The 56,180-nt window shown below is 61.7% G+C and carries 50 protein-coding genes (1 of these 50 running past the window's edge); 25 read left to right on the top strand and 25 right to left on the bottom strand.

Features of this window, described 5'->3' with window-relative positions:
* Window positions 1–41 precede the first annotated feature (41 nt).
* Window positions 42–1,694: a SulP family inorganic anion transporter gene (locus PPUTUW4_RS14830; protein ID WP_015095406.1), complete on the top strand. Its 1,653-nt coding sequence runs from the start codon at window positions 42–44 to the stop codon at window positions 1,692–1,694.
* 174 nt (window positions 1,695–1,868) lie between these two features.
* Here PPUTUW4_RS14830 and acnB read toward each other — a convergent pair whose 3' ends face one another.
* Window positions 1,869–4,469, bottom strand: a complete 2,601-nt coding sequence (gene acnB, locus PPUTUW4_RS14825) for a bifunctional aconitate hydratase 2/2-methylisocitrate dehydratase (protein ID WP_041474887.1) — start codon at window positions 4,467–4,469, stop codon at window positions 1,869–1,871.
* Window positions 4,470–4,922: 453 nt separating this feature from the next.
* Between acnB and PPUTUW4_RS14820 the strand changes: the two genes are divergently transcribed.
* Window positions 4,923–5,393: a DUF1289 domain-containing protein gene (locus PPUTUW4_RS14820; RefSeq protein ID WP_015095404.1), complete on the top strand. Its 471-nt coding sequence runs from the start codon at window positions 4,923–4,925 to the stop codon at window positions 5,391–5,393.
* Window positions 5,394–5,478: 85 nt separating this feature from the next.
* Here the strand turns inward: PPUTUW4_RS14820 and PPUTUW4_RS14815 are convergent, their stop codons facing one another.
* On the bottom strand, window positions 5,479–6,342 hold the full coding sequence (locus PPUTUW4_RS14815) for a universal stress protein (protein WP_015095403.1): 864 nt from the start codon (window positions 6,340–6,342) through the stop codon (window positions 5,479–5,481).
* 162 nt (window positions 6,343–6,504) lie between these two features.
* Between PPUTUW4_RS14815 and miaE the strand changes: the two genes are divergently transcribed.
* On the top strand, window positions 6,505–7,113 hold the full coding sequence (miaE, locus tag PPUTUW4_RS14810) for a tRNA isopentenyl-2-thiomethyl-A-37 hydroxylase MiaE (protein WP_007976299.1): 609 nt from the start codon (window positions 6,505–6,507) through the stop codon (window positions 7,111–7,113).
* Between the two features lie 858 nt (window positions 7,114–7,971).
* On the opposite strand, the gene PPUTUW4_RS14800 is transcribed toward miaE, so the two are convergent.
* The gene (locus PPUTUW4_RS14800) at window positions 7,972–10,215 is read right to left on the bottom strand and encodes a TonB-dependent siderophore receptor (RefSeq protein ID WP_015095402.1); all 2,244 of its coding nucleotides are present in this window, start codon (window positions 10,213–10,215) and stop codon (window positions 7,972–7,974) included.
* 398 nt (window positions 10,216–10,613) lie between these two features.
* On the opposite strand from PPUTUW4_RS14800, the gene PPUTUW4_RS14795 reads away from it, so the two are divergent.
* The 3 genes from PPUTUW4_RS14795 to PPUTUW4_RS14785 all read left to right on the top strand — a co-directional run bounded on the left by PPUTUW4_RS14795 (window position 10,614) and on the right by PPUTUW4_RS14785 (window position 13,808).
* On the top strand, window positions 10,614–11,498 hold the full coding sequence (locus PPUTUW4_RS14795; RefSeq protein WP_015095401.1) for a LysR substrate-binding domain-containing protein: 885 nt from the start codon (window positions 10,614–10,616) through the stop codon (window positions 11,496–11,498).
* A gap of 100 nt (window positions 11,499–11,598) precedes the next feature.
* The gene (gene aguA, locus PPUTUW4_RS14790) at window positions 11,599–12,708 is read left to right on the top strand and encodes an agmatine deiminase (RefSeq protein WP_015095400.1); all 1,110 of its coding nucleotides are present in this window, start codon (window positions 11,599–11,601) and stop codon (window positions 12,706–12,708) included.
* A 2-nt stretch (window positions 12,709–12,710) separates the two neighbouring features.
* Entirely contained in the window at window positions 12,711–13,808 is a 1,098-nt protein-coding gene (locus PPUTUW4_RS14785) for an extracellular solute-binding protein (protein WP_015095399.1), read from the top strand.
* Between the two features lie 131 nt (window positions 13,809–13,939).
* On the opposite strand, the gene PPUTUW4_RS14780 is transcribed toward PPUTUW4_RS14785, so the two are convergent.
* From PPUTUW4_RS14780 to PPUTUW4_RS14760, 5 genes are all read right to left on the bottom strand, one after another.
* Window positions 13,940–14,557 (bottom strand): DNA-3-methyladenine glycosylase, encoded by a 618-nt coding sequence (locus tag PPUTUW4_RS14780; protein WP_015095398.1) that lies wholly within the window; start codon window positions 14,555–14,557, stop codon window positions 13,940–13,942.
* Between the two features lie 4 nt (window positions 14,558–14,561).
* Window positions 14,562–15,374, bottom strand: a complete 813-nt coding sequence (locus PPUTUW4_RS14775; RefSeq protein ID WP_015095397.1) for an isocitrate lyase/phosphoenolpyruvate mutase family protein — start codon at window positions 15,372–15,374, stop codon at window positions 14,562–14,564.
* Between the two features lie 35 nt (window positions 15,375–15,409).
* Entirely contained in the window at window positions 15,410–16,492 is a 1,083-nt protein-coding gene (locus PPUTUW4_RS14770; RefSeq protein WP_015095396.1) for a bifunctional transcriptional activator/DNA repair protein Ada, read from the bottom strand.
* Window positions 16,493–16,676: 184 nt separating this feature from the next.
* Window positions 16,677–17,297 carry a LysE family translocator gene (locus PPUTUW4_RS14765; RefSeq protein ID WP_015095395.1) on the bottom strand — a complete coding sequence of 207 codons (621 nt, stop codon included), beginning with the start codon at window positions 17,295–17,297 and terminating at the stop codon, window positions 16,677–16,679.
* A 91-nt stretch (window positions 17,298–17,388) separates the two neighbouring features.
* Window positions 17,389–18,285: a DMT family transporter gene (locus tag PPUTUW4_RS14760; protein ID WP_015095394.1), complete on the bottom strand. Its 897-nt coding sequence runs from the start codon at window positions 18,283–18,285 to the stop codon at window positions 17,389–17,391.
* 89 nt (window positions 18,286–18,374) lie between these two features.
* Between PPUTUW4_RS14760 and PPUTUW4_RS14755 the strand changes: the two genes are divergently transcribed.
* Both PPUTUW4_RS14755 and PPUTUW4_RS14750 read left to right on the top strand, forming a co-directional pair.
* Window positions 18,375–19,706, top strand: a complete 1,332-nt coding sequence (locus PPUTUW4_RS14755; RefSeq protein WP_015095393.1) for a PLP-dependent aminotransferase family protein — start codon at window positions 18,375–18,377, stop codon at window positions 19,704–19,706.
* Between the two features lie 86 nt (window positions 19,707–19,792).
* The gene (locus PPUTUW4_RS14750) at window positions 19,793–20,380 is read left to right on the top strand and encodes a LysE family translocator (protein WP_015095392.1); all 588 of its coding nucleotides are present in this window, start codon (window positions 19,793–19,795) and stop codon (window positions 20,378–20,380) included.
* A gap of 230 nt (window positions 20,381–20,610) precedes the next feature.
* Here PPUTUW4_RS14750 and PPUTUW4_RS14745 read toward each other — a convergent pair whose 3' ends face one another.
* The 5 genes from PPUTUW4_RS14745 to PPUTUW4_RS14725 form a co-directional block, all read right to left on the bottom strand.
* Window positions 20,611–21,444, bottom strand: a complete 834-nt coding sequence (locus PPUTUW4_RS14745) for an AraC family transcriptional regulator (protein WP_015095391.1) — start codon at window positions 21,442–21,444, stop codon at window positions 20,611–20,613.
* Window positions 21,445–21,477: 33 nt separating this feature from the next.
* Window positions 21,478–21,981 (bottom strand): VOC family protein, encoded by a 504-nt coding sequence (locus PPUTUW4_RS14740; RefSeq protein ID WP_015095390.1) that lies wholly within the window; start codon window positions 21,979–21,981, stop codon window positions 21,478–21,480.
* Between the two features lie 103 nt (window positions 21,982–22,084).
* Window positions 22,085–24,574 (bottom strand): TonB-dependent siderophore receptor, encoded by a 2,490-nt coding sequence (locus PPUTUW4_RS14735; RefSeq protein ID WP_015095389.1) that lies wholly within the window; start codon window positions 24,572–24,574, stop codon window positions 22,085–22,087.
* Between the two features lie 99 nt (window positions 24,575–24,673).
* Window positions 24,674–25,657: a FecR domain-containing protein gene (locus PPUTUW4_RS14730; RefSeq protein WP_015095388.1), complete on the bottom strand. Its 984-nt coding sequence runs from the start codon at window positions 25,655–25,657 to the stop codon at window positions 24,674–24,676.
* The gene (locus PPUTUW4_RS14725) at window positions 25,654–26,178 is read right to left on the bottom strand and encodes a sigma-70 family RNA polymerase sigma factor (protein WP_041474885.1); all 525 of its coding nucleotides are present in this window, start codon (window positions 26,176–26,178) and stop codon (window positions 25,654–25,656) included. The genes PPUTUW4_RS14730 and PPUTUW4_RS14725 overlap by 4 nt, the downstream gene beginning before the upstream one ends.
* Window positions 26,179–26,538: 360 nt before the next feature.
* Here PPUTUW4_RS14725 and PPUTUW4_RS14720 point away from each other — a divergent pair, with 360 nt between their 5' ends.
* The 5 genes from PPUTUW4_RS14720 to PPUTUW4_RS14700 all read left to right on the top strand — a co-directional run bounded on the left by PPUTUW4_RS14720 (window position 26,539) and on the right by PPUTUW4_RS14700 (window position 31,735).
* Window positions 26,539–27,693 (top strand): NnrS family protein, encoded by a 1,155-nt coding sequence (locus PPUTUW4_RS14720; RefSeq protein WP_015095386.1) that lies wholly within the window; start codon window positions 26,539–26,541, stop codon window positions 27,691–27,693.
* A 171-nt stretch (window positions 27,694–27,864) separates the two neighbouring features.
* Window positions 27,865–28,320, top strand: a complete 456-nt coding sequence (locus tag PPUTUW4_RS14715) for a (2Fe-2S)-binding protein (RefSeq protein ID WP_015095385.1) — start codon at window positions 27,865–27,867, stop codon at window positions 28,318–28,320.
* Window positions 28,321–28,327: 7 nt separating this feature from the next.
* Entirely contained in the window at window positions 28,328–30,496 is a 2,169-nt protein-coding gene (locus PPUTUW4_RS14710; RefSeq protein WP_015095384.1) for a xanthine dehydrogenase family protein molybdopterin-binding subunit, read from the top strand.
* Window position 30,497: 1 nt separating this feature from the next.
* Entirely contained in the window at window positions 30,498–31,079 is a 582-nt protein-coding gene (locus PPUTUW4_RS14705) for a hypothetical protein (RefSeq protein WP_015095383.1), read from the top strand.
* A gap of 74 nt (window positions 31,080–31,153) precedes the next feature.
* Complete coding sequence (locus tag PPUTUW4_RS14700; RefSeq protein WP_015095382.1) at window positions 31,154–31,735, top strand: GGDEF domain-containing protein; 582 nt, start codon at window positions 31,154–31,156, stop codon at window positions 31,733–31,735.
* 141 nt (window positions 31,736–31,876) lie between these two features.
* On the opposite strand, the gene PPUTUW4_RS14695 is transcribed toward PPUTUW4_RS14700, so the two are convergent.
* The gene (locus tag PPUTUW4_RS14695; protein WP_015095381.1) at window positions 31,877–32,302 is read right to left on the bottom strand and encodes a VOC family protein; all 426 of its coding nucleotides are present in this window, start codon (window positions 32,300–32,302) and stop codon (window positions 31,877–31,879) included.
* A 113-nt stretch (window positions 32,303–32,415) separates the two neighbouring features.
* Here PPUTUW4_RS14695 and PPUTUW4_RS14690 point away from each other — a divergent pair, with 113 nt between their 5' ends.
* Window positions 32,416–33,282: a LysR family transcriptional regulator gene (locus tag PPUTUW4_RS14690; RefSeq protein ID WP_015095380.1), complete on the top strand. Its 867-nt coding sequence runs from the start codon at window positions 32,416–32,418 to the stop codon at window positions 33,280–33,282.
* Between the two features lie 177 nt (window positions 33,283–33,459).
* On the opposite strand, the gene fabI is transcribed toward PPUTUW4_RS14690, so the two are convergent.
* From fabI to gloB, 8 genes are all read right to left on the bottom strand, one after another.
* Window positions 33,460–34,254, bottom strand: a complete 795-nt coding sequence (gene fabI, locus PPUTUW4_RS14685; protein WP_007979113.1) for an enoyl-ACP reductase FabI — start codon at window positions 34,252–34,254, stop codon at window positions 33,460–33,462.
* A 19-nt stretch (window positions 34,255–34,273) separates the two neighbouring features.
* Complete coding sequence (locus tag PPUTUW4_RS14680) at window positions 34,274–35,884, bottom strand: ABC transporter ATP-binding protein (protein WP_015095379.1); 1,611 nt, start codon at window positions 35,882–35,884, stop codon at window positions 34,274–34,276.
* 1 nt (window position 35,885) lies between these two features.
* Window positions 35,886–36,905, bottom strand: a complete 1,020-nt coding sequence (locus PPUTUW4_RS14675; RefSeq protein ID WP_015095378.1) for an ABC transporter permease — start codon at window positions 36,903–36,905, stop codon at window positions 35,886–35,888.
* A gap of 1 nt (window position 36,906) precedes the next feature.
* Window positions 36,907–37,980 carry a microcin C ABC transporter permease YejB gene (locus PPUTUW4_RS14670; protein ID WP_007979116.1) on the bottom strand — a complete coding sequence of 358 codons (1,074 nt, stop codon included), beginning with the start codon at window positions 37,978–37,980 and terminating at the stop codon, window positions 36,907–36,909.
* Window positions 37,981–37,984: 4 nt separating this feature from the next.
* A complete protein-coding gene (locus PPUTUW4_RS14665; protein ID WP_015095377.1) occupies window positions 37,985–39,826 on the bottom strand; it encodes an extracellular solute-binding protein in 1,842 nt (613 codons plus the stop codon).
* Window positions 39,823–41,655, bottom strand: a complete 1,833-nt coding sequence (locus tag PPUTUW4_RS14660) for an extracellular solute-binding protein (RefSeq protein WP_015095376.1) — start codon at window positions 41,653–41,655, stop codon at window positions 39,823–39,825. The genes PPUTUW4_RS14665 and PPUTUW4_RS14660 overlap by 4 nt, the downstream gene beginning before the upstream one ends.
* 266 nt (window positions 41,656–41,921) lie before the next feature.
* Window positions 41,922–43,352 (bottom strand): transglycosylase SLT domain-containing protein, encoded by a 1,431-nt coding sequence (locus tag PPUTUW4_RS14655; RefSeq protein ID WP_015095375.1) that lies wholly within the window; start codon window positions 43,350–43,352, stop codon window positions 41,922–41,924.
* 99 nt (window positions 43,353–43,451) lie between these two features.
* Window positions 43,452–44,219, bottom strand: a complete 768-nt coding sequence (gloB, locus tag PPUTUW4_RS14650; protein WP_015095374.1) for a hydroxyacylglutathione hydrolase — start codon at window positions 44,217–44,219, stop codon at window positions 43,452–43,454.
* A gap of 65 nt (window positions 44,220–44,284) precedes the next feature.
* Here gloB and PPUTUW4_RS14645 point away from each other — a divergent pair, with 65 nt between their 5' ends.
* The 5 genes from PPUTUW4_RS14645 to PPUTUW4_RS14625 all read left to right on the top strand — a co-directional run bounded on the left by PPUTUW4_RS14645 (window position 44,285) and on the right by PPUTUW4_RS14625 (window position 49,690).
* On the top strand, window positions 44,285–45,043 hold the full coding sequence (locus PPUTUW4_RS14645) for a methyltransferase domain-containing protein (RefSeq protein ID WP_015095373.1): 759 nt from the start codon (window positions 44,285–44,287) through the stop codon (window positions 45,041–45,043).
* Between the two features lie 93 nt (window positions 45,044–45,136).
* Window positions 45,137–45,589, top strand: coding sequence for a ribonuclease HI (gene rnhA / locus PPUTUW4_RS14640; protein ID WP_007996378.1), 453 nt, complete (start codon window positions 45,137–45,139; stop codon window positions 45,587–45,589).
* Between the two features lie 195 nt (window positions 45,590–45,784).
* On the top strand, window positions 45,785–46,543 hold the full coding sequence (gene dnaQ, locus PPUTUW4_RS14635; protein ID WP_007979124.1) for a DNA polymerase III subunit epsilon: 759 nt from the start codon (window positions 45,785–45,787) through the stop codon (window positions 46,541–46,543).
* Window positions 46,544–46,805: 262 nt separating this feature from the next.
* Entirely contained in the window at window positions 46,806–49,061 is a 2,256-nt protein-coding gene (locus PPUTUW4_RS14630; protein WP_015095372.1) for an Orn/Lys/Arg decarboxylase N-terminal domain-containing protein, read from the top strand.
* A 14-nt stretch (window positions 49,062–49,075) separates the two neighbouring features.
* A complete protein-coding gene (locus PPUTUW4_RS14625) occupies window positions 49,076–49,690 on the top strand; it encodes a GNAT family N-acetyltransferase (RefSeq protein ID WP_015095371.1) in 615 nt (204 codons plus the stop codon).
* Here the strand turns inward: PPUTUW4_RS14625 and PPUTUW4_RS14620 are convergent.
* Window positions 49,656–50,549: a LysR substrate-binding domain-containing protein gene (locus tag PPUTUW4_RS14620; protein WP_015095370.1), complete on the bottom strand. Its 894-nt coding sequence runs from the start codon at window positions 50,547–50,549 to the stop codon at window positions 49,656–49,658. The two genes, PPUTUW4_RS14625 and PPUTUW4_RS14620, sit on opposite strands and share 35 nt — an antisense overlap.
* An 88-nt stretch (window positions 50,550–50,637) precedes the next feature.
* Entirely contained in the window at window positions 50,638–50,865 is a 228-nt protein-coding gene (locus tag PPUTUW4_RS14615) for a hypothetical protein (protein WP_015095369.1), read from the bottom strand.
* Window positions 50,866–51,040: 175 nt separating this feature from the next.
* Here PPUTUW4_RS14615 and PPUTUW4_RS14610 point away from each other — a divergent pair, with 175 nt between their 5' ends.
* Complete coding sequence (locus PPUTUW4_RS14610) at window positions 51,041–51,601, top strand: NAD(P)H-dependent oxidoreductase (protein ID WP_015095368.1); 561 nt, start codon at window positions 51,041–51,043, stop codon at window positions 51,599–51,601.
* 184 nt (window positions 51,602–51,785) lie between these two features.
* On the opposite strand, the gene PPUTUW4_RS14605 is transcribed toward PPUTUW4_RS14610, so the two are convergent.
* Window positions 51,786–52,736 carry a DUF1853 family protein gene (locus PPUTUW4_RS14605; RefSeq protein ID WP_015095367.1) on the bottom strand — a complete coding sequence of 317 codons (951 nt, stop codon included), beginning with the start codon at window positions 52,734–52,736 and terminating at the stop codon, window positions 51,786–51,788.
* Window positions 52,737–52,853: 117 nt separating this feature from the next.
* On the opposite strand from PPUTUW4_RS14605, the gene PPUTUW4_RS14600 reads away from it, so the two are divergent.
* The 5 genes in view from PPUTUW4_RS14600 to PPUTUW4_RS14580 are tightly spaced (at most 33 nt apart) and all read left to right on the top strand, a layout consistent with a single transcriptional unit that may run on beyond the window.
* Window positions 52,854–53,744, top strand: a complete 891-nt coding sequence (locus tag PPUTUW4_RS14600; protein ID WP_007979142.1) for an NAD(+) kinase — start codon at window positions 52,854–52,856, stop codon at window positions 53,742–53,744.
* A complete protein-coding gene (locus tag PPUTUW4_RS14595; RefSeq protein WP_015095366.1) occupies window positions 53,744–54,715 on the top strand; it encodes a metallophosphoesterase in 972 nt (323 codons plus the stop codon). The genes PPUTUW4_RS14600 and PPUTUW4_RS14595 overlap by 1 nt, the downstream gene beginning before the upstream one ends.
* Window positions 54,712–55,581 carry a rhomboid family intramembrane serine protease gene (locus PPUTUW4_RS14590; RefSeq protein ID WP_015095365.1) on the top strand — a complete coding sequence of 290 codons (870 nt, stop codon included), beginning with the start codon at window positions 54,712–54,714 and terminating at the stop codon, window positions 55,579–55,581. The genes PPUTUW4_RS14595 and PPUTUW4_RS14590 overlap by 4 nt, the downstream gene beginning before the upstream one ends.
* Before the next feature lie 33 nt (window positions 55,582–55,614).
* Window positions 55,615–55,875: a DUF1315 family protein gene (locus PPUTUW4_RS14585; RefSeq protein WP_007979148.1), complete on the top strand. Its 261-nt coding sequence runs from the start codon at window positions 55,615–55,617 to the stop codon at window positions 55,873–55,875.
* Window positions 55,872–56,180, top strand: the start of a protein-coding gene (locus tag PPUTUW4_RS14580; protein WP_015095364.1) for a DUF2797 domain-containing protein. 522 nt of this gene lie beyond the right edge of the window; 309 of the gene's 831 nt are visible here — the first part of the coding sequence; the start codon lies at window positions 55,872–55,874; its stop codon lies beyond the right edge, outside the window. Before PPUTUW4_RS14585 ends, PPUTUW4_RS14580 begins: the two co-directional genes overlap by 4 nt.

Below are 56,180 nucleotides of genomic sequence, written 5' to 3'. Positions count from 1 at the left end.
GTGATACGTGCAGCGGCTTTTTTTCGCCTGGAGACATTCGATTGTCGAGCGCCCCCAACGCAAACCCCACCGAGCAACCCAAGCGCTGGCAGGACCTGTTGGCCGGGTTGTCGATAGCCGGCCTGTTGTTGCCCGAAGCCGTCGCTTATTCAAGCATCGCCGCACTGGCGCCCCAGGCCGGGGTGATCGCCTTGTTTGCCGGGTTGCTGTGTTATGGCCTGTTCGGTACCAGCCGTTTTGCCATTGTCTCGGCCACTTCATCCTCCGCCGCTGTGCTGGCCGCCGCGACCGCGACCTTGGCCAATGGCGATCCCGAGCTTCGCTCGACCCTGGCCCTCGGTCTGGTACTGATGACCGGGGCGTTTTTCCTGCTGGCCGGATTGTTCAAACTCGGCAGCGTGACCTCGTTCATCGCCAAGCCGGTGCTGCGCGGCTTTGCCTTTGGCCTGGCGCTGACCGTCATTCTCAAGCAGGTCGCCAGCGTGGTGGGCGTGCATTTGACTGAAGCCAACCTGGTGGGTTTTCTGCCGCAATTGCTGGAGCAACTGCCGCAATGGAACTGGGCGGCAGCTGCTGTCGGCGCCGTGGCATTGGCCTTGTTATGGCTGTTCGCGCGGTTTCGGCGCCTGCCGGGTGGTTTGCTGGTGGTGGTGATCGGCATCGCGGCGGGGCAGTGGCTGGACCTGCCGGCCTATGGCGTGAAGCTGATCGGCTTGATCGATCTGAGCCTGGAGGTGCCGAAGCTGCCGGTATTGCCGTTTACCGACTGGCTGCGTGTGGGTGAGCTGGCGTTTGCCATGGTGATGATTCTGTATGCCGAGTCGTATGGTTCGATCAGTGCTTATGCGCTCAAGCACGGTGATCGCGTAACGTCGAACCGCGACCTGCTGGCGCTGGGTGCTTCCAACCTGCTGTCCGGTTTGTTCCACGGCATGCCGGCGGGCGCGGGGTATTCGGCGACGTCGGCCAATGAGGCTGCCGGCGCCACTTCACGCCTGGCCGGGATCGTGGCGGCGCTGGTGGTGCTGCTCATTGTCCTTACGGTGCTGCCGTATATCGCCCTGACTCCGGAACCGATTCTCGCCGCCATCGTTATCCATGCGTTGTGGCGTGGCTTGAGCCTGCAACCGCTGGGACGCTATTTCATCTGGCGCCGTGACCGCTTGCTGGTGATCTGCGCCGTGGGGGCGGTATTGCTACTGGGTGTGCTGGACGGCTTGCTGGTGGCGGTGGCGATCAGTGTGTTGCTGATGCTCAAGCAGCTGTCGGCGGCGGATATCCAGATTCTCGGGCGCATCGATGGCGGTCACGACTTTGTCGACCTGCAACGCCATCCAGCGGCCCAGGCCGTGCCTGGCGTGTTGATTGTGCGGCCGGGTGAAGCGTTGTTCTTTGCCAATGTCGAGCGGATTCTCGGCGCTGCCTTGCACTTGATCCGGCATTCGCAAACGCCGATTCATACGGTGATTCTCAGTCTGGAGGAGTCGCCGGATCTGGATGGCACCAGCATTGAGGCGTTGCAGGCGTTTTTCGTGCATGTGCATGAGGAAGGCCCGTGTCTGATCCTGGCGCGTCTGAAGGACGACGCACAAGGGGCGTTGGAGGTGTTGTCGCAGGTGAAGGCTAACGGGGTGGTGCTGAGTGGGTTGAGTGTGGATGGTGCGGTGAAACAGGCGCTTCAGTTGAATGCATGACTCCCTGTGGGAGCGAGCCTGCTCGCGAAGAGGGTGGGTCAGCCAATATCGATGTTGAATGTACTGACGCTTTCGCGAGCAGGCTCGCTCCCACAGGGGGTAGTGTTCAAATTGAAGGCATAAAAAAACGCCGCCCATCTCACGATGGGCGGCGTTTTTCATTGCGTTGCAACGTTAGGCTTGAACGACCGGGATGTTGGCGTTCGCAGCAGCTTCACGGAACTCGGCGATCTGGTCGAAGGACAGGTAGCGGTAGACATCGGCCGCCATGCTGTCGATCTTGCCAGCGTATTCCATGTACTCCTCGACGGTCGGCAGGCGACCCAGGATGGAAGCCACGGACGCCAGCTCAGCCGAAGCCAGGTAGACGTTCGCGCCGTCACCCAGACGGTTCGGGAAGTTACGGGTCGAAGTCGACACAACGGTCGAGTTCGGCTCTACACGTGCCTGGTTACCCATGCACAGCGAGCAGCCCGGCATTTCCATGCGCGCGCCGGCCTTGCCGTAGATGCCGTAGTAGCCTTCTTCGGTCAGCTGGTGAGCGTCCATCTTGGTCGGCGGCGACAGCCACAGACGGGTTGGCAACTGACCCTTGACCTGTTCCAGCAACTTGCCGGCAGCGCGGAAGTGACCGATGTTGGTCATGCACGAACCGATGAACACTTCGTCGATCTTCTCGCCAGCAACGCTGGAGAGCAGGCGGGCGTCGTCCGGGTCGTTTGGCGCGCAGAGCACAGGCTCCTTGATGTCGGCCAGGTCGATCTCGATGACTTCGGCGTATTCAGCGTCCTTGTCCGCTTCCAGCAGCTCAGGGTTGGCCAGCCAGGCTTCCATCGCTTGAGCGCGACGTTCCAGAGTACGTGCATCGCCGTAGCCTTCGCCGATCATCCAGCGCAGCAAGGTGATGTTGGACTGCAGGTATTCGGCAATCGACTCTTTGGACAGCTGGATGGTGCAACCGGCAGCCGAACGTTCAGCCGAGGCGTCAGACAGTTCGAACGCTTGTTCTACGGTCAGTTTAGGCAGACCTTCGATCTCCAGGATGCGGCCGGAGAAGGCGTTCTTCTTGCCTTTCTTCTCTACGGTCAGCAGGCCAGCCTGGATCGCGTAGTAAGGAATGGCGTGAACCAGGTCACGCAGGGTGACGCCTGGCTGCAGTTCGCCTTTGAAGCGAACCAGGATCGACTCAGGCATGTCCAGCGGCATGACGCCGGTGGCTGCGGCGAACGCAACCAGACCGGAACCGGCCGGGAACGAGATGCCGATCGGGAAACGGGTGTGGGAGTCACCACCGGTACCGACGGTGTCTGGCAGCAGCATGCGGTTGAGCCACGAGTGGATGATGCCGTCGCCCGGGCGCAGGGAAACGCCGCCGCGGGTCATGATGAAGTCAGGCAGGGTGTGGTGGGTGGTCACGTCGATCGGCTTTGGATAAGCCGCGGTGTGGCAGAAGGACTGCATCACCAGATCGGTCGAGAAGCCCAGGCACGCCAGGTCTTTCAGTTCGTCACGGGTCATTGGACCTGTGGTGTCCTGGGAACCCACGGTGGTCATCTTCGGTTCGCAGTAAGTGCCCGGACGAACACCGGTCACGCCGCAAGCCTTGCCGACCATTTTCTGCGCCAGGGTGAAACCCTTGGTGCTTTCAGCCGGTGCTTCAGGCTTCTTGAACAGAGTCGAAGGTGGCAGACCCAGCTCGGCGCGAGCCTTCTCGGTCAGGCCACGGCCGATGATCAGCGGAATACGGCCGCCGGCGCGAACTTCGTCCAACAGGACCGGGGTCTTCATTTCGAAGGTGGTCAGGACTTCGTCGGTGCCGTGCTTGCAGACTTTGCCAGCATGCGGGTACAGGTCGATCACGTCGCCCATGTGCATGTTGGAAACGTCGAATTCGATTGGCAGTGCGCCGGCATCTTCCATGGTGTTGTAGAAGATCGGAGCGATCTTGCTGCCGAAGCAGAAACCGCCGGCACGCTTGTTCGGCACGTAAGGAACGTCGTCGCCGAAGAACCACAGTACGGAGTTGGTCGCCGATTTACGCGAAGAACCGGTACCGACCACGTCGCCGACGTAGGCGATCGGGAAGCCGGCATTGCGCATTTCTTCGATCTGTTTCATCGGACCGGTGACGCCTTGTGCGTCAGGCACGATGCCGTCGCGAGCCATTTTCAGCATGGCCAGGGCGTGCAGCGGGATGTCCGGACGGGACCAGGCATCAGGCGCAGGTGACAGGTCGTCGGTGTTGGTTTCGCCAGTGACCTTGAACACGCGCAGGCTGATCTTGTCGGCCAGGGTCGGGCGCTTCACGAACCACTCGCCGTCAGCCCAGGATTGCAGCACGCCTTTGGCGTGAACGTTACCGTTCTTGGCTTTTTCAGCGACGTCGTGGAAAGCATCGAACATCAGCAGGGTGTGCTTGAGTTCTTCGGCAGCTACTGGCGCCAGTTCGGCGTCGTCCAGCAGGTTTACCAGAGTCACGATGTTGTAGCCGCCCTGCATGGTGCCGAGCAGTTCAACAGCGCGCTTCTTGTCGATCAGGGGGGAGGTGGCTTCGCCTTTGGCAATGGCGGACAGGAAGCCGGCCTTGACATAGGCTGCTTCGTCCACTCCAGGCGGAACGCGATTGGTGATCAGGTCAACGAGGAATGCTTCTTCGCCAGCCGGGGGATTTTTCAGCAGCTCGACCAGGCCTGCAGTTTGTTCGGCGTTTAGCGGCTGGGGAACGATACCCAGTGCTGCGCGCTCTTCGATATGTTTGCGGTAGGCTTCAAGCACAGTTATTACCCTCATCAGTGGTCCCAAATGGGTGTCCGGGACGCTCATCCCGAAATTGCCGTACTCATGCGCTGCATGGCGTTGTGAGCCACTTAGCCAGAATTACCGACAATTCCTTACAGAAGCTGCTTTCAAAGTTTTACGCCTGCAGAACGGGAGCTGATGAGGGTTGGCGTTGGGCTTTTCCCCGCTGGAAAAACCCCTCGCCAACACCGCTCTGAAGGAACGACTGTGCTCGTGACGCTTTGAAAACAGCTTCTAACGGACATTGGCGCCTAAAAAGGCAGGCTGATTCTACGGCAAAAAAAATTTAAGGTAAGTCAGGTTTTATTGGACTTTGGTGGCGGCCGGTAAACGCCGATTTACCCATGGCCCTGAACTTTGAGGGGTGATCAATGGTGGACAAAGGACTAACATGCCGGCCTGTTCTGCTTTTTCGCGTTTTGCCTACCTATGCCCAATCAGACCATCAAGACGCCGTGCGTCGGCCTTTGCTCCACTGTTTACGGTGACCTGGTGTGCCGTGGCTGCAAGCGTTTCCACCACGAAGTGATCCACTGGAACGGTTACAACGAGGAGGAAAAGCGCGCTGTATGGCTGCGTCTTGAGCAATTGCTGTCGCAAGTGATGGCCGCCAAGGTGGAAATTTTCGATCCGGCGCAACTGCGGATGCAGCTGGAGCAACGCAAGATCCGTTTCGTGCCCCATCAGTCGGAATATTGCTGGGCCTACCAGTTGATCGCCCGGGGGGCGCGGGTGATCAACAACCTGGAAGCCTACGGGATGGTATTGCTGCCGGAGTTTCGCGACTGGAACCTGCCGGAATTGCGCGATGCCATTGATCGGGAATTTTTCCTGCTCTCCGAGGCGCATTACCAGCGCTACATTGCGCCGGGGTTTCTGAAAGACGCCTTTGACGGCTAAGAGCATCGCGAGCAGGCTCGCTCCCACATTGTCCCCTGTGGGAGCGAGCCTGCTCGCGAAGACGGCCTTTCAATCACCACATATCTCAGTGCTTGCCGGCAATCTCCTCAAGATGATCCTCGATCTCCTGCGGCTTGAGCACCAATACGTCACTTTCAACCGAATCGAGCACCACTTCCGCCGTATTGCCGATCAACACGCCTGACAACCCGCTACGCGCCACGGTACCGATGACGGTCACGGCCGCCTGCAGCTTGTGCACCATGAACGGAATCAATACGTCCGCCGGACCTTCCTCAATGTGCAGGTGATCATCGTCGATGTCGAACTCGGCCTGGAACGACTTGCATTGCTCGCGGTAGCGCGCCTGGATGGTTTCGCTGAGTTGAAACGTCGGGTCGGCCGACGACAGCATCGGCGACGGGTGGGCGCTGATTACGTGCAAACGGGCCTTGGCCAGGGTTGCGATGTCATAGCCATGATCAATGATGGTGTTGTGCAGGTGGCGGTGTTCGAGGTCGGTGTTGCCGACGTCGATGGCTGCCAGGATCACTTTGTCTTTCCATGAGCCAGCGGTTTTCACCAGCAGTACCGGGGAAGGGCATTCGCGCAGCAACTTCCAGTCCTCGGGTGTCAGCAGGGCCTTTTTCAGGGCGCTGTCGGGAAAGTGCTGCTTCACCACCAGACCGCAGCCTTCGGCTTGCTGCACATCGACGATGGTTTGATGCAGGCTGTGGTTCCAGGCCTGCTCAGTGGTGACGTTGTATCCGTCTCCCTGTAAAGCGGCCTTGAGCACACCCAACATGCCACTGTGATCATGCTTGGGGTCGCACACCAGCAGATGCAACTGCGCCTGGGTCACGCCGGCGATCAGCTTCGCCCGCTTGAGCGCGAGGCTTTCGGAGTGTTCGGGGTCGATGACCACCAGAATGCTGCGTACGGCTTGCATGAGCGCGATCTCCTGAAAATAAAAAAGCACGGCGTTGCACAACTATAGTTGCTGCCTGCGATTCGGGGACTTGATGCATATCAACGGTTGGCGACTGGTGGTCTGCGGGCAGGCCGGTATAATCGGCGCCCTTCGTTTTGAACCTATTTGTCCGTGAGCCCCATGATCCTTCCCGAAATTCACGAGTTCCTTGGCTGCCGCACCCCCGACGGCTGGGTTCAAGCCGCGCTGGCCGATCAGGAAACCTTGCTGATCGACCACAAGAACTGCGAATTCAAGGCCGCCAGCACCGCGTTGAGCCTGATCGCCAAGTACCATTCCCATGTCGACCTGATCAACATGATGTCGCGTCTGGCCCGGGAAGAACTGGTGCACCATGAGCAGGTCATGCGCCTGATGAAGCGCCGCAAGATTGCCCTACGCCAGTTGTCTGCCGGGCGTTATGCGTCGGGCCTGCGCAAGGTGGTGCGCAGTCACGAGCCGGTGAAACTGGTGGACACCTTGGTGGTGGGCGCCTTCATCGAGGCCCGAAGTTGCGAGCGTTTCGAAGCGCTGGTGCCGCATCTGGACGAAGAACTGGGCAAGTTCTATTTCGGCCTGCTCAAGAGCGAGGCCCGGCATTTCCAGGGTTACCTGAAACTGGCCTACCAGTATGGTGACGCCAGGGACATCGCCCAGGTGATCGACAAGGTCCGCGCCGCCGAACAGGAACTGATCGAATCCCCGGATGTGGAGTTCCGTTTCCATAGCGGCGTACCGGCTGCGGCATAAGCCTCGCGGGAGAGCCCGCAGGGCTATCGACGCAAAAAAATTTCACGCAATCCCGGAAAACTGTAGGAGCCAGCTTGCTGGCGATGGACTCAAGTGCGCCGCGTCTATCCAGTTCACACGCGTTATCGTTAACGACCATCGCTGGCAAGCCAGCTCCCACAAGGGACCGTGCCCCATGCTAAAACTGTAATTAAATGGACTCGCCCAAGCCGAGGCGTCTGTGCGCCGCGTTTATCCAGTTCACATGCGTTATCGTTAACGACCATCGCTGGCAAGCCAGCTCCCACAAGGGACCGTGCCCCATGCTAAAACTGTAGGAGCCAGCTTGCTGGCGATGGACTCCAGTGCGCCGCGTTTATCCAGTTCACACGCGTTATCGTTAACGACCATCGCTGGCAAGCCAGCTCCCACAAGGGACCGTGCCTACGCTGAAACTGTAGGAGCCAGCCTGCTGGCGATGGACTCAAATGCGCCGCGTATATCCAGTCCACACGCGTTATCGTTAACGACCATCGCTGGCAAGCCAGCTCCCACAAGGGGCCATGCCCACGCTGAAACTGTAGGAGCCAGCCTGCTGGCGATGGACTCAAATGCGCCGCGTTTATCCAGCTCACCCGCGTTATCGTTGACGACCATCGCTGGCAAGCCAGCTCCCACAAAGGACCGTGCCCACGCTGAAACTGTAGGAGCCAGCCTGCTGGCGATGGACTCCAGTGCGCCGCGTTTATCCAGTTCACACGCGTTATCGTTAACGACCATCGCTGGCAAGCCAGCTCCCACAAGGGACCGTGACCTCCAAACCAGTGAAAGTCCCAAAAAAACCGGCCAAAAAAGGCCGGTTTTTTCAGGTGTTCAGCTTCAGAAATCCCACTTGGTGGTCAGCATCACGTTGCGTGGTTCGCCGTAGTACGTGGTGTCGAAGTTGCCCAGGCCCGTCAGGTAGCGTTTGTCGAAGACGTTGTTGGCGTTGACGGTGAAGCTCAGGTTCTCGTTGAACTGGTAGCGGCTCATCAGGTCGACGAGGGTGTATCCGCCTTGCTTGATGCGGGTGTAGTCGCCCACGGTCGGGCTGTAGATCTTGCCGTAGAACGCGCTCTGCCAGCTGATGCCGCCTCCGATGGTCACCTTGTCCAGTGCGCCGGGCAGGCGGTAGGTGGTGAACGTACGCACGACGTGTTCCGGTTTGCTGGTGGACAGCGGGAAGCCGAAGACGCGCTGTTCATCGGCGTCACGGGTGCGGGCGTAGGTGTAGCCGGCCGACAGGTTCCAGCCTTGCGCCACTTCACCGGCCAATTCCAGTTCCACGCCTTTGGTGGTCGCGCCGTCGATGGCCTTGTAGATGCCTTCGTTGGTCACCGGGTTGGTGCCGATCGATTCAGCGAGGTTGTCTTGCTCGATGCGGAAGAAGGCCAGGCTGGCATTCAGTCGCCCGTCGAAGTAGGCGGCTTTCAGGCCGGCTTCGTAGCTGTCGCCTTCGACCGGTGCCAGGGTCGAACCGTTGATGTCCTTGTAGGTCTGTGGCTGGTAGATGCTGGTGTAGCTGGCGTAGGCCGAGTAGGTGTCGTCCAGGTCATAGACCACACCGGCATAAGGCGTGACCACGCCATGCTCCTTGTAGCTGGCATGGGTGTCATCGAGTCCCGCACCCGGGTAGTACGAATAGTCTTCGTTGTACTTGAAGGTGCTCAAGCGGCTGCCGAGGATGATCGACAGGTCATCGGTCGCGTGCAGGCGCGTGGCCAGGTACAGGCCGTTCTGGCTTTGGGTGCGTTCGTACTTGCCGTTCTTCGGGAAGTCCTGTTCCGGCAGATCGCCATTCCAGTCGTAGATGCTCCCCGGGACCATGGCGAAGGCACTGGTGTCGAAGGTCGCGCCGGTCTGGCGCGAGTGGGAGGCCATGAAGCCGGCCACCAGTTCATGCTCGCGGCCTCCCAGGGAGAAAGGGCCGGTGACGTTCACGTCAGCGGTGTTTTGCACGCGATGACCTTCCCAGCGACCCCAGTACAGAAACATGCCTTCACCGGTGGCACGGTCCGGGTTGCCGCCACTGGCCGAGGCCAGGCGAGTGTCGTGATCGGTGGTTTTCTGGTCGAACGTGGCCTTGAACTTCCAGTCGTTGGCCAGGGCCTGTTCCAGGGAGGCGAAGTAGGTGATGTCGTCGAAGTCGCGACGACTCCAGTCGGCACCCGGGTTGAAGTGACGCGGGAAGTCGGTACGGCCGCCGTCCGAGAAGTACACCGGGTTGCCGGTCCAGGACGAACCTCGCGGGGTGGCGCTGGACTTGTCGACGCCGAAGGTCAGCAGGGTGTCGGGAGTCAGGTCGGCTTCGAGGACGCCGTAGAACAGGTCCTTCTTCTGGCTGTAGTGATCCTGGTAGGAGTTCTTGTCGGAATAAGCGCCGACAAAGCGGCCACGCACGCTGCCGGAATCATTCAGCGAACCGGAAATGTCGCCGACGCTGCGATAGGCATCCCACGAACCGACGGTGCCGCTGATCGACGCCTTGAATTCCTTGGTCGGCTTCTTGCGGATCAGGTTGACGGTGGCGGACGGGTCGCCCGAACCGGTCATCAGGCCGGTCGCACCCTTGACGATTTCGATGCGGTCCAGGCTGGAGGCGTCGTCGCTGTTGTTAGGGTTTTCACCGTAGACGCCGTCATACGGGATGTTGATGCCGTCGTACTGGAAGTTGGTGATGGCAAAGCCACGGGCGGAAAATTCGGTGCGGTCACTGTCGTACTTCTGCGTTGAAATCCCGGGGGTGTTGCGTAGCGCGTCGCCGATGGTCTGCACGCCGCGGTCGTCCATCTGCTGGCGGGTGATGACAGTCACCGATTGCGGCGTTTCGCGGATCGACAGGGGCAGGCCGGTGGCCGAAGACGTTGAACCGGTGGTGTAGGAGTGGGTGCCTTCGGTAGTAGCGCCCAGCGCCTGGGCGGAAATGGTCGTTGCGCCCAGTTGCAGCACGCCGTCGTCCTTGGCCGGCTTCTTCTCGGCATCGGTTTCAGCGGCGTGGGCGGCGAAGCTCAGCAGGGCGGCAGGCAGGGCCAGCGCCAGAGGGCACAAGGCAAAACGGAAACGGGTGACAAGCGGGTGCGACATGGGGATCCCTTTGCATCGAATCGATCGGTAGTTGAAGTGCTTCTGAGGGGTTAACCGAACGAAAAATGCAAAGGGGAACTGCCGCCTGAAAAAATTGATAATTATTCTCAGTGAGCCAGGCTGAAACGCTGATGCCGCTGGGTGATGGATTCTTCAGGGTAATGGACCGTCATCGTGGATCAGCCCAGCCCGCGTGATAGCGCGGTGGCTTTATGGTGAAGCTGGCCCCATCGCGAGCAGGCTCGCTCCCATAGTGGATCAGTGTTGAGCGAAGAATCGGTGTTCGAGGCGGCCCCCTGTGGGAGCGAGCCTGCTCGCGAAGAACGATAACGCGGTCCCACTGGACGCCCGGCAAAGGCCAAGTCAGCATGTCCGCCTCGAAACCGGGACATGACCTGATGCGACGATTACCTTCCCTGGCAGCCCTGCGAACCTTCGAATGCGCCGCCCGCCATGCCCATTTCGGCCGGGCGGCGGCCGAGTTGTGTGTCACCGACAGTGCGGTCAGCCACCAGATTCGCCAGCTCGAGGAGCAGCTTGGTGTGCCGCTGTTCGTGCGCGAAGGCCGGCAGATTCGCCCGACCCTGGCCGCCGGGCGCCTGATGCAGAGTTTGCAACAGGCGTTCGAACTGATTGGCGATGCCTGCGATGAGCTGCGCGATCCTTCATCGCTCGCGGTGCTGCGTCTGGCGGTGACCGCCGAGCTGGCGCAAAAGTGGCTGATGAGCCGTCTCACGGATTTCTATGCGCGCTATCCGCACATCACCCTGCACCTGTACGAACAACCGATCGACGCCACGGCGCCGGGGGAAGACATCGACCTGGCGATCACCTACGGCACCGGTCCGGTGGACAGCAGCGCGTATTTCGTCCGGCCGCTGCCGGCGTTGCAGTTCTTCCCGGTGTGCAGCCCCGGCCTGTTCAACCAGGGCTCGCTGAAAACCCCGAAGGACCTGACCCGGCATTGCCTGTTGCACGACGACCAGGACGGCAAGACCTGGACTGCGTGGCTCACCAGCCACGCCGGCGACCAGCGCCCCGACCGCCAGTTGTATTTCGCCCACGCCGGGCTGGCGCTGGAGGCGGCGGCGCAAGGGCAGGGCGTGGCCATGGGCGACAACCTGACGGCCCAGGAAGATTTGCTCAGCGGCCGCCTGGTACGGCCGTTCACGTCGAGCATGACTGCCCTGGGCCAATACGCGCTGGTGTGCGAACGGGTGCGGCTGGAACGTCCGGCCGTGGCGCAGATGCTGGAATGGTTCAACGATCAGTTGCTCGATTGATGAGTTGAATTCAAGTATTCCGAAATAATCATCGTTGGCGAGCCAGTCGCCAACGCCCTTAGCCTGTGGTCATTCCAATCCCTGATGAAGAGGTTTGACCATGGCCCGTTTGCTCGACACCACTCCCAAACAGGACGGTTTCCGTCTGCCCGGCGAATTCGAAGCCAAGTCCGGTTGCTGGCTCGGCTGGCCGGAGCGCACCGACGTCTGGCGCAACGGCGCCAAGCCTGCGCAGAAAGTCTGGGTGCAGATCGTCACCGCCATTTCCATGAGCGAACCGGTCACCGTGTGTGCCTCGGCGGCACAGTTCGCCACCGCGCGCCGCCAGTTGCCGCCGCAGGTGCGTGTGGTGGAAATGACCTGCAACGACACTTGGTTCCGCGACAGCGGCCCGTGCTTTGTGGTCAATGACCAGAGCGGCGAAGTGCGCGGCGTCGACTTCGAATTCAATGCCTACGGCGGACTCGACGGCGGCCTGTACTACCCGTGGGACAAGGACGACCAGATCGCGAGCAAGATCCTCGAAATCGAACGCTTCGACCGCTATCGCGCCCCCTTGATTGCCGAACTGGGCGGCATCCAGAGCGACGGCCAGGGCAGCATCCTCACCACCGAGCAATGCCTGCTCAATCGCAACCGCAACCAGCATCTGGGCAAGGACGAAGTCACCCGTCGCCTGACCGACTACCTCGGCGCCGAGCAGGTGATCTGGCTGCCGCGGGGCTGCAAGTTCGACGAAACCGATGGCCACGTCGACGACCTCGCCTGCTTCGTGCGCCCCGGTGAAGTGGTGCTGCAATGGACCGACAACCGCGACGACCCGCAGTGGGAAATCTATCAGGAAGCCTATGACATCCTGCGCAGCACCCGCGACAGTCGCGGCCGCGAGCTGATCGTGCACAAGCTGCCGCAGCCGGAAGTGCTGCAATGGACGGCCGAAGAAGCCGAAGGGCTGGACCAGCAGGACAGCACCCATACCCGCCAGGCCGGGACCAAGATCTGCGCGTCGTACATCAACTACTACGCCGGCAACAGCGCCATCGTGGTGCCGCTGTTTGGTGATCGCAACGATAAGGTGGCGCTGGCGACCCTGGCCGAGCTGTTCCCGAAACACAGCATCGTCGGCATCGAAAACTCCCGGGAAATCCTCCTCGGCGGCGGTAACGTCGCGTGCATCACCATGCCGCAGTACGCTGGCAAAGGAGTGTGACCATGGGCCTGCACAAACTGACTCAAGCAATACTGCTGGTGCTTGCACCCCTGTGTGTGCAGGCCGCCGACACCGCCAAGCCGGTGGTCAACCTGTATATCTGGGGCGAGTACCTGGCCCCGGACACCCTGAAAAACTTCGAGGAAAAAACCGGCATTCATGTGGTGGTCGACCACTTCGACTCCCTGGAAACCGTCGAGACCAAGCTGCTCACCGGCCACAGTGGCTACGACCTGGTATTGACGGCGGGGCAGCACCTGTCGCGCGCCATCGAGAGTGGCGCGGTGCAGACGGTCGACAAGCAGCAACTGCCGCATTTCGCCGGTGTCGGCGAGGAGTTCCGCCAGCACATGGCGGTGTTCGATCCGGGCAACCGCTATGCCGGGATCTACGCCTGGGGCACCACGGGCGTGGGTTATCAGGAACAGGCCGTGAAACAGCGCCTGGCCGACGCGCCGACCGACAGTTGGGCGATGCTGTTCGACCCGGCCGTGGTCTCCAAATTCGCCGATTGCGGGGTCAGCCTGCTCAACGATCCCAATGAAGTGTTTGCGGCGGTCATGAAGTACATGGGGCTGGACATCAATCGCCAGAACCTCGACGACCTGAAACTCGCCGAGCAGCAACTGGCGAAGATTCGGCCGTACATTCGCTACTTCGACAACGACCTGAACATCAGCGACCTGGCCAACGGCAACACCTGCGTGGCGATGTCGTGGAACGGCAACGTGGGCATCGCGGCGGGCCAGGCCGAGGCAGCGGGCAAACCCTATTCGCTCAAGTACCGGATTCCGAAGGAGGGCACGTTGATCTGGTTTGATGCCATGGTCATTCCCAGGGATGCGCCGCATCCGAAGGCCGCTCTTGCCTTGATGGACTACCTGATGACCCCGCAAGTGATCGCGCCGATCACCGACACCATCCATTACGCCAATGCGATCACGGCGGCCAATGGCTTGATCGACCCGGCGATCCGCAATGATCCGGGGACGTATCCACCGGCCGCGGTCAAGGCTTTGCTGTACAGCAAGAATGACAATGGCAAGGCATTCAACCGGGCGTTGATCCGGGCGTTCAGCCGGTTGAAGTCGGGGTTGTGACAGGCTCTGGTTGTGTGTTGTTGGTAAGGATGCCTTCGCGAGCAGGCTCGCTCCCACATTTAACCGAGTTCTGACATGGGAATGCGGTCGAATGTGGGAGCGAGCCTGCTCGCGAAGAACGATAACGCGGTCTACCGCCCGGGCACCCGCCACAAATACCAGGCCGCCACCGTCCGGTAAGGGCTCCACGCCAACCCGATCTCGATCATCTGCTTGCGCGTCGGCTGCACCTCCAGGCCCTTGAGCCGGCGATAACCCTCTCGCACGCCAAAGTCATCGGCCGGCAGGATGTCCGGGCGTTCCAGGCTGTAGATCAGCAGCATCTCCACGGTCCAGCGCCCGACGCCGCGCAACGTGATCAACCGCTCGATCAGCGCTTCATCGTCCATGGCCAGCGCCGTGGCGTAATCCGGCACCACGCCGTCCAGCGATGCCTGGGCGATACCCTGGATGGTCGCGATCTTGCTCGCGGAGAATCCGCAACTGCGCAATCTGTCGAAATCCGTGGCGACGATCTGTTCAGGCCGGGGAAAGGAGCCCGAACCGAACAGCGCCAGCAGCCGCCCGACAATCGCATCGCCGGCCTTGGCGTGCAGTTGCTGATAGGCAATCGCCCGCACCAGCGACTCATAGGGATCACGCGCCGCATGCGGCTGGTGCAGGCAGGGGCCGATGGCGTCGATGTGGCGACGCCAGTCGTCATCGATGGCGGCCAGGAACTCACTGGCAGCCCGATAGCCGTCGGCCATGGGCTCAGGCTTTCCCGGACGGTTTCAACAGGGCGTTGATTTCGCCATAGGTGAAAGCCTTCAGGTTGTGGCTATCGAACTTGCCGGTTTGCAGAAAGCTCTGGGCAATGCCGGCCATGGCACCGTAGAGGAATTCGGCGATGCCGGAACCGGCGCTCAGACGGCGTACGCCGAGCGCTTCAAGCGCTTCGGGCGACGGCAGGCCCGGGAACCCCAGCACATTCAATGGCAGCGAGGTGCCGTGGCACAGCGCCTTGATCTCGTACTCGGCGGTAACGCCCGCCGCAAACAGGCCATTGGCACCGGCCGCTTGATACAGCGCGGCGCGCCTGAGGGTTTCGGCGACGCGATCTTCGGCAGGCACCAGGCCGCGCAGGTAGACATCGGTGCGCGCATTGATAAACAGGTTCACGTTACGTCGATCGGCCACCTGGCGCGCGATTTCAATCTTGCGTACCAGCAACTCGGGCGGCGAGGAACCGTCCTCGATATTGATCCCGACCGCGCCGGCGGCGATCACCGCGTCAACCACCTGTGCCACCCGTTGCAGGTCATCGGAGTAACCGGCCTCGATGTCCACGGTCAGCGGCACCGAAATGACCCGGGCAATCGACTCGACGGTCAAGACCAGGCGCTCAAGGGGCAGGGTATTGCCGTCCGGATAGCCATGCACCCAGGCCACCGCGGCGCTGCTGGTGGCCACCGCCTTGTTGCCCAGTTGCTCCACCAGCCGCGCCCCGGCGGCATCGGCGACGTTGGTGAGGATCAGCAAACCTTCGTGATGCAGTTGGTGCAGTTGATGGTCGAGCCTGTCCATCGAGTGTCCTTCCTTACGAAAAGCCTGTGGGGGAATCAGAGCGTCAACTGCTCCGTGAGTTGCACCGCAGCGTTTTCCAGCCTGAGCAGAAACGCCTTGCGCGGCTGGCCTCCAGCGTAGCCGGTCAGCGAGCCGTCGGCGCCGATCACGCGGTGGCAGGGCACGACAATCGATAAGCGGTTATGCCCGTTGGCCAGGCCCACCGCCCGGCTGGCACCAGGCTTGCCCAACGTCGCCGCAAGGGTGCCGTAGGTGGTGGTCTGGCCGTAGGGGATCTTCGCCAGTTCAGCCCAGACGCGACGGGAGAACTCGCTGCCGGGCATGTGCAGAGCCACGCTGAACTCAGTCAGCGTCCCGGCGAAGTACGCTGACAATTGCGCTTCGATCTGCTGCAAATGCGTGTTGTGCCCCGGGGCCACGGCATAACCGAAACGGTTTTGCAGCGTTTGGATCGAAGAGGTCAATGAGGTCTGATCGAGAAACTCCAGCAACACCAGCCCGCGCCGTTCGGCCATGGCGATCATCGGCCCCAGCGGCGTGGTCAGGCGGGTGAACAGCAGCGGCTCGCTGTTGGCCGCGCGGCCCGGGGTGATGTGAAACGACTTTTGAAAGGCATCGCGAAACCCGCTCAGGGACTCGTAGCCGGAATCGAAGGCGACGTCGTCGATGGAGTCGCCTTGTTTGATCCCGCCCAACGCCATGCCCAGGCGCCGGGCGCGTAGCCACGCGTGGAAGGTCATGCCGAAATGCTGCTTGAACCAGCGGCGCAGTTTCAGCGGCTCGATGCCTGCGGCCAGTAGCTGGGCGTCGGTCCAGCGCTGTTCCGGGTCGGCATCTACCGATGTGAACAGGCTCTGCACCCAGTCCGGCGCGCTGGCGGCGGTGTCCAGTGGCTTGCAGCGCAGGCAGGCGCGGTAGCCCGCCGCCAGGCATTGCTCGGCGTTGGCAAAGAACTCGACATTCGCAGGCTTCGGGCTGCGGGCGGTGCAGCCGGGGCGGCAGAAGATGCCTGTGGTCTTGACCGCCGTGAAGAACACGCCCTCGTAGGAGGTGTCTCGTTCGAGCATGGCGCGAACCATCTCGGTGCGGGGCGGGAGCAGCGTTTTTTGTAGGTTCATGGGCGCAGCATAGAGGGCGTCATGGGTGGCCTCCACCGGAAAATCGACAGCGAATTCCGGACGGGAAATTGATCTCACCCTGTGGGAGCGAGCTTGCTCGCGAAGGCGTAGTGTCAGTCACCTCAATGTCGAATGACACGACGCCTTCGCGAGCAAGCCCGCTCCCACATTAAAAGCAAAGCCTTCAGGCGCGGCGCGCCATCAGGAGTACCGAAGCCGCCGCCGACAGCAACCCGGCGCAGCAGCGGTTGAACAGGCGCTTGCCGGACGGCCGGGCGAACCAGCGGCGCATGTGCAGGCCCATGTAGGCATAGGCGCCGATGGCGATCCATTCCAGCACCAGGAACAACGCGCCCAATACGACGAATTGCGGCGCAATGGCCTGGGTCGAGTCGACGAATTGCGGCAGGAACGCGGTGAAGATCAGGATCGCCTTGGGGTTGCCGGCCGCCACCAGGAACTCTTGCCGGGCCAGTGCCAAGGTGCCTGCTGGCGCGCTGGCGACCAGGTTCTCGACACCGGGATCGGCGCGCCACAATTGCCAGGCGAGGTAGAACAGATACGCCGCACCCAGGATCTTGATAGCGTAGAACAACAGCTCGGAGGTTTGCAGCACCACCGCCAACCCCGCCGAGGCCAGGGCGATCATCCCGGCGAACGCCAGCAACCGGCCGATGCCGGCCACGCACGCGGTGCGGTAGCCATAGCGGGTCGAATTGCTGACCGACAGCAGGTTGTTGGGCCCGGGTGCCATGTTGAGGGCGAAGCAGGCCGGCAGAAACAGGGTGAGGGTGGCGAGGTCCATGGTCGGCTCCTGTAGCAAGAGCGCTATTTTTATCACAGCCCGGCGGTGGTCAGACCCATACAGTGATGGGCGTAAACCACCGTATCAGGGCTCATTTGGCGAATTTTTTCGCCCCGGCGACGCACAGGATCACCGCGACGGTCACACCCAGCATGCCGAGGCTGACCTGTTCATGCAGCAGGGTCGCCGCCAGGGTCAGCCCGAAAAACGGCTGCAGCAACTGCAATTGTCCAACGGCGGCGATGCCCCCTTGGGCCAGGCCGCGATACCAGAACACGAAACCGATCAGCATGCTGAACAGCGCGACGTAAGCCAGGCTGAACCAGGCAGGCGTGCTGATGCCGCTGAACGAAGCCGGCATGCGCATCCAGCTGAGCAGCGCCACGACCGGCAGCGACAGCACCAGCGCCCAGGAAATCACCTGCCAGCCACCGAGGGTGCGCGACAGCTTCGCGCCTTCGGCATAACCCAGGCCACAGGCAAGGATCGCCAGCAGCATCAGGATGTCGCCCTGCGGGGAGGCGCTCAGCCCCTGGGACAGGGCAAAGCCGACCACCAACAGGCTGCCCAGCACCGAGAAAATCCAGAACGCCGCCCGTGGTCGCTCGCCGCCGCGCAGCACGCCAAACACCGCCGTCGCCAGGGGCAACAGGCCGACAAAGACGATGGAGTGCGCGGACGTCACGTATTGCAGCGCCAGGGCCGTCAGTAGGGGGAAACCGATCACCACGCCAAGGGCGACTATGATCAGCGGGACCAGTTGCTGGCGCGCCGGGCGTTTTTCCTTGAATAACCCCAGCAGGCACAGCGCCAGGATTGCCGCGATGGTCGCCCGCGCGACCGTCAGGAACAACGGATCGAACTCCAGCACCGCCACCCTGGTCGCCGGCAGCGAGCCGCTGAAGATCACCACGCCGATCAGTCCGTTGATCCAGCCGCTGGTGTTGTTTTCCAGCGTCCGGTGTTGCAGGTTCGAAGTCCGTTCCATTTGGCTCACGCTCATTGTCTGATTGCACGAAAGCCATCGTATGAGCGAGTATCGATACAATCAAAAAATTGTCATGGATACATCTCGACATGCCTCGATCCCGCTACAAAACGCTGGTGGATGCCTTTGCCGCCGACATCCGTTCCGGGTGTTTGCCGCCGGGCACGCGCCTGCCGACGCACCGGCAACTGGCAACCGAACACGGTCTGGCGCTGGTCACCGCCAGCCGGGTCTATGCCGAACTGGAGGGCATGGGCCTGGTCAGTGGCGAAACCGGTCGCGGGACCTTTGTCAGGGAGACCTCGCTGCCGCCGGGGCAGGGCATTTCGCAGCACGTGGTGGCGGCGGGGATGATTGACCTCAATTTCAACTACCCGTCATTGCCCGGTCAGGCCGATCTGCTGCGCCATGCCTTGCGTCAACTGGCGTTGTCCGGTGACCTGGAGGCGCTCCTGCGTTACCAGCCCCACGCCGGGCGCTTGCATGAGCGGGCCTCGGTCGCGCGTCATCTGGCCGAGCGCGGGCTGAACGTGCCGGCCGAGCAGGTGCTGATCGTCAGCGGTGCCCAGCATGGCCTGGCGGTGACGCTGATGACGCTGCTCAAGCCCGGCGATGTCATCGCCGCTGATGCGCTGACCTATCCCGGTTTCAAGACGCTGGCCGAAACCCTGCATCTGGAAGTCTTGCCCATTCCGGTCACGGATACCGGGCCTGATCTGCCGGCCCTGGCAAAACTCTGCCGCAGCCGATCGGTGCGCGCTGTTTATTCGATGCCGACCTTGCATAACCCGCTGGGCTGGGTGATGGACGCCGATCAGCGCGAGCAACTGGTGGCGATAGCGCGCCAGCACGACCTGACGATCATCGAGGACGCCGCCTACGCGTTCCTGGCCGAAAACGTACCGCCACCGCTGGCCGAGCTGGCGCCGGAGAGAACGGTGTACGTGTCCGGTCTGTCGAAGAATATCGCCACCGGCTTGCGCGTCGGCTTTATCGCCGCACCGGCGCAATGGATCGCCGCCTTCGAACGCACCATCATGGCAACCACCTGGAACACCCCCGGCGTGATGACCGCCATCGCCACGGCCTGGCTCGACGATGGCACCGTCCTCCAGCTGGAAGCGCAAAAACGTGCGGACGCCCGGGCCAGGCAAGCCTTGGCCCGCGAGACGTTGGCGGGGCTCAGGTCCATCAGTCACCCGAATTCCTACTTCATCTGGTTGCCGTTGGCGGAGGACGCCCGGGCCGACCAGATCGCCATGGCGCTGATGCGCGAGCAAGTGTCGGTGTCGCCGGCCGAACCCTTTGCGACTTCAACCCATGTGCCCCACGCGATACGCCTGGCGTTGGGCTCGGTGGACATGGACTCGCTGCGCATTGCCCTGGGCAAAGTGAAAAGCGTCGTCGGTTATTACTCATAGCGCTGCAGGGCAGTTTTGTTCAATACGCGAGCCGCTCGGCTCTTTACCTTGGGGGCCTTGTTCAACTCGATGGAAGAAGGTGTGCAATGAGTCTGATGATGTCCATGGCGGCGTTTGCGCTGGTCGCGTCCATCACCCCGGGGCCGGTCAATATCGTGGCGTTGAGTGCCGGCGCGCGGTTTGGCTTCCGGGCCAGCCAGCGTCACGTGGCCGGAGCCACGCTGGGGTTTGTCCTGTTGTTGGTGCTGATGGGGATGGGCCTGCATGAATTGTTGCAACAGTGGCCGGCATTGACCCAGGGGGTGCAATGGGCCGGCGTAGCCTTTCTGTTGTACATGGCCTTCAAGCTGGCGGCCGACAATGGGCAGGTGCAAGCCAGTGAATCGGCGCAGGCCCCGTCGATGCTGTATGGCGCCATCATGCAATGGCTCAACCCCAAGGCCTGGCTGGCCTGCGTGGCCGGCATGGGCGCGTTTGTCGCCGATGGCGAGGCTCGCCTGGTCTGGCAGTTTGCCGCGATTTATCTGGTGATCTGCTATGCGTCGGTGGGGTGCTGGGCGTATGCCGGGACGTTTTTGCGCGGATTTCTGAACAATCCCGCGGGGATGCGGTTGTTCAATCGGGTGATGGCGGCGTTGTTGGTGGTGAGTGCGGTGTATCTGGTGTTGCCGTAGCTGCAATCAACACAGAATTTGTGGTGAGTGAGTTTGTTGTGGCAAAGGGGTTTGTTGTGGCGAGGGGGCTTGTCGGAATGCCACACCACCCCGTTCGGCGGCGAAGCCGTCGTAAAGCAGCATGCAGCCTATGTCTGAAGGAACGCCGGGGGCCGCTTCGCAGCCCAACGGGGGCAAGCCCCCTCGCCACAGATTTAACCCAACCACAGATCTAGGTAAAACCTCGGGTATCACCCCCGATACTGCCCCGGTGTCGCCGCCAGATGCTGTTTGAACGCCCGTTGAAAATGCGCCTGATCGGCAAACCCCGCTTCCAGTGCCACGTCCGCGATCAGCTTGCCGTTGCGCAGTTGATCCTGGGCGAACTGGATGCGCCGGTTCACCAGGAACGCGTGGGGCGTCATGCCGTAATGCTGTTTGAAGGCGCGGATCAGATAGGACGGCGACAGTTGCGCGGCCTCGCAAATGTCTTCGAGCCTGAGGGTTTGCGTGCAGTGGTCGCGGATGTAATCGGCGGCACGCTCGAGCTTGAAATTGGGTTCGCGCAGCGGTTGATCGACCGGGTTGAGTCGTAGCTGAACGTCAGTGAAAAACTCCACGGCCACGCTGTGCTTGCGCAGGACATCCTGCTGCGGGTCGACCAGCACTTCATACAAGTCGACGAGGCCGGCAAACAGGTTGGCATCGCGCGTATGGGTCGCTGAAAAACGGCGAAACGCCGCGTCATCGCTGAACCCGAGCTGGCGCTGCAAATCCGTCAGCCACGGCGTATCGACGTACAGCATCAGGTACGACCAGGGTTGGTCTTCGATCGGGTTGCAGGCGTGGACGTCGCCGGGGTTCATCAGCACTACCGTGCCGGCGCTGACCTCGAAGGCTGACTGCTCATGGAGATAGGTGCTGCGCCCGGCGGTGATCGCTCCGATGGAAAAGTGTTGGTGGGCGTGCCGGGTGTAGCAGACCTCGCGCCCGTCGGCGATGGCGCGGGCCTCGATGAAGGGCAGGGCATCATCGCGCCAGAAGCGCGGGGCCTTGTCGGCGTTCTTGGCAACGGCGTGCTTCATGCTTTCTCCTCGGCAGGTCAGTGCCGGAGTGTATTAGCTCTCGCCGTCAAAGGCTCGTTGCAGTGTGGCGATATCGAGTTTTTTCATTTGCATCATCGCCTGCATGGCCCGTTGGGATTTTTTCGTGTCGGGGTCTTTGAGCATGTCCATCATCGCGACGGGGACGATCTGCCACGACAGCCCGAACTTGTCTTTCAGCCAGCCACATTGCTGGGCCTCGGGTGCTCCGCCGGCCGACAGGTTGCCCCAGTAATGGTCGACTTCTTCCTGGTTCAGGCAATTGACCTGAAACGAAACCGCCTCAGTGAACGTGAATAAGGGGCCGCCGTTGAGGCCGGTGAAACTCTGGCCGTCGAGCTCGAAGCTGACGGTCATGACCGAGCCTTCGGGCCGGCCGTGGAACTCGAAACCGGCGCGGCCGTAATGGGTGATGGCGGTGATTTTCGAATGGTCGAAGATCGAGCAATAGAACTTCGCCGCTGCTTCGGCCTGATCGGCGAACCACAGGCAGGGCGTGAGTTTTTGTACGCGTTGCATGGCGGGCACTCCTCGGCAGGTTATGCATGCAGGAATACAGCGTAGCCAGCCTGAGTGGGGTCGGCAGTACCGTAGATCGCCAAACAGCCGTTTCAGGACGCGATCAGAACGCCCACCGGGTGGTCAGTTGCACGGTGCGCGGTTCGCCATAAAACCCGGTGCCGAAGTTGCCCAGCCCGGTGTAGTAGGTTTTGTCGAACAGGTTCTTCACGTTCAGCGTAGTGCTCAGGTGCTCGTTGAAGCGATAGCGCGCCATCGCGTCCACCAGGGTGTAGCCCGGTTGGGTGATTGTCGTGTATTGACCGAAGTTCACCGTATCGGCGGGGTCGGGACGGAACACCTTGCCGAAGAATTCGCTTTGCCAGTTCAGGCCGGCGCCGATGGTGAGCCCGTCCCACGTGCCTGGCAGGCGGTAGGTGCTGAAGACCCGCACCAGCTGTTCCGGTGCCGTGGTTTGCAGCACCGAACCGTAGACGTAATCACCCTGGGCATCGCGGGTGTGGTTGTAGGTGTAGCCGGCCGACAGGTTCCAGCCGTCACGCAACTCGCCGGCCAGTTCGAACTCGAAGCCTTGGGTGGTGGCGCCCTGGACGGCGCGGTACACCGACTCGGTATCGATGCCACTGACATGTTCGGCTATGTTGTCCTGTTCGATGCGGTACAGGGCGAAGCTGGCGTTCAGGCGCCCGCCAAAGTATTCGGCCTTGATGCCCGCTTCAAGACTTTTGCCCTGTACCGGATCGAGCAGTTGCCGGTTGGCGTCCTTGCTCATTTGCGGCTGATAGATGCTGGTGTAGCTGGTGTACACCGACCAGGTGTCGTCGAGATCATAGACAAGCCCGGCGTAAGGCGTGACGACACCGCTCTGGCGATAGCTGTCGCGAAGGTCGGCGCTGTGCGGGTCACTGTAGTCCAGGTCGTCGTGTCCGCTGAAGTTGCTGACACGTGCGCCGAGGATCAGCGCCAGGTCGTCGAGGGGTTTGAGCCGGGCGGCCAGGTAGGCGCCGGTCTGGCGCTGGACGATGTCGTCGGTGCCCACCCGGGGGATCTCGGGTTTGGCAAACTCGCCGCGCCAATCGAAGATACTGCCGTCCACCGGCGGATACACCGAGCCGTACACCGGGATGTCCTGGCGCGTGTTCATCGACATGAACCCGGCGATCAGTTCGTGCTCGCGACCTGCCAGGGTGAACGGTCCGCTCAGGTTGACGTCGACGTTGTCCTGCACCTGGTCGCCCTTGAATTTGCCCATGTACATGAACATGCCGTCACCGCTGACCGGGTCCGGGTTGCCGCCACTGGCGGAGGCGAGGAAGGTATCGTGCTGGCGGTGCTTGCGGTCGTAGCTGACCTTGAGTGTCCAGTCATTGGCCAGTTGTTGCTGCACGTTGGCGAACAGCGTCTGGTTGGTGAAATCGCGACGGCTCCAGTCGGTGGCCGGGTTGAAGGAACGGGAGAAATCGGTGCGCGAGCCGTCGCTGTAGTACATCGGGAAACCGGTCCAGCTGGCGCCTCGGGAGCGGGTGTCTTGCTGGTCGATACCGAGGGTGACGAGGGTGTCCGGGGTCAAGTCGGCCTCGACAATGCCGTAGGCGATGTCCCTGGCGTTGCGGTAGTGATCGACGTAGGCGCTGCGGTCCTGATAGACCCCGACCAGACGCCCGCGGACATTGGCGCTGGCGCTCAGCGGGCCGGAAAGATCGCCTTCGCTGCGATAGGTGTCCCAGGAGCCGACGGTGCCGCTGACCGAGGCTTTGAATGCCGGGGTCGGGCGCTTGCGAATCAGGTTGACGGTCGCCGAGGGATCACCCGCCCCGGTCATCAGGCCGGTCGCGCCCTTGATGATTTCGACGCGGTCATAGGGGGCCATGTCGGTGCTGGTGGTGCCGTAGTCGTAGACACCGTCGTAGTCGGTATTGACGCCGTCGTACTGGAAGTTGGTGATTGGCAGGCCACGGCTGGAAAACTCCCAGCGCTCGCTGTCGTAGTTTTGCACGCTGATACCGGGCGCGCGGCGCAGGGCGTCGACGATGCTGGTGGCGCCCTGGTCGTCCATGAGTTGGCGGGTGATGACCGTGACCGATTGCGGCGTCTCGCGCAGAGACAGCGGCAGGCCGGTCGCTGAAGACGTCGAGCCGGCGGTGTAGGAATGGGAGTCTTCGCTGATCGTCCCGAGTGCCTGCCCGGAAATGTTGGTCGCCCCCAGTTCCAGCGCATCTTGTGCCACGGTGGCGCCGTGCAACACATAACCGCCGTTCCCCTGGCGTTGCGCTTGCAGGCCGCTGCCTTGCAGCAGTTGTTGCAGCGCTTGTTGCTGGCTGTAGACACCGTTCAGCCCAGGGCTGCGTTTGCCGGCAGCGAGTTCATTGTGTCCGGCGAGAAAGATCCCGGCCTGTTCGGCAAAGCGGTTGAGAACGCTCACCAGCGATCCGCCGGCGATTGCGTAATGGCGTGTCTGGCTGCCGGGTTGTTCGCTATCGACCAGAGGGGTGGCTTGACTGCGCGACACGTCCAGGCCCGGCAAGACCACCGCCAGCGCCAGCACCAGCGGATGCAAGGCGAAGCGCTGGCGAGTAAGGGTGGCGCGCGGCATGGAGTTCCCGGAAGTCGGATCAATCTGCATTCGTAGTGCTTGAAGGATTAACCGAGCGAAAAAGGCAAAAGGGAACCGACGCACCGGAAAAAACGCTCATCAGGTTTTCGGGCCTACGTTGACCCACCACTCCAGCGGCTTCTGCACCCGTACCGGCAATGCCGCTTCCAGCAGGCGCAAAGCCTGATCGGTGTCCTTGAGCGGGAACGCACCCATGACCGGCAGCCCGGCCACCGCCGGGTCACATCCCAGATGCCCTGGACGATAGCGACTCAGTTCTTCGAGCAACTGCCCCAGCGGCAGGTTGTCCGCCAGTAACAGGCCGCGGCGCCAGGCTTCGCGGCCGGCCGACGCAGCGGTCGGTGTCGGTGTGTGGTCTTGTGTAAAGCACAGCTGCTGTCCGGCCTTGACCACCTGCATCTGACCCTGGGTGGTGCGGACTTCAACTGCGCCTTCGTAGACATTCAACAGTGTTTGCCGGTCTTCCTGACGCACGCTGAAACGCGTACCCAGCGCGCGCAGGCGGCCCTCGACGGTTTGCACCAGCAGCGGGCGGCTGGTGTCGCTGGCGGTGTCGATCAACACCTCTCCGGCCTGCAACAGCAGTAAACGTTGTGCGATGTCGAAGCGTACATTCAGCGCACTGAGGGCGTTGAGCCAGATCTGGCTGCCATCGCTGAGCCGGGCTTCCCGGGTTTCGCCGGTGCCGGTGGAGAGGTCCGCGGTCCATCGGGTCAGGGTCAGCGGCAGGGCGCTTTGCCGCCATGCGCTCCAGCCGAGCCAACTGCCCGACACCAGCACCAGCAGGCTTTTGACCGTCTGGCGGCGGCTGATGGAAGCGCGGCCGCTGTTGAGTAACACGTGGCCGGCCGCTTGTTGATGAGTGTCCTGCAGCGCGGCAAAGCGCTGGCTCACACGCTCGACATAGTGCCACGCGGCCTGATGCTCGCCGCTTTGCGCCAACCAGGCTTGCCAATGCTCGCGTTCCTGTTCGCTGGCGTGGTGATCGTTGAGTTGCACGTACCAGCTTGCCGCCTGTTCGAGGCTGGCGTGGCTGATGGCGTTGGTGGCGGCGCGGGTCATTGAATCAGCAGGCCGTCGAGTTCGGCTTCGAGCATTGCGCAATGCATCAGCGCCTGGGCCAGGTACTTTTTCACCATGCGCTCGCTCACGCCGATTTCTTCGGCAATGTTTCGGTAGGGCAGCCCATGCACCTGCGCCAGAACGAACGCATCACGCACCCGCTGGGGCAAGCGCTGCAGCATGGCATCCACTTCGTACAGGGTTTCGACGATGATCGCCCGCTGCTCCGGCGAAGGCTGGACGGCCTGGGGCTGCGCGGCCAGGGTCTCGAGCCAGGCCTGTTCCAGCTGGCGACGACGCCAGTGGTCAATGCACAGGCCTCGGGCGATGGTCGCCAGATAAGAGCGTTCGTGGGTTTCCCCGTCAAACACCTGCGGACGCTTGAGCACCCGAATGAAGGTGTCATGGGCCAGGTCGGCGGCATCGAACGCATTGTTCAAGCGTCGGCGCAGCAACTCGTGCAACCAGTGGTGGTGGCTGGCGTAGAGGTTCTGGACGCAGGAGGAGTCGGCAACCGTCATCGTGAGCACATGTCCATGGGCGATCCGCACGCCTATGCAAATAAGAATTGATCGCGATTAAAACAAAAGGCCTATGACTGTGCAAATGATATTGGTTTGCTTTTATCAGGTTCGGCCCGGGCTCGAATGAGCTTGCAGTCGTTATGACTCTTGTGTGTGTCATAAGGACTATTTTTTGCATGAGTCATATTGACTGCGACTTTCTGAGGTCATTGATTTACCGGGAGATATCTCATTGGCACGAAACATGATGCAGAAGAGGTACAACTGAACGCCTTCAGGAAAACGCAAAATGTCCGACTTCTCCAGCAAACTTCAGAGATATCGCCAGAGCCCAAGCCTGCTCCAGGTGGTGGCTTGATGCGTAAGCTTGGCGCTGCAGCGCTTTTCAGTGTTGGTTTTCGGCCGTTCTTTCTGGCCGGGGCCGGGTTCGCCAGCCTCGCCGTGGCGGTCTGGGCAATGTGGCTGTACGGCCGTTTACCCCAAGCGCAACCCGTGGGCGGCATGCTGGCCTGGCATCGACATGAAATGCCCTTCGGATTTGCCGCTGCCATCATCGCCGGGTTCCTCCTGACCGCGGTGCCGAACTGGACAGGTCGACCGGGGCTCAAGGGCTGGCCGCTGATCGGCCTGGTGCTGGTATGGCTGCTGGCGCGGCTGGCCTGGTGGCTGCCGATGCCTGCATCCTTGCTGCTGGCCTTGCAGGTGCCTTTTCTGCCGCTGCTGGCATGGGCGTTGGGGCGCGACCTGGTGGCTGCGGGCAAGCGCGAGAATTATCCGATTCTGCTGATGGTGTCGCTGCTGGCCGGGTTTCAGGCGTTGACGTTGTTGGGTTTTGTCGTTGATGACGGCAACCTGCAACGACATGGCGTGCTGGCCGCCCTGTGGCTGGTCGGTGCGCTGATGAGTGTGATTGGCGGGCGGGTGATTCCGTTCTTTATCCAGCGCGGCTTGAACCGTCCGGCAACGGCTGCGGCCCATCCGTTGCCGGGCAAAGTGCTGCTGGTCAGCGCCATGCTGGCAGCGCTGTCCTTTGCCGCCGGTTTGAATGACGTCCCCCGTGTGTGGCTGGCGCCGTTGTTTGCGTTGATCAGTGCTTTGCACCTGCTGCGCCTGTGGCGCTGGAATGACCGCGGCCTGTGGCGCGTGCCGCTGCTGTGGTCGCTGTACCTGGCTTACGCCTGGCTCGCCGTGGCGACACTGGCCATGGCGCTGTGGCACCTGGGTTGGCTGGCGCAACAAAGCCTGGCCACCCATTCGCTGGCCGTCGGCGGTATCGGCGGGTTGATTCTGGCGATGATCGCGCGGGTCAGTCTGGGGCATACCGGGCGTTTGCTGCAGCCGTCCGGGGCGGTCGTAGCGGGGTTTGTCCTGGTGTTGCTGGCGGGGGCGTGCCGGGTAGGGCTGGTGCCTTTTTCCAGTCTTGGATTGGCGCTGTCGGCGCTGTTGTGGTGTAGCGCTTTTGCGGTTTTTGTCTGGCGCTACACCGGGATCTTGTTGGGGCCAAGGCTCTAGTGAAGGGTTCCAGGGCCGTCCATCGAGGCGGCCTTTGCATGACCGGTGGTCGATGCGCAATGGTCTGGCGGCAAATCTGCGCTTAGCTGAAGGGATACCCGAGGCGCGCGCAGGTTGTACAAGGCTGCAGCGACGCCCCTTCAGATCACCGTGAGTCTGAGGAATCGCGCCATGCTCACCCTGAACATCAATGGCCAGGATCAGGAGCTGGATGTCCCCGCCGACATGCCGTTGCTCTGGGTCTTGCGCGATGTCGCCCACCTTACCGGCACCAAGTTCGGTTGCGGCATGGCCCAATGTGGAGCCTGCACAGTGCACGTCGATGGCGCGCCGCTACGCTCCTGCATCACACCGGCTACTGCCGTCGCCCATGGACAAAAGATTCTCACCATCGAAGGCCTGTCGGCGGACGGCTCGCATCCGGTGCAAAAGGCCTGGGCGGAACTCGACGTGGTTCAGTGCGGTTACTGCCAGTCCGGGCAGATCATGTCGGCGGCGGCGTTACTGGCGAAAATTCCCAAACCGACCGACAGCGACATCGATCAGGCGCTGTCCGGCAACATCTGCCGCTGCGGCACTTACCCGCGGATTCGCGCGGCGGTCAAGCGCGCCGCCGAGCTGGGTTGAGGTGGCCATGAACAGCATCAACGGGTTATCGCGCCGTGGTTTTCTCAAGGGCAGTGCTGTGCTGGGCGGAGGGCTGGTGGTGGCGTTTGTCATGCCCGGCGCCCACCGGTTCGCCATGGGCGCGGAGAATCAAGGCAACGTATTTGCGCCCAACGCTTTCCTGCGCATTGGCAATGACAACAGCGTCACCGTATTGCTCGGCCATTCGGAAATGGGCCAGGGCATCTGGACCGGCCTGACCATGCTGATTGCCGAAGAACTGGACGCCGACTGGTCGAAGATCCGCGTCGAGCATTCCCCGGCATCGGCCGCCGACTACGGTATGCCCGGGTTTGGCGGGATGCAGATCACCGGCGGCTCGACCTCGACCTGGATGGAGTTCGATCGCTATCGTCAGGCCGGCGCGGCGGCGCGCTTGATGTTGATCGATGCCGCGGCCAAGCGTTTCAACGTTGCTCCCTCCGAAATTCATACAGAGTCGGGCGTGGTGGTTGCCGGTGAGCATCGCGCCACCTACGGCGAGTTGGCCGATGACGCCGGACAGCTGCCACCGCCGGACCCCGCCTCGATCAAACTCAAGGACGCGAAAGACTGGCGGCTGATCGGTAAACCCACCCAGCGTCTGGACACACCGGAGAAAATCACCGGCCGGGCGAAATTCGGCATGGACGTGCAGTTCGATGGGCTGATGACGGCGATGGTCGCCCGTTCGCCCACCTTCGGCGGCAGCGTCAAATCCTTTGAAGGCGCCGAGGCGCTGGCGATTCCTGGCGTGCACAAAGTGGTGCAAGTGCCGACGGGCATTGCGGTGATTGCCGATCATTACTGGGCGGCGAAGCTGGGGCGCGATGCGCTGAAAGTCGAGTGGAACCCGGGGCCGAACGCGAGGCTCAATAGCCAGGCGCTGCTGGAAAGCTTCCGCAAGCTCGCCGCCACCCCTGGGCTGAACGCCGGTCAGGCGGGCGATACCCCGGCTGCGCTGGCGAAAGCGGCCAAGACCATCGACGCCGAATACAGCGTGCCCTATCTGGCCCATGCGCCGATGGAACCGCTTAACTGCACCGTGAGCATCAGCAAGGACAAGTGCGAAATCTGGACCGGCACCCAGTTCCAGACCCTGGACCAAATAGTCGCCGGGCAAATCACCGGGCTTAAACCCGAGCAGGTCGAGATCCATACCGAGTTTCTCGGCGGCGGCTTCGGGCGCCGGGCCAATCCGACCTCGGATTTCGTCAGCGAAGCGGTGCATGTCGCCAAGGCCGCCCGGATGCCGGTGAAAACCGTGTGGGCGCGGGAGGACGACATCCGCGGCGGCTATTACCGTTCGGCGTTCCTGCACCATGCGCGTATCGGGCTGGGCGCTGACGGCCTGCCACTGGCCTGGAAGCATGTGATGGTCGGGCAGTCGATCATGGCTGGAACCTCGCTTGAAGCGAGCATGGTCAAGGACGGGATCGACAAGACCTCGGTCGAAGGCGTGGCCGACAGCCCCTACATCGGAGGGCTGGCCAATCACCAGATCGAACTGCACTCGCCGCAAACCGGGATCAGCGTGTTGTGGCTGCGTTCGGTGGGCCACACCCACACCGCGTTTGTCGTGGAGTCGCTGATCGATGAACTGGCCACGGCGGCCGGCAAGGATCCGGTGGAGTACCGGCGCACCTTGCTCAAGGACCATCCGCGCCACCTCGGTGTGTTGAACCTGGCGGTGGAGAAGGCCAACTGGAAGGCACCGCTGCCCGATGGCCATGCCCTGGGTGTGGCGGTGCATGAATCCTTCGGCAGTTACGTGGCCCAGGTGGCCGAGGTGTCCCAGGACAACCTCGCCATCCACGTGCACCGGGTGGTGTGTGCGGTGGACTGCGGCATTGCGGTCAACCCGCAGAGCATCGCTGCGCAGATGGAGTCGTGCATCACCTTTGGCCTGAGCTTCGCCTTGCACAGCAAGCTGACACTCAAGGACGGGCAGGTGGTGCAGTCCAACTATCACGACTATCAAGTGCTGCGGCTCAACGAAATGCCGGTGGTCGAAGTGTATATCGTGCCCAGCAGCAACAAACCCGGCGGTATCGGCGAAGCCGGTGTGCCACCCACGGCACCGGCGGTGGCCAACGCGGTTTTTGCCCTGACCGGGCAGCGCCTGCGCGAGCTGCCCTTGCAGCTGTCGGGGGTGTGAGATGAAACGTCACCACTGGTTGCTCGGGACGGTGATTCTGATCTGTCTTGCAGCCTACGCGTCGCATGTATTCGCCGATGACCGCGAGGCCTTGCAGGCGTTCGACACCGTGCAGAAGGTCTTCCAGAGCCCGCGTTGCCAGAACTGTCACATTCCCGGGGATTCGCCGCTGCAATTCGATGCCGGCGTGCCCCACGCCATGAATGTCGTGCGCGGCATGGACGGCAAGGGCTCGGCCGGGTTGCCCTGTGCAGCCTGCCATGGGCAAAGCAATCCACCGGCCAGCTATGGCCCTCATGCGCCGCCCGGGGCGCCACACTGGAGCCTGCCGCCGGCAGCGCAGCGGATGGCCTGGATCGGCCTGCCGGCCGACCGTCTGTGCGCGATGATCAAGGATCGCGCCAGCAACGGCGACCGGGATTTCGCCGCGCTGATCAAGCACGTCAGCGACGACAAACTGGTGCTGTGGGGCTGGAACCCGGGTGGCAATCGCGCGCCGGTGCCGGTGCCGCACGACATCTTCGTCAGCCAGTTCAAACGCTGGGCCGACGCAGGAGGGCCGTGTCCGGTGGCGGGTAGCTGACCAACGGCGCGCTTGCAGGGAGTCAATGCGGGTATGGGCGACTCTAAAGTGCATACCAGCAATGGGAGTGAACGATGTTGATCTCAGGCAAAACGGGCAAATCGGGCCGTTCCGCGAGCCCGTTGCTCACGCCACAGCAAGAACGGGAGCGGCTGCGTGAAATGGCGCGCCAGGCCGAGCGAGAGCTGGCGGGCGTGCAAATGGCAAGCATGGATGAGCTGACGCTGCTGTCCAATCGCCATGGCTTCACCGCGCTGGCCCGGCTCGGGCTGGACGCTTGCCTGGCGCTGGAGACGCCGGCGACGCTGCTGTATTTCTCCCTCGATGAGTTCAAGCGCATCAGCTATCTGTATGGCCGGGCCAAAGGTGACGATGCACTCAAGACCTTCGCCGATGTGCTGCGTATCGGCTTTCGTGAAAACGATGTGGTCGGCCGGCTCGAAGGCGACCGCTTCGTGGCGCTGCTGACAGGGTCTGGCACCGTGGAGACTGGGGCGATCAAGGCACGACTCAATGAGATACTCGACGAGCGCAACGCTGCGGCGCATCGCAGTTATGACATTCACTTCAGCGTAGTGCAGGTCGAATATGACCCGGTTGTTCATGGCTCGATCGAGGAGCTGCTGGAGGAGGCCGAGAGTGTGATGAGCCGTTAGGGCTGCGTTGTATTGGCTGGCCTCTTCGCGGGCAAGCCCGCTCCCACAGTGTTTTGCAGTGGACCGTCAATTTGTGAACAACGCCGGCCATTGTGGGAGCGGGCTTGCCCGCGAAGGCGGCCTGACAGGCTGCGCATATCCTTACTTGGCAAACAACTGCCCAATATCCTTGAACGCCTTGAACTCCAGCGCATTCCCGCAAGGATCGAACAGAAACATCGTCGCCTGTTCCCCCACCAGCCCCTGAAAACGAATCCCCGGCTCAATCACGAAGCGAGTTCCCAGTGACTTCAGCCGCTCGGCCAATGCTTCCCACTCCGCCATCCCGAGCACCACGCCAAAATGCGGCACCGGCACATCGTGGCCATCGACGGCGTTGGTGTGGGCTGCCTCTTGCGAAGGGTTTTTCGGCGCCAGGTGGATCACCAGTTGATGGCCGAAAAAATTGAAATCGACCCAATGGTCGCTCGACCGACCTTCTTCCAGGCCAAACACCGCGCCATAAAAGTGCCGGGCGGCGGGCAAGTCGTAGACCGGAATGGCCAGGTGAAAAGGGGACAGTTGCATCGGGCGAACCTCGGTGGTGGGTGGGCGTGGGTTGAGTTTAGCCCTGTGCTTTTTGATTGAAAGACGATAATTTTTGTGTCGAGCTCAAATTATTTCGATCAATCGAGGCCGCCATGCTGCGAGAACTGAAAACCTTTGTCGCCGTGGTGCGTCACGGCACGTTCGCCGCGGCCGGCATGCATATCGGCCTGACGCAGTCGGCCGTGAGCGCGCAGATTCGCAACCTTGAACAGGCCCTGGGCATCCGTCTGTTCGACCGCACCGGCCGCCAGGCGCTGCTCAATACGGCGGGGCAGCGTGCGTTGCCAATGGCCAGGGAAATGCTCGAAACCTTCAGCCGCATGGCGGTCAGTGACGATGTCAGCGAGTACCGTGGCGAGTTGAAAATCGGCGCGGTGGCGACCGCCCAGACCGGGCTGCTGCCTCAGGCGCTGTTGCGATTGCGCCAGCAGGCGCCCTTGCTGGAGCCCAAACTGGTGCCGGGTGTGTCACTGAACCTGCTGAGTCAGGTGGACACCGGAGAAGTGGATCTGGCGATCTTGATCAAGCCGCCATTCGAGTTGCCCAAGGAGTTGTCCGCGCAGGTGATACGCCGGGAGCCGTTCGTGCTGATCGTACCGGCGGACCTGGACGGTGATGATCCGTTGCAACTGCTCGCCGAGCACCCGCATGTGCGTTACGACCGCAATTCGTTTGGCGGGCGACTGGTCACGCGTTTTTTGCGCGAACAGCAGATCGAGGTGCACGGGGCACTGGAGCTGGATGAACTGGAGGCGATTGTCAAAATGGTCGAGTGTGGGTTGGGGATTTCCCTGCTGCCGGAGGCGGGGCTTTGGCTGGAGCATGGGGCGAAGGTCAGGGTGATCCGCTTAGGCGAGCTGACCTTCTATCGAGAAATTGTCTTGTTGCAGCGCTACAGCCAGCGTAATCAGGCGATTCAGCGGTTGTTTGCCCAATGCCTGACGCCGATAGCTGACTGAATATAACCCCTGTGGGAGCGAGCTTGCTCGCGATATCGGACTGACATTCACCATTGATGCCAACTGACAGATCGCCATCGCGAGCAAGCTCGCTCCCACAGGGGATTACATCAGGTCTGAAATTACGGGAATAAAAAACCCGCCAATAGAGGCGGGTTTTTATTGGCTGACCGAAGATTACTCTTCGAGGCTGCCCATGGCCGTGGTGTTGAAGCCACCGTCCACGTACATGATTTCACCGCTGATGCCGGACGCCAGGTCCGAGCACAGGAAGGCGCCGGCGTTGCCGACTTCTTCGATGGTGACGTTGCGGCGCAGCGGAGTTTGCGCTTCGTTGGCGGCCAGCATCTTGCGGAAGTTCTTGATGCCGGAAGCGGCGAGGGTGCGGATCGGGCCTGCCGATACGCAGTTGACGCGAGTACCGTCCGGGCCCAGGGAGCCGGCCAGGTAACGTACGCCGGCTTCCAGGGAAGCCTTGGCCATGCCCATCACGTTGTAGTTCGGCATGGTGCGCTCGGCGCCCAGGTACGACAGGGTCAGCAGGCTGCCGTTGCGGCCTTTCATCATTTCGCGGCCGGCCTTGGCCAGGGCCACGAAGCTGTAGGCGCTGATGTCGTGAGCGATGCGGAAACCTTCACGGGTGGTGGCTTCGGTGAAGTCGCCGTCCAGTTGGTCGCCCGGGGCGAAGCCCACGGAGTGCACGATGCAGTCCAGGCCGTCCCACTTTTTGCCCAGTTCAACGAAGACCTTGGCGATTTCTTCATCGCTGGCCACGTCGCACGGGAAGCACAGCTCAGGGTTCGAACCCCAGCTCTGTGCGAACTCTTCGACACGACCCTTGAGTTTGTCGTTCTGATAAGTGAAGGCAAGCTCAGCGCCCTCGCGATGCATGGCGGCAGCAATGCCGGATGCGATGGACAGCTTGCTGGCGACACCGACGATCAGTACGCGCTTACCGGCGAGAAAACCCATGTGTTGCTCCTCTTTCAGGTTATTGCGCAGTGGCCGGAGCCAAAAAAGCGGCTTCCAGCAACTGCTGTGTATACGGATGTTGGGGGGCGGCAAAAATGCTTTGCGCGTCTCCCTGTTCGACCACTTGGCCATGCTTGACCACCATCAACTGGTGGCTCAGCGCTTTCACCACAGCCAGGTCATGGCTGATAAACAGATACGTCAGGTTGTACTTGGTTTGCAGCGAACGCAAAAGCTCAACTACCTGGCGTTGTACCGTGCGGTCGAGCGCCGAAGTCGGCTCGTCCAGCAAAATCAACGCCGGTTTTAACACCAATGCCCGGGCAATGGCGATTCTCTGCCGTTGCCCACCGGAAAATTCGTGGGGGTAGCGGTGCCGGGTGTCCGGATCCAGGCCTACCTCCTTGAGTGCTGCAATGATCGCTTGTTCCTGTTGCGCCTCGGTGCCCATCCTGTGGATCCGCAGGCCTTCGCCAACGATCTGGCTCACGCACATCCGCGGGCTCAGGCTGCCGAACGGGTCCTGAAACACCACTTGCATCTGCCGCCGCAGCGGCCGGACCTGTTGCTGCGTCAGGCTGTCCAGCGCCTGGCCTTCAAAGCGAATGGCGCCTTTGCTGGCGATCAGCCGCAAAATCGCCAGGCCCAGGGTCGATTTACCGGAACCGCTTTCACCCACTATCCCAAGGGTCTGGCCCTGGGGCAGGCTGAAGTTGATGCCGTCGACCGCCTTGACGTAATCCACCGTGCGCTTGAGCAAGCCTTTCTTGATCGGAAACCAGACTTTCAGGTCCTCGACCGCCAGCAAGGGCGGACCGATCACGTTGCTTGCGGGCTTGCCGTCGGGCTCCGCTGCCAGCAGTTCCCGAGTGTACGGATGCTGCGGCGCACGGAACAATTCTTCGCACGATGCCTGTTCGACGATGCAACCTTGCTGCATGACACATACGCGATGCGCAATTCTTCGCACAAGGTTCAAATCGTGGCTGATCAGCAGCAGCGCCATGCCTAAACGAGCCTGCAATTGCTTGAGCAATTCGAGGATTTTCAGCTGAACGGTCACGTCCAGCGCGGTGGTCGGCTCGTCGGCGATCAGCAGTTCCGGCTCGTTGGCCAGGGCCATGGCGATCATCACCCGCTGGCGCTGGCCGCCGGACAATTCGTGGGGCAGGGCCTTGAGGCGCTTGTGTGGCTCGGGGATGCCGACCATCTCCAGCAGTTCCAGGGTGCGTTTGGTCGCGACCTTGCCGCTCAGGCCCTTGTGGATGCCCAGCACCTCGTTGATCTGCTTTTCGATCGAGTGCAGCGGGTTGAGCGAGGTCATCGGCTCCTGGAAGATCATTGCAATCCGGTTGCCACGGATGTGGCGGATGGTTTTTTCCTTCAGGTCCAGCAGGTTCTGCCCGGAATACTCGATGGTGCCGGAGGGATGGCGGGCGAGCGGGTAGGGCAGCAGGCGCAGGATCGAGTGTGCGGTCACCGATTTACCGGAACCGCTCTCGCCGACCAGGGCCAGGGTTTCGCCGCGCCTGATGTCGAAGCTGACGCCTTCGACGGCCCGCTGACAACGATTGCCGACGACAAATTCGACGGACAGGTTGCGCACTTCGATCAGATTTTCCTGATTCATTTCACTTCCTCGGGTCGAAGGCATCGCGAGCGGATTCGCCGATGAACACCAGCAGGCTCAACATCAGGGCCAGCACCGCAAAGGCGCTGATGCCCAGCCAGGGCGCCTGCAGGTTTGATTTGCCCTGGGCCACCAGTTCACCCAGCGACGGGCTGCCCGCCGGCAGACCGAAACCGAGGAAGTCCAGGGCGGTCAATGTGCCGATGGCGCCGGTGAGGATGAACGGCATGAAGGTCATGGTCGAGACCATCGCATTGGGCAGGATATGGCGGAACATGATCGCGCCGTTCTGCATGCCCAGGGCGCGGGCGGCACGCACATATTCCAGGTTGCGCCCGCGCAGGAATTCGGCGCGCACCACGTCCACCAGGCTCATCCACGAGAACAGCAGCATGATCCCGAGCAGCCACCAGAAGTTGGGTTGCACGAAGCTGGCGAGGATGATCAGCAGGTACAGCACCGGCAGCCCGGACCAGATCTCCAGGAAGCGCTGCCCGGCGAGATCCACCCAGCCGCCGTAGAAACCCTGCAAGGCGCCTGCGATCACGCCGATGATCGAACTGAACACGGTCAGGGTCAGGGCGAACAGCACCGAAATGCGGAAACCGTAGATCACCCGGGCCAGCACGTCGCGGCCCTGGTCGTCGGTGCCCAGCAGGTTGTCCGTCGAGGGCGGGGCCGGGGCCGGGACTTTCAGGTCGTAGTTGATGCTCTGGTAGCTATAGGGAATGGGCGCCCACAGCACCCAGGCGTCCTTGGCCTTGAGCAGTTCGCGGATGTACGGGCTCTTGTAGTTGGCTTCCAGCGGAAATTCGCCGCCGAAGGTGGTTTCCGGGTAGCGCTTGAGCGCCGGGAAGTACCAGTTGTTGTCGTAATGCACCGCCAGCGGCTTGTCGTTGGCGATCAGCTCGGCGCCGAGGCTTGCGCCGAACAGGATCAGGAACAGCCACAGCGACCACCAGCCACGCTTGTTGGCCTTGAACAGTTCGAAGCGTCGGCGATTGAGAGGGGACAGGTTCATCTCAATGCTCCCGGCTTTCGAAGTCGATGCGCGGATCGACAAAGGTGTAGGTGAGGTCGCCGATCAGTTTCACCACCAGCCCCAGCAACGTGAAGATGAACAGCGTGCCGAACACCACCGGGTAATCGCGGTTGATCGCCGCTTCGAAACTCATCAGGCCCAGGCCGTCGAGGGAGAAGATCACCTCCACCAGCAACGAGCCGGTGAAGAAGATGCCGATGAAGGCTGAAGGGAAACCGGCGATCACCAGCAGCATGGCGTTGCGGAACACATGGCCGTACAGCACGCGGTGGTTGGTCAGGCCCTTGGCCCTGGCGGTGATCACGTACTGCTTGTTGATCTCGTCGAGGAAGCTGTTTTTGGTCAGCAGGGTCATGGTCGCGAAGTTGCCGATCACCAGTGCGGTCACCGGCAGCGCCAGGTGCCAGAAGTAGTCGAGGATCTTGCCGCCCATGCTCAGTTCATCGAAGTTGTTCGAGGTCAGCCCGCGCAACGGGAACCAGTCCAGATAGCTGCCGCCGGCGAATACCACGATCAACAGGATGGCGAACAGGAACGCCGGGATCGCGTAGCCGACGATGATTGCCGAACTGGTCCAGACGTCGAAATGGCTGCCGTGTCGCGTGGCCTTGGCGATCCCCAGCGGGATCGACACCAGGTACATGATCAGGGTGCTCCACAGCCCGAGGGAGATCGACACCGGCATCTTTTCCTTGATCAGGTCGATGACCTTGGCGTCGCGAAAGAAGCTGTCGCCAAAATCCAGCGACGCATAGTTCTTGACCATGATCCACAAGCGTTCCGGCGCCGACTTGTCGAAGCCGTACATGTGCTCGATTTCCTTGATCAGCGCCGGGTCCAGGCCCTGGGCGCCGCGATAGGCCGAGCCTGCCACCGAGACTTCGGCACCGCCGCCGGCGATGCGGCTGGTGGCGCCTTCGAAGCCTTCGAGCTTGGCGATCATCTGTTCCACCGGCCCGCCCGGGGCGGCCTGGATGATCACGAAGTTGATCAGCAAGATGCCGAACAGGGTCGGAATGATCAGCAACAGTCGACGAAAAATGTACGCCAGCATCTGATTACTCCGTGCCCGCAGGATCGGCCTGCAGTATGGTTTCGACTTCTATCGCCGGCTTGATGTCGGGCTTGACCCACCAGGTGGCCGTGCCGATGTCGTACTTGGGCGAGACCTTCGGGTGGCCGAGGTGGTTCCAGTACGCCACGCGCCAGGTCTTGATGTGCCAGTTGGGTATTACGTAATAGCCCCATTGCAGAACGCGGTCCAGCGCGCGGGCATGGGCCACCAGGCTTTTGCGCGAATCGGCGTTGATCAGTCGCTCGACCAGTTGATCGACCACCGGATCTTTGAGCCCCATGGAATTGCGGCTGCCGGGTTTGTCGGCGGCGGCCGACATCCAGAATTCCCGTTGTTCGTTACCCGGTGAGTTGGACTGGGGGAAGCTGCCGACGATCATGTCGAAGTCCCGGGAACGCACGCGGTTGATGTACTGCGAGACGTCGACCCGGCGGATCACCAGGTCGATGCCCAGGTCGCTCAGGTTTCGCTTGAACGGCAGCAGTACTCGTTCGAATTCGGTCTGGGCCAACAGGAACTCGATGACCACCGGCTTGCCGGTGGCGTCGACCATTTTGTCATCGACGATGCGCCAGCCGGCTTCCTGTAGCAGTTGATAGGCTTGCCGTTGCTGGGCGCGGATCATGCCGCTGCCGTCGGTGCTCGGGTTCTGGAAGGCTTCGCTGAATACCTGCGGCGGCAGCTTGGCGCGGAACGGTTCGAGGATCGCCACCTGCTCGGCGTCAGGCAGGCCGGTGGCGGCCATTTCCGAGTTCTCGAAGTAACTGCGGGTACGCACATAGGCACCGTTGAACAGTTGCTTGTTGGTCCATTCGAAATCCAGCAACAGTGACAGGGCCTGGCGCACACGCACATCCTGGAACACCGGGCGACGCATATTGAACACGAAGCCTTGCATGCCGGTCGGGTTGCCGTTGGGGATCTGCTCCTTGACCAGTCGGCCCTCGGTGACCGCCGGGATGTTGTAGGCGTTGGCCCAGTTCTTCGCGGTCATCTCAAGCCAGTAGTCGAACTGCCCGGCCTTGAGTGCTTCCAGGGCGACGGTGTTGTCGCGGTAGTAATCGGTGGTCATCACGTCGAAGTTATAGAAACCGCGATTGACCGGCAGGTCCTTGCCCCAGTAGTCCTTCACTCGCTCGTAGCGTACCGAGCGCCCGGCCTTCACTTCGCCGACCTTGTAGGGGCCGCTGCCCAACGGGATCTCCAGGTTGCCCTTGTTGAAGTCGCGGTCGGCCCACCAATGCTTGGGCAGCACCGGCAACTGGCCGAGGATCAGCGGCAGCTCGCGGTTGTTGGTGTGCTTGAACTTGAACAGCACGGTCAACGGATCTTCAGCGATCACTTCGGCCACGTCGTTGTAGTAACCGCGGTACATCGGCGCGCCGTCCTTGGTCAGCATCTGGAAGCTGAACACCACGTCCTCGGCGCGTACCGGATGGCCGTCATGGAAGCGAGCTTCGGGGCGCAGGTAGAAGCGCACCCAGCCGTTGTCCGGGGCTTTCTCGATCAGCCGGGCGATCAGGCCGTACTCGGTGAACGGCTCGTCCAGGCCTTGCTTGGCCAGTGTGTCGTAGATGATGCCGATATCATCCGCCGGCACGCCTTTGCTGATGAACGGGTTGAGGCTGTCGAAGCCACCGAACCCGGCCTGGCGGAAGATCCCGCCCTTGGGCGCGTCGGGATTGACGTAGTCGAAGTGCTTGAAGTCGGCCGGGTATTTCGGCGGCTCGTTGTACAGGGTCACTGCATGTTGCGGGGCGGCGCAGGCCAGCCCGGCGAACAACAGGCCGCTGGCCTGCAGGAGCAGGGTGCGGATGGGGTTCATTGATCTTTCTCCGAAGATTTCAGCCACCACGCATTCAGGCCCAGGGTGTAAGGCGGCGTGGTGACGAAGGCGAGCCGGTTGCGGTACGCCAGACGGTGATAATTGAGGTACCAGTTGGGAACGATGTAGTGCTGCCACAGCAGCACGCGGTCAAGGGCCTTGCCGGCGGCGACTTGCTGGTCACGGGTCTGGGCGGCCAGCAATTGTTCGAGCAGATGGTCGACCACCGGATTGGCAATGCCGGCGTAGTTCTTGCTGCCCTTGACCCCGACCTGGCTGGAGTGAAAGTACTGCCATTGTTCCAGGCCCGGGCTGAGGGTCTGGTTGAGGGTCATCAGGATCATGTCGAAATCGAACTGGTCGAGGCGCTGCTTGTATTGCGCGCGATCGACCGTGCGCAGCCGCGCATCGATGCCGATGCTGGCGAGGTTCTCGACATAAGGCTGGAGGATGCGTTCCAGGTTCGGGTTGACCAGCAACAGCTCCAGGCGCAAGGGTTGGCCTGCGGCGTTTTGCAGGTGCTGGCCATTGAGCTTCCAGCCGGCTTCGGCGAGCAGGCCGAGGGCATTGCGCAAGGTCTCGCGGGGGATGCCGTGGCCATCGGTCTGCGGCAGGCTGAACGGCTCGGTAAAGAGCCTGGCCGGCAGCTGTTCACGGTAGGGCTTGAGCAACAGCCATTCATGCCCGACCGGCAAGCCGCCGGCCGAGAACTCGCTGTTGGGGTAATAGCTCATGGCGCGTTTGTAGGCACCGCTGAACAGCGCACGGTTGGTCCATTCAAAGTTGAACATCAGCCCCAGTGCTTCACGGACCTTGGCATCCGAGAAAGTCGGTCGGCGGCTGTTCATGAACAGGCCCTGGGTCTGGGTCGGGATCTGGTGGGGAATCTGTGCCTTGATCACGTCACCACGGCGTAGGGCGGGGAAGTTGTAGCCGGTGTCCCAGTTCTTCGCCTGATGCTCGATATAGATGTCGAATTCACCGGCCTTGAACGCTTCGAACGCGACGTCGCTGTCGCGGTAGAACTCGACTTCCATGCGGTCGAAGTTGTACTTGCCGCGATTGACCGACAGGTCCTTGCCCCAGTAATCCTTGACCCGTTCAAAGACGATCTGGCGTCCTGGCGTGACCGACGTGATGCGATACGGCCCGCTGCCCAGTGGCGGTTCGAACGTGGTGGCCTTGAAGTCACGGCCCTTCCAGTAGTGCTGTGGCAACACCGGCATTTCGCCCAGGCGCAGGATCAGCAGCGGATTGCCGGCGCGCTTGAACACGAAACGGATGCGCTGGGGGTTGAGGATGTCGACCCGCAGCACCTCCTGAAGGTTGGTGCGGTAAAGCGGATGCCCTTCCTTGAGCAGCGTGCGGTAGGAGAACGCAACGTCGAAGGCGGTAATCGGCGTGCCGTCATGGAAGCGTGCTTCAGGACGCAGGTTGAACACCACCCAACTGCGGTCCTCGCTGAACTCCACCGACTGGGCGATCAGGCCATAGCTGGACGCGGGCTCGTCACCCGAAGGCGCGTACTGCCCGGTGCCGACCATCAGCGGTTCGTTGAGTTCGTTGATGCCGTATTGCAGGAAGTTCGGCGTGGTGACCGGGCTGGTGCCCTTGAAGGTGTACGGGTTGAGCGTATCGAAGGTGCCAAACGCCATCACCCGCAACGTACCGCCCTTGGGCGCTTGCGGGTTGACCCAGTCAAAGTGGGTAAATCGGGCCGGGTACTTGAGCGTGCCGAACTGCGCATAACCATGGCTTTCGCTGATCGTCGCGCTTGCGGTGGAGCTCAAGGCCAGGCTGAACAGGAGCAGGGGCAGGGGACGCTTCAAATAGGAGATCCGATCCAGGCGGCTTGGGCTTTGTGGACCGTACAGTAACAGCTTGTATGGACAGGAAAAAGACGGGGGATTAATGCGCAATATCGGTCGGGCCACAATCCCTGTGGGAGCGAGCTTGCTCGCGATGGCGGCGTGTCAGTCGCCATCAATGCAAACTTATACGCCGTCATCGCGAGCAAGCTCGCTCCCACAGGTTTTTGAGCGGCCCACAAAAACTGTGAAGACATAAAAAAGCCCCTGAAATCAGGGGCTCTTTTTTAATGCGGATTGGCCACTGTCAACATCTGGCCGGGCTTCAGCGCCTGGCCGACACGAGGATTCCAGCGCTTGAGATGCTGCATCTCGACGTTGAAGCGCTTGGCCACGATGTACAGCGAGTCACCTTGCTGGACCTTGTACTTGGTCTGCTGCTTTTTGGAGTTGGCGGCAATCACGGTGTTGACGCGCCCGGAGCTGCGTTTGCTGTTGTCCTGCATGACCAGGGTCTGGCCGGGCTTGAGATTCTTGCCAGTCAGTTTGTTCCAGCGTTGCAGGTCCTTCACGTCAACGTTGTTGGCCTTGGCGATGGAGCCCAGGTTGTCACCCCGTTTGACCCGGTAGGACCGCCTGGCGCTGGCGACCTGGGTGTCGTCGGCACCTTCGAAGACCGGCTTGAGCGATTTCTTGCTGATCAACTCTTCAGGACGCATGGTCTGCAGGCTGCTGGTCAGCAGTTGCGCCTTGGAAGTCGGCACCAGCAGGTGCTGCGGGCCGTCGATGGTGGTGCGCTGCTTGAAGGCCGGGTTGAGCTGGAACAGCTCATCTTCGTCGATGTTGGCCACTTCAGCGACCTTGGAGAGGTCCATGCGCTGGTTGATTTCGACGACCTGGAAATAGGGTTCGTTGGCGATCGGGTTGAGGTTCACGCCGTAGGCTTCCGGCGCCATCACCACTTGCGACAGTGCCAGCAACTTCGGCACGTAGGCCTGGGTTTCGGAGGGCAGTGGCAGGTTCCAGTAATCGGTCGGCAGACCGAGACGCTCGTTGCGCTCGATGGCCCGGCTGACGGTGCCTTCGCCGGCGTTGTAGGCCGCCAGGGCCAGCATCCAGTCGCCGTTGAACATGTCGTGCAGGCGGGTCAGGTAATCCAGCGCGGCGGTGGTCGACGCGGTGATGTCGCGACGGCCATCATAGAAACGGGTCTGGCGCAGGTTGAAGTAACGCCCGGTGGACGGGATGAACTGCCAAAGACCCACCGCGTTGGCCCGGGAATAGGCCATCGGGTTGTAGGCACTCTCAATCACTGGCAGCAGGGCCAGTTCCAGCGGCATGTTGCGTTCTTCAAGGCGCTCGACGATGTAGTGAATGTAGAGGCTGCCACGTTCGCCGGCGTTTTCGAGGAAAGACGGATTGCTGGCGAACCACAGGCGCTGCTGCTCGATACGCGGGTTGACACCCAGCCCGTCCTGCAACTGGAAGCCCTGGCGCATTCGCTCCCAGACGTCCTGTGGAATTTGCGGGCTGGGCTTTTCGCTGAGCCAGATCGGCTTCTGCTTGGCGCGCGCTGCGACGTTCGGCGTGTGCGCCGCATCAGTCTGCGGCGCATGGCTGGAACAGCCCGCCAGGGTGGCGGACACAGCCACCGCAATGGCTTGAGCCAGGCGGGTCAATGCGTCGGAACTGATGGCTTTGCGAATAGGTGACGACATTGGCTGGAAGTAAGTTCCGGGCAAAAATGTCGGGCGATTCTAGAAAGCGCACCCTGTGCGGTCAACCTTTCAGAATTGTTACAGCCTTTGGGGACCCCTTTAGAACGTGTCTTTCCAAGCGCGAAGCGCAGCAAAAACCATATCGGGCGCCGAGTTATCGGTGCCGGTCCGTTCGTCCGCTTTTTCTTTAACGGATGTTTCACCGGCGCGCAAAAACGGGTTTGTTAGCTTTTCCAGTGCCAGTGTCGACGGCAGCGTCATGATCCCGGATTCCCGTTGGCGGGTGACTTTGGCCAGGCGTTCGGCCGTATCCGGATTGTTCGGTTCGACGGCTGCGGCAAACTTCAGATTGCTCAGGGTGTATTCGTGGGTGCAGTAGACCAGCGTGTCTTCCGGCAACTGCGCGAGACGTGTCAGCGAGCTGTACATTTGCTGTGGCGTGCCTTCGAACAACCGCCCGCAACCGGCGGCAAACAGGGTGTCGCCGCAGAACAGCAAGCCGTGATGGTAATAGGCGATATGTCCCAGGGTGTGGCCGGGGACTGCGAAGATATCGAAGTCCAGCCCGAGCACGCTGATGCGCTCGTTGTCCTTGAGCGCAACGTCCCGCGCCGGGATCTTTTCGCTGGCCGGACCATAGACTTTCGCGTCCGTCGCTTTTTTCAGCTGTTCGACCCCGCCGACGTGGTCATGATGGTGGTGAGTGATCAAAATATCACTCAGTACCCAGCCCGGATTGGCCGCAAGCCAAGCTTGTACCGGGGCGGCATCACCCGGGTCGACCACCGCGCAGCGTTTGCTGCGGTGGTCTTGTAACAACCAGATGTAGTTGTCGGTGAAGGCGGGCAGGGCTGTGATCTGTATCATCGTCGGATTCGCCAAGCGGAAAACAATGGCGCATCTTAGAACTTCCTGGCGCGTTGGAGAATGCAATGACTGATAAAGCGTTCGCACAGGCTGATCCTGACTGGCTGGCGTTGATCAGCGCCGCCCGCGAGTGGCTGGAAGGTCCGATCGGGCAATTCCTGCTGGACGAAGAGCGTCGCATGCTCGAAGACGAGCTCGGGCGGTTCTTTGGTGGCTATCTGGTGCATTACGGTCCCTCGGCCCAGACCCCGCCGTCAGCGCCGCAGGTGCAGCGCAACGTACGCCTTGGCGCGCCGTTGCCGGGGGTCGAGATCGTCTGTGAAGAACAGGCCTGGCCGCTGAGCGAGCATGCTGCCGATGTGGTGGTGTTGCAGCATGGCCTGGATTTCTGCCTGTCGCCCCACGGTTTGCTTCGTGAGGCGGCGAGCAGCGTACGCCCCGGTGGGCATTTGCTGATCATCGGCATCAATCCCTGGAGCAGTTGGGGCCTGCGGCATGTGTTTGCCCAGGATGGGCTGCGCAAGGCGCGCTGCATTTCGCCGTCACGGGTCGCGGACTGGCTGAACCTGCTGGGCTTCGCGCTGGAGAAACGCCGCTTCGGGTGCTATCGTCCGCCGCTTGCGTCTGCGGCATGGCAAACCCGCCTGGCCGGATGGGAGCGCAGGGCCGGTGACTGGCAACTGTCGGGCGGCGGCTTCTATTTATTGGTGGCGCGCAAGATCGTGGTGGGCCTGCGACCGGTCCGTCAGGAGCGGCGCGAGCCGATGGGCAAGTTGATTCCTTTGCCGATGGCCAAGGTCAACCGTCGCAACATCGAACCGTAATACACACTTTTTCATTTGCGGCCGGGCCTGTCCCGGCTTCGGGCGTCGTCGATCTGCGATCGGCGGGCCAGCGCATTTTCTGGATAGATTGGCATGAGCGATAGCGTAGAACTGTTCACCGACGGCGCCTGCAAGGGCAACCCCGGCCCTGGCGGCTGGGGCGCACTGCTGGTGTGCAAGGGCGTTGAAAAGGAACTCTGGGGCGGCGAAGCCAATACCACCAACAACCGCATGGAGCTGATGGGTGCGATCCGTGGCCTGGAAGAGCTCAAGCGTCCCTGTGAGGTGCTGCTGGTGACCGACTCCCAGTACGTGATGAAGGGCATCAACGAGTGGATGGACAACTGGAAGAAGCGCGGCTGGAAAACCGCGGCGAAGGAGCCGGTGAAAAACGCTGATCTGTGGAAGTTGCTCGACGAGCAGGTCAACCGCCACAAGGTCACCTGGAAATGGGTGCGCGGGCACATTGGCCATCACGGCAACGAACGCGCCGACCAGTTGGCCAACCGTGGCGTCGACGAAGTGCGCGGGTACAAGCAGGACTGATTTGGGCTCGACTGCTGGACCGAGTCGTGGCCTTCGCGAGCAGGCTCGCTCCCACAGTTGATCTCCATATGCCGAAGAGCCCTTGTGGGAGCGAGCCCGCTCGCGAAGGGCGCAACACGGTCCACCTGAAAGACCCGGGCGAGCGTGTTAACATCACCGCTTTTGCACGATTGACCGATTGAGAGCTGAGCACTGATGGCCACCAGATCCGTTGTACTCGACACCGAAACCACCGGCATGCCGGTGACCGACGGCCACCGGATTATCGAAATCGGTTGTGTCGAGTTGATCGGCCGACGCCTGACGGGCCGGCACTTTCACGTGTACCTGCAGCCCGATCGCGAAAGTGACGAGGGCGCCATCGGCGTCCACGGCATTACCAACGAATTCCTCGTGGGCAAGCCGCGTTTTGCCGAGGTGGCCGAAGAATTCTTCGAGTTCATCAAGGGCGCGCAGCTGATCATCCATAACGCGGCGTTCGACGTTGGCTTCATCAACAACGAGTTCGCCCTGATGGGGCAGCAGGACCGCGCGGACATCACGCAGCACTGCACGATCCTCGACACCCTGATGATGGCCCGGGAACGTCACCCGGGGCAGCGCAACAGCCTCGACGCCTTGTGCAAACGCTATGGCGTCGACAACTCCGGCCGTGAGCTGCACGGCGCCTTGCTCGACTCCGAAATTCTCGCCGACGTCTACCTGACCATGACCGGCGGGCAGACCAGCCTGTCCCTGGCCGGTAATGCCTCCGATGGCAATGGCTCCGGTGAAGGGGCGGACAATTCGGCCACCGAAATCCGTCGTTTGCCGGCCGATCGCCAGCCGACGCGCATCATCCGCGCCAGCGAAGACGACCTGGCCCGCCACGCGGCGCGTCTGGAAATCATCGGCAAATCCGCTGGTGCTCCGGCGTTGTGGGTGCAACTGGCTGAGGCTGAAGCCCAGGCTTGACGCCAGTCTTTTGGTGAATGGCTTTTGTGGCGAGGGGGCTTGCCCCCGTTCGGCTGCGAAGCAGACGTAATTCCATTCTCTGCGGTTTATCCGAAAGATTGTTGGGGGGGCGCTTCGCGACCCAACGGGGGCAAGCCCCCTCGCCACACGGAAGCGCTCTCGTCGCCACAAAGTGGTGCATCCCGCTCGCCACTTGCGCTGCAACACTCTACCCTGAGGTGATTGGCAGGCTCTGGTCTGCCGCCTCAGGACACTGAGCCTCATGTATAAAGATTTGAAATTCCCGGTCCTGATTGTCCATCGCGACATCAAGGCCGACAGCGTCGCCGGCGACCGCGTGCGGGGGATTGCTCGTGAGCTGGAGCAGGAAGGGTTCAGCGTCGTTTCGGCGGTGAACTACACCGAAGGACGACTGGTGGCGTCGACGTACCATGGCCTGTCCTGCATGCTGATAGCGTCTGAGGACGCCAGCACCCATTCCCATTTATTGCAAAACATGGCCGAACTGATCGGTCTGGCGCGGGTGCGTGCGCCGGATCTGCCGATCTTCGCCCTCGGCGAAAAAGTGACCCTGGAAAACGCTCCCGCCGATGCCATGGCCGAGCTCAACCAGTTGCGCGGCATTCTTTACCTGTTTGAAGACACCGTGCCCTTTCTTGCCCGGCAGGTGGCCCGTGCTGCGCGCAAGTACCTTGATGGCCTGTTGCCGCCATTCTTCAAGGCCCTGGTGCAGCACACCGCGGATTCCAACTATTCCTGGCACACCCCCGGTCACGGCGGTGGCGTGGCGTATCACAAAAGTCCGGTCGGGCAGGCGTTTCACCAGTTTTTCGGGGAAAACACCCTGCGCTCGGATCTTTCGGTGTCGGTGCCGGAGCTCGGGTCCTTGCTCGATCACACCGGCCCCCTGGCTGAAGCCGAGGCCCGTGCAGCCCGTAATTTCGGCGCCGATCACACCTTTTTCGTGATCAATGGCACGTCCACGGCCAACAAGATTGTCTGGCACTCGGTGGTCGCTCGCGATGACCTGGTGCTGGTGGATCGCAATTGCCACAAGTCGGTGCTGCACTCGATCATCATGACCGGCGCGATCCCGCTGTACTTGTGTCCGGAGCGTAATGAGCTGGGGATCATCGGCCCGATTCCCCTGAGCGAGTTCAGCCGCGAATCGATCCAGGCCAAGATCGACGCCAGCCCGCTGACCAAGGGGCGTGCACCGAAGGTCAAGCTCGCCGTAGTGACCAATTCGACCTATGACGGCCTTTGCTACAACGCCGAGCTGATCAGGCAGCAACTGGGCAGCAGCGTCGAGGTATTGCACTTCGACGAGGCCTGGTACGCCTATGCGGCGTTCCATGAGTTTTTTGCCGGGCGCTACGGCATGGGCACGTCCCGTGATGAAGGCAGTCCGTTGGTGTTCACCACCCATTCCACCCACAAGTTGCTGGCGGCCTTCAGTCAGGCGTCGATGATTCACGTTCGCGACGGCGGCGCGCGGCAACTGGACCGGGATCGCTTCAACGAAGCGTTCATGATGCACATCTCGACCTCGCCGCAGTACGGCATCATCGCCTCGCTGGATGTGGCTTCGGCGATGATGGAAGGGCCGGCGGGGCGTTCGCTGTTGCAGGAAATGTTCGACGAAGCCCTGAGTTTTCGCCGGGCGCTGGCTAACTTGCGCCAGCACATTGCCGCTGATGACTGGTGGTTTTCGATATGGCAACCGCCGTCGGCAGAAGGCATCGAGCGGGTCGTCACCGAGGACTGGTTGCTGCAGCCGGAGGCCGACTGGCACGGCTTTGGCGGCGTGACCGACGATTATGTGCTGCTCGACCCGATCAAGGTCACGCTGGTGATGCCGGGGCTGACGGCCGGTGGCGCCCTCAGCGAGCGCGGGATTCCGGCGGCGGTGGTCAGCAAGTTCCTTTGGGAGCGTGGCCTGGTGGTTGAGAAGACCGGGCTGTATTCGTTCCTGGTGTTGTTCTCCATGGGCATCACCAAGGGCAAGTGGAGCACGCTGCTCACCGAATTGCTGGAGTTCAAGCGCAGTTATGACGCGAACGTCAGCCTGGCCAGTTGCCTGCCTTGCGTGGCGCAGGAGAATGTCGCGCGGTATCAGGGCATGGGCCTGCGTGATCTGTGCGATCAGTTGCATGCCTGTTATCGCAGCAATGCCACCGCCAGGCACCTCAAGCGCATGTACACCGTACTGCCAGAGGTCGCGATGAAGCCGGCGGACGCCTATGATCAATTGGTGCGCGGTGAAGTCGAAGCCGTATCGATCGATGCGCTGCACGGACGGATCGCCGCGGTGATGCTGGTGCCGTATCCGCCCGGCATTCCGTTGATCATGCCGGGTGAACGCTTTACCGAGTCGACCCGCTCGATCATCGATTACCTGGCGTTTGCCCGCACGTTCGATAGCAGTTTTCCGGGGTTCGTTGCTGATGTGCACGGATTGCAACACGAAGATCAGGGCACTGGGCGGTGCTACACCGTCGATTGCATCAAGGAGTGAGGACCTTTCCCAGTATGCAGCCGGTTATAAATCCGAATTACCCAGGGTTGTCGGTACGGGTTGCCGATGAAGGTTTTGCCGCCTACATCTGGGGCAGTGATTTCAGTTTTGAAGTCGCAGCCTATGGTGCGGCCGAAATCGGCAAACCGGTCGCACAGTGGCCGGTGACGCCGATCACGCCTTATCGCAAGTGCTACGGCATCGACCCGGAGGAGTTCAGCAGCTTTCGCAATGCCGCCGACAGCGCGATCTTCATGGCTTATCTGGATGACCAGCCCGTGGGGCACCTGGTGGTCAGTACCAACTGGAACGGCTTTGCCCATATCGACGAACTGGCGGTGCATGCACCGGCCCGACGGCACGGTGTGGCCAAGGCCCTGCTGGATGTGGCGCAGTTCTGGAGCCGCAAGAAGAAACTCCCGGGCATCATGCTCGAAACCCAGAACAACAACCTGGGGGCCTGTCGGCTCTATGAGCGCTGCGGTTACGTGATCGGCGGGATCGACCACCTGCGTTATCGCGGCATCGATCCGAACACCGCCGAAGTGGCGCTGTTCTGGTATCGATTGTTCGAAAACCCGCTGGAAAACCCGCTCAGTTCGTCAGCATCGCCGCGGCTTGTTCCGTGACGATGGCCAACAGGGCCTGAACCGCCGGAGACGCTTCGGCGTTTTTCAGGGACAGGGCGTAGAGACTGATCGGGATAGCGGGTGCCAGCGGGCAGCTGTCCAGTCCCGAGGCTTTGGCACCGACGGCAGTAAAGGGGTCGACGATGGCCAGGCCTTCGCCGGCCTCGACCATGCTGCGCATCATCTGGTGCGTCTGCACCCGGGTTTGAATCACCGGGGCAGGGCGCAAGCCGTGCAGTTTGTTTTCCAGTGCCGGGCTCAGCGGGTCGTGTCCCTCCAGGCCGATCATCGATTGACCGGCCAGGTCCTGCAGTGAAATGTATTTCTGCTTCGGTTGCAGCCAGCCGTGGGGCGCGAGCAACTGAAGTTTGCCCTGGGCAATCACCTGGCAATCGAGGTCGGCGTGATCGGGGTCGTGCAGGCTCAGGCCCAGATCGCTTTCACGCAGCAGCAGGCTTCTGACGATCTCGCGGGTCGGCTGGCTCAGCAGTGTGCAAGGCGCGTCGGGCAGGCGTCGGCGCAGGGCCGCGATACTGTGTGGCAACAATTGGTTGGCCAGGGGCGGGGTGCAGATGATGCGCAGCGGCGGCGCCAGGTATTGCCTGAGGCTGTTGGCCAGACGCTGCACCGGTTCGAGCGCATCGTAGACCCGGACAATTTCCACCTGCAGTTGCTGCGCTTCGCGGGTGGCCTGCAATCGTCCGCGAACGCTGGCGAACAACATGAACCCCAACTGATCCTCGGCGTCGCGCAGCAAGCGCTCGACTTCGGTCACTGGCAACTGCAGCCATTCGGCGGCGGTGCCCAGGTGACCGGTCTGCAGGAGCGCCTGGATCACTTCGATATGGCGTAAGCGCATGCGTGAAGTCCATGTTCAGCAGGTGGAGGAGTCAGTGGCTGAATCCTACCCCAAGTCCGCGCATATGACTTCTGCTCATAACGACGGGTTATGAGGCGCTGACGGTTTGCGGTTCGCGGGTAATGGTCACGCCGGTTTGCACCAGCATGAATTGATTGTCGTCGACCTTGTTGACACGGTCGCCAATGGCCAGCTTATAAGTGGTGACAGGCCCGGAACCGTCTACCGCCGGGGTGGATTCCTGGAACTCGTGCACCGAATAAATACGGCCTTGCGCGTCTCTTGCATGGAACTGACCGACAAGTACTGCTGCCATCTGCTTAGAACCTCTGGAGATAAATCACTCAATTTGCGGTTCTGTAGACCGTGTCTGGGTGAGGTAAGTTTTCCTACAGGGAAAAAATAATCAGGGACGGCGTTTTCAGTCGCCCGCTGCTTGAATCGTCATCTATAACTACAAGCTCTTCATATCGGACAGTCGAGACATTCCCATGAGCAACGTCTATTCGGTCGCCGTCGTGGTCGGCAGCTTGAGAAAGGAATCGATCAACCGCAAGGTCGCACGGGCCCTGGCTGAACTGGCACCGGCCAATCTGAAGCTGAACATCGTCGAAATTGGCGATCTGCCGCTCTACAACGAAGACATCGATGGCGCTTCACCGCCGGCAGCCTACAGCACTTTCCGACAACAAGTGAGTACATCCGACGCGGTGCTGTTCGTGACCCCGGAATACAACCGCTCGGTGCCGGCACCGTTGAAAAACGCGATTGACGTGGGTTCACGTCCCTATGGCAAAAGTGCCTGGAACGGCAAGCCGGGCGCGATTATCAGCGTTTCGCCGGGGGCCGTCGGCGGGTTTGGTGCCAACCACAACCTGCGTCAATCCATGGTGTTTCTCAATGTGCCGCTGATGCAGCAACCGGAGGCCTATCTGGGGAACGCCGGTACGGCATTCGACGAGGCGGGCAAGCTGTCCGAGTCGGTCAAGCCGTTCCTGCAAAGTTTCATCAATGCCTATGGGCAATGGGTCGAGCAGCACAAGAAAGTCTGATGGTCGTTTGCCAGCGCTTTGGCCTGCAAAGCGCTGGGTGGTTATCTCTTTAGACCGTGTTGGCCCCTTCGCGAGCAAGCCCGCTCCCACATTGGGCCTCAGCCGAACGCAAGTCTTGTATCCACTGAGGAACCCTGTGGGAGCGGGCTTGCTCGCGAGGAGGCCGGCTCAGGCAATACTGGACTCAACCCTGTCCCGGCACATTCGGCCAAAGATCCGCCACCAGAAACAGGCGTTCGGCCTCTTCCCAGTCACCGTTGGCATTTTCCGTCAGGCGCACCAGCAGTTGTGCCGGCGCCAGCGGGTCAAGGTCATTGAGCCATGCCCGCATCTGTTCAGGGGTCCAGGTGTGCTCCGCCCAATAGTGCGCCGGTGCCAGCCAGGCATGGCGGGGCAGGGGTTGCCAGCGACCGGGCGGGCTTTGGGCAATTAGCGCCGGCCAGTCCTTTTGATGCAGCCAGCGACCGCGCAGATGCTGCGGATGGGCACCCGACGGCGGGGCGGCCTGTCCGGGCCAGGGGTACAGCAAATAACCCCCCAGCCATAAATGGGCGCTGAAGGCCTGGATATCCAGCGCCGCCAGTACTTCACGGCTCTCGGGACGTGCGGAAATCGGTAACTGATGCTGGCTCAGGTGCGCCAGTTTGCGGTCGAGCCGATCGTGGCAGCCCGGGCCCAGCCACTGGGCGGTGTCGTGTCCGTCGCCCGATTGCGGGCCGAGGTAGAGCTTGATCGCCAGTTCCAGGTGATGCACCCCGTCGCGGTCGCGCAGCAGCATGTCCAGCTCACCCAGGGTGTGCCCTTCGCGGCGAATCGGCATGTTGGCGGCAATCAGCTCAATGCCCGGCGCGTGCTGCACGGCAAATTGCCAGAGGCGTTCGTAGTACAGACCCAGGCGGCGGGTGCGGGCCTGGGCCAGCCAATGCAGCAAGCCATAACTGTCCCGGTCCAGCTGCCTTAGCCACTGCTCCAGCCGGTCGGGAGCCTGCACCCAGTCGCTGCCGGCCAACGGGTGACGTTGCGGCCACGGGGTATCGTCCAGCATGGGCGGGGCGAGGATGACCCACGCCAGGTCACGCACTTCGGGATGGCGTAACTGATGGGGCAGGTGGAGCAAATCCGGAAATAGCATCATCTTGCGAGCATAGCCCGAAACCCGGGCACACCCTTGAAGCTGAAAGGATTTTGTCTACGGGCGGCTTTCGCCCATAATCGTGGTTTTCGCCGCCACACAGATCCCCGCAGGAGCCTCATGGAGCAATTTCGCAATATCGGCATCATCGGTCGCCTGGGCAGTTCCCAGGTGCTGGATACCGTCCGCCGACTGAAACGGTTTCTGCTCGATCGTCACCTGCACGTGATCCTCGAAGACACCATCGCCGAAGTGCTGCCAGGGCACGGCCTGCAAACCTCGTCGCGCAAGATGCTCGGCGAAGTCTGCGACATGGTCATCGTGGTCGGTGGTGACGGCAGTCTGCTCGGCGCTGCCCGGGCGCTGGCCAAACACAATATTCCGGTGCTCGGCATCAACCGGGGCAGCCTGGGTTTCCTGACCGACATCCGCCCCGACGAGCTGGAAGCCAAGGTCGCCGAAGTGCTGGACGGCCACTATCTGGTGGAAAACCGCTTCCTGCTGCAGGCCGAGGTCCGCCGCCACGGTGAGGCGATCGGCCAGGGCGATGCCCTGAACGACGTCGTGCTGCACCCTGGCAAATCCACGCGAATGATCGAATTCGAGCTGTACATCGACGGCCAGTTCGTCTGCAGCCAAAAGGCCGACGGCCTGATCGTCGCCACGCCGACCGGTTCCACCGCCTACGCGTTGTCTGCCGGCGGGCCGATCATGCACCCCAAGCTCGACGCTATTGTTATTGTGCCGATGTACCCCCATACCTTGTCGGGCAGACCGATCGTGGTCGATGGCAACAGTGAGCTGAAAATCGTCGTGTCCAAGGATATGCAGATTTACCCGCAAGTCTCGTGTGACGGGCAGAACCACTTCACCTGCGCGCCCGGCGACACCATTACCGTCAGCAAAAAGGCCCAGAAACTGCGGCTGATTCACCCGCTCGACCACAACTACTACGAAGTCTGCCGGACCAAGCTCGGCTGGGGCAGCAAGCTGGGGGGTGGAGGCGACTGATGCTCGATCCCGCGCGTAGCTATGACCTGATCGGTGACGTGCACGGTTGCGCCCTGACCCTGGAGCACTTGCTCGACCGACTCGGTTATCACAAACAGGGTGGCGTCTGGCGGCATGCCTCGCGCATGGCGGTGTTCGTCGGCGATATCATCGACCGCGGCCCGCGGATTCGCGAGGCGCTGCACATCGTCCACGACATGGTCGAGGCCGGTCAGGCGCTGTGCATCATGGGCAACCATGAGTTCAATGCGCTGGGCTGGAGCACCCCGGCGCTGCCCGGCAGCGGCAAGCAGTTCGTGCGCGAGCACACGCCGCGCCATGCCCGCCTGCTGCAAGAAACCCTGACCCAGTTCGAAGGCCATCCGGCTGACTGGCACGACTTCCAGCAATGGTTCTATGAGCTGCCGCTGTTCGTCGATGCCGGGCGTTTTCGGGTGGTCCACGCCTGTTGGGATGCCGGGCTGATCGAGCCGCTGCGGGCGTTGTTCCCCAACGGTTGTATCGACGAGCATTTTCTCCAGGCGTCGGCGGAGTCGGGTTCGTTTGCCTGCACCGTGTTCGATCGCCTGCTGCGCGGCACCGACATGCGCTTGCCCCATGGCCTGACCATGACCAGCGGCGACGGCCTGGTGCGTTCGTTCTTTCGCACCAAGTTCTGGGAAGACGATCCGAAAACCTACGGCGACATCGTGTTCCAGCCGGACGCGCTGCCTGAGCCCGTGGCCCGGACGCCGCTGACGTCCACTGAAAAGAACAGCTTGCTGCGCTATGGCGTCGATGAACCGTTGTTGTTCGTCGGCCATTACTGGCGCAGCGGCAAGCCGGCACCGATCCGCCCGAACCTGGCCTGCCTGGATTACAGCGCAGTGCTCTACGGCAAACTGGTTGCCTACCGACTGGATCAGGAAACCCGCCTCGATCCGGATAAATTCGTCTGGGTCGATGTCGAGCGGCCGGAGGTGCTGCAATGAGTGCTGTAGCGGTATTGCGTCTGCCCCTGGCGGTGGACTTGAGCGGGTTCGTCACCTTGCTCAAACGCATGCAAGTGCCCCATCGGGTCAGTGAAGAAGCGGGCGAGCAAGTGCTGTGGGTGCCGGACAATATCAGTGAAGACGTGCGCGCACTGTACGAACGGTTTCCGGCGGGCGATCCCGACCAGCAACTGGACATTCCGGTGGCGCAGACCATCAAGCGTCCGGGCTTTGTCGAACAGTTGAAATACGCCAGGGCCACTGCGCTGGTATTGCTGCTGAGCCTCATCGTCGGTGCGATCACCTTGCTCGGTGACAACTTGGAAACGATGCGCTGGCTGACCTTCCTCGAGTTTCGCGTAGTCGGCGAATACATCCACTTCACACCGCTGGCCGACAGCCTGGCGGCGGGGCAGTGGTGGCGCCTGTTCACGCCGATGCTGATCCACTTCGGCATCCTGCACCTGGCGATGAACGGCATGTGGTACTGGGAACTGGGGCGGCGCATCGAGTCGCGCCAGGGCAGCATCAACCTGATCGGCCTGACCCTGCTGTTCAGCCTGGTGTCCAACTACGCCCAGTACTACTTCAGCGGCCCGACCTTGTTCGGCGGTCTGTCCGGCGTACTGTACGGCCTGCTCGGGCATTGCTGGATCTTCCAGCTGCTGGCACCGAACCCGGCCTATCGCCTGCCGCGCGGCGTGCTGGTGATGATGCTGGTGTGGTTGCTGCTGTGCCTGTCCGGGCTGGTCTCGATGATCGGCTTCGGCGAAATCGCCAACGCGGCCCACGTCAGCGGGTTACTCATCGGATGCTTCACCGGTTTGTTGGGCGGTTTGTATAACCGCCGTAAACTGGCCGCCTAATTCAAGAACATGTAATAAAGAGACGGAGACCCAATGTCCTCTTTTAACGAAATGATCCAGAACATCACCCCCGATATCTACGAAAGCCTGAAACTGGCCGTGGAAATCGGCAAATGGTCCGACGGTGGCAAACTCACCGCCGAACAACGCGAGCTGTCGCTGCAGGCGATGATCGCCTGGGAAATCCAGAACCTGCCCGAAGACCAGCGTACCGGCTACATGGGGCCGCAGGAATGCGCCTCGAAGTCGATCGAAGTGCCGAATATCCTGTTCAAGTCGGATGCCATCCATTGATCGAGATTGGCCGCGGTGCAATCAGCAAAATGTCGGCACGCCTTGACGGGCCGAACGTGCAATACGCTTTCCGTCTGGGCGAAACCGAGGTCCCGGTCAATCCGTTGATCGGGACTACGGTGCGCCTGGAATACCTGGGGGCGATCCACTGCACCCATTGCGGACGCAAGACCAAGACCAGCTTCAGCCAGGGTTACTGCTACCCGTGCATGACCAAACTGGCCCAGTGTGACCTGTGCATCATGAGCCCGGAGCGCTGCCACTTCGACGCCGGCACCTGCCGTGAGCCGGAGTGGGGCGAGAAG

It is taken from the genome of Pseudomonas sp. UW4 (assembly GCF_000316175.1).
GTDB lineage: Bacteria > Pseudomonadota > Gammaproteobacteria > Pseudomonadales > Pseudomonadaceae > Aquipseudomonas > Aquipseudomonas laurylsulfatiphila.
The sequence above is the reverse complement of the archived record's forward strand: the minus strand, read 5'-3'. Positions and strand labels throughout refer to the sequence as shown.

Excerpts from the sequence above, each read along its gene's own strand:
- PPUTUW4_RS14625 (WP_015095371.1), top strand. The coding sequence starts at position 49,076 with ATGCAGCCGGTTATAAATCCGAATTACCCAGGGTTGTCGGTACGGGTT.
- PPUTUW4_RS14655 (WP_015095375.1), bottom strand. The coding sequence starts at position 43,352 with ATGTCGTCACCTATTCGCAAAGCCATCAGTTCCGACGCATTGACCCGC.
- PPUTUW4_RS14715 (WP_015095385.1), top strand. The coding sequence starts at position 27,865 with ATGCTCACCCTGAACATCAATGGCCAGGATCAGGAGCTGGATGTCCCC.
- PPUTUW4_RS14705 (WP_015095383.1), top strand. The coding sequence starts at position 30,498 with ATGAAACGTCACCACTGGTTGCTCGGGACGGTGATTCTGATCTGTCTT.
- PPUTUW4_RS14710 (WP_015095384.1), top strand. The coding sequence starts at position 28,328 with ATGAACAGCATCAACGGGTTATCGCGCCGTGGTTTTCTCAAGGGCAGT.
- PPUTUW4_RS14735 (WP_015095389.1), bottom strand. The coding sequence starts at position 24,574 with ATGCCGCGCGCCACCCTTACTCGCCAGCGCTTCGCCTTGCATCCGCTG.
- PPUTUW4_RS14800 (WP_015095402.1), bottom strand. The coding sequence starts at position 10,215 with ATGTCGCACCCGCTTGTCACCCGTTTCCGTTTTGCCTTGTGCCCTCTG.
- PPUTUW4_RS14750 (WP_015095392.1), top strand. The coding sequence starts at position 19,793 with ATGAGTCTGATGATGTCCATGGCGGCGTTTGCGCTGGTCGCGTCCATC.
- PPUTUW4_RS14700 (WP_015095382.1), top strand. The coding sequence starts at position 31,154 with ATGTTGATCTCAGGCAAAACGGGCAAATCGGGCCGTTCCGCGAGCCCG.
- PPUTUW4_RS14745 (WP_015095391.1), bottom strand. The coding sequence starts at position 21,444 with ATGAAGCACGCCGTTGCCAAGAACGCCGACAAGGCCCCGCGCTTCTGG.
- miaE (WP_007976299.1), top strand. The coding sequence starts at position 6,505 with ATGATCCTTCCCGAAATTCACGAGTTCCTTGGCTGCCGCACCCCCGAC.
- PPUTUW4_RS14815 (WP_015095403.1), bottom strand. The coding sequence starts at position 6,342 with ATGCAAGCCGTACGCAGCATTCTGGTGGTCATCGACCCCGAACACTCC.
- PPUTUW4_RS14675 (WP_015095378.1), bottom strand. The coding sequence starts at position 36,905 with ATGAACCTGTCCCCTCTCAATCGCCGACGCTTCGAACTGTTCAAGGCC.
- PPUTUW4_RS14725 (WP_041474885.1), bottom strand. The coding sequence starts at position 26,178 with ATGACGGTTGCCGACTCCTCCTGCGTCCAGAACCTCTACGCCAGCCAC.
- PPUTUW4_RS14605 (WP_015095367.1), bottom strand. The coding sequence starts at position 52,736 with ATGATGCTATTTCCGGATTTGCTCCACCTGCCCCATCAGTTACGCCAT.
- PPUTUW4_RS14730 (WP_015095388.1), bottom strand. The coding sequence starts at position 25,657 with ATGACCCGCGCCGCCACCAACGCCATCAGCCACGCCAGCCTCGAACAG.
- PPUTUW4_RS14755 (WP_015095393.1), top strand. The coding sequence starts at position 18,375 with ATGCCTCGATCCCGCTACAAAACGCTGGTGGATGCCTTTGCCGCCGAC.
- PPUTUW4_RS14785 (WP_015095399.1), top strand. The coding sequence starts at position 12,711 with ATGGGCCTGCACAAACTGACTCAAGCAATACTGCTGGTGCTTGCACCC.
- PPUTUW4_RS14670 (WP_007979116.1), bottom strand. The coding sequence starts at position 37,980 with ATGCTGGCGTACATTTTTCGTCGACTGTTGCTGATCATTCCGACCCTG.
- PPUTUW4_RS14600 (WP_007979142.1), top strand. The coding sequence starts at position 52,854 with ATGGAGCAATTTCGCAATATCGGCATCATCGGTCGCCTGGGCAGTTCC.
- PPUTUW4_RS14820 (WP_015095404.1), top strand. The coding sequence starts at position 4,923 with ATGCCCAATCAGACCATCAAGACGCCGTGCGTCGGCCTTTGCTCCACT.
- PPUTUW4_RS14720 (WP_015095386.1), top strand. The coding sequence starts at position 26,539 with ATGCGTAAGCTTGGCGCTGCAGCGCTTTTCAGTGTTGGTTTTCGGCCG.
- dnaQ (WP_007979124.1), top strand. The coding sequence starts at position 45,785 with ATGGCCACCAGATCCGTTGTACTCGACACCGAAACCACCGGCATGCCG.
- fabI (WP_007979113.1), bottom strand. The coding sequence starts at position 34,254 with ATGGGTTTTCTCGCCGGTAAGCGCGTACTGATCGTCGGTGTCGCCAGC.
- PPUTUW4_RS14595 (WP_015095366.1), top strand. The coding sequence starts at position 53,744 with ATGCTCGATCCCGCGCGTAGCTATGACCTGATCGGTGACGTGCACGGT.
- PPUTUW4_RS14770 (WP_015095396.1), bottom strand. The coding sequence starts at position 16,492 with ATGAACCTACAAAAAACGCTGCTCCCGCCCCGCACCGAGATGGTTCGC.
- aguA (WP_015095400.1), top strand. The coding sequence starts at position 11,599 with ATGGCCCGTTTGCTCGACACCACTCCCAAACAGGACGGTTTCCGTCTG.
- PPUTUW4_RS14585 (WP_007979148.1), top strand. The coding sequence starts at position 55,615 with ATGTCCTCTTTTAACGAAATGATCCAGAACATCACCCCCGATATCTAC.
- PPUTUW4_RS14780 (WP_015095398.1), bottom strand. The coding sequence starts at position 14,557 with ATGGCCGACGGCTATCGGGCTGCCAGTGAGTTCCTGGCCGCCATCGAT.
- PPUTUW4_RS14615 (WP_015095369.1), bottom strand. The coding sequence starts at position 50,865 with ATGGCAGCAGTACTTGTCGGTCAGTTCCATGCAAGAGACGCGCAAGGC.
- gloB (WP_015095374.1), bottom strand. The coding sequence starts at position 44,219 with ATGATACAGATCACAGCCCTGCCCGCCTTCACCGACAACTACATCTGG.
- PPUTUW4_RS14740 (WP_015095390.1), bottom strand. The coding sequence starts at position 21,981 with ATGCAACGCGTACAAAAACTCACGCCCTGCCTGTGGTTCGCCGATCAG.
- PPUTUW4_RS14760 (WP_015095394.1), bottom strand. The coding sequence starts at position 18,285 with ATGGAACGGACTTCGAACCTGCAACACCGGACGCTGGAAAACAACACC.
- PPUTUW4_RS14680 (WP_015095379.1), bottom strand. The coding sequence starts at position 35,884 with ATGAATCAGGAAAATCTGATCGAAGTGCGCAACCTGTCCGTCGAATTT.
- PPUTUW4_RS14665 (WP_015095377.1), bottom strand. The coding sequence starts at position 39,826 with ATGAACCCCATCCGCACCCTGCTCCTGCAGGCCAGCGGCCTGTTGTTC.
- PPUTUW4_RS14610 (WP_015095368.1), top strand. The coding sequence starts at position 51,041 with ATGAGCAACGTCTATTCGGTCGCCGTCGTGGTCGGCAGCTTGAGAAAG.
- PPUTUW4_RS14590 (WP_015095365.1), top strand. The coding sequence starts at position 54,712 with ATGAGTGCTGTAGCGGTATTGCGTCTGCCCCTGGCGGTGGACTTGAGC.
- PPUTUW4_RS14620 (WP_015095370.1), bottom strand. The coding sequence starts at position 50,549 with ATGCGCTTACGCCATATCGAAGTGATCCAGGCGCTCCTGCAGACCGGT.
- PPUTUW4_RS14630 (WP_015095372.1), top strand. The coding sequence starts at position 46,806 with ATGTATAAAGATTTGAAATTCCCGGTCCTGATTGTCCATCGCGACATC.
- PPUTUW4_RS14765 (WP_015095395.1), bottom strand. The coding sequence starts at position 17,297 with ATGGACCTCGCCACCCTCACCCTGTTTCTGCCGGCCTGCTTCGCCCTC.
- PPUTUW4_RS14645 (WP_015095373.1), top strand. The coding sequence starts at position 44,285 with ATGACTGATAAAGCGTTCGCACAGGCTGATCCTGACTGGCTGGCGTTG.
- PPUTUW4_RS14690 (WP_015095380.1), top strand. The coding sequence starts at position 32,416 with ATGCTGCGAGAACTGAAAACCTTTGTCGCCGTGGTGCGTCACGGCACG.
- rnhA (WP_007996378.1), top strand. The coding sequence starts at position 45,137 with ATGAGCGATAGCGTAGAACTGTTCACCGACGGCGCCTGCAAGGGCAAC.
- PPUTUW4_RS14795 (WP_015095401.1), top strand. The coding sequence starts at position 10,614 with ATGCGACGATTACCTTCCCTGGCAGCCCTGCGAACCTTCGAATGCGCC.
- PPUTUW4_RS14695 (WP_015095381.1), bottom strand. The coding sequence starts at position 32,302 with ATGCAACTGTCCCCTTTTCACCTGGCCATTCCGGTCTACGACTTGCCC.
- PPUTUW4_RS14775 (WP_015095397.1), bottom strand. The coding sequence starts at position 15,374 with ATGGACAGGCTCGACCATCAACTGCACCAACTGCATCACGAAGGTTTG.